Raw genomic sequence first — 57,671 nt, forward strand, 5'->3', positions numbered from 1 at the left:
GCGGGAAGCCCTTCATGCTGTCGCGTTCGTTGTTCTGGTTGTCAGACGAAGCTTGGACGGCAATCGAGCCGCACTACCCAAAAACCAACCTGGGGGGCGGCGGGTCGATGATCGGCGGGTGATCTCGGGTATCCTTCATGTCCCGAAGTCGGGTTGCCGCAGGTGTGACTGCCCTGCAGACTACGGACCATCGACGACAGTCTATAACAGCTTCAACCGCTGGTCGCGAAGAGACTTCTGGACGAAGTTGCTCGATGCCTTGGCAGAGGCGATCGACAGTACCTACATCAAGGCCCAGCGTTTCGGCGTCTGGCGGAAAAGGGGGCGCCAGACACAGGCGGTCGACCGTTTCCCCGGCGGCTGGACAACCAGGATCCACGCGACGACTGACGTACTGGGCCGTCCCTATGTTCTCATGCTAACGGCGGGCAATGTGAGCGATGTAAAGGCTACGTCTGCGTTGCTCGAACGCGCCGGACCGATGCGCTACCTGCCCGGGGACAACGGGCTACGACGCAAACTGCCTGCGCAAATCCTTGCGTGAGAATGGCTTCAGTCCTGAGCATAATCTGTCATGTATTGCCACCATTGCGGTCAAATCGGCAATGCTGTTCCCAGTTTCTCAAACCAATGATCCGATCAGCATCGATTTGTTCGGCTCGACGAACAGAACGGGCTTTGGATCCGTCCTTGGCTTTTCGCCCACGACAATATACAGACCATATATGAATCATATAGGAAAACCCTATGGGCATCGTGAACATAGAAGATGAACTGCACGACCAGCTGCGCCTGGCGAGCAAGGTGGCATATCGTTCGATCAATGCGCAGGCTGCCTACTGGATCAAGATCGGCATGCTGTGCGAGACCAATCCGACGCTGGATTTTGCCGAAATCGTCGCGCGCGAGATGAAGTCCGCGGGCGTTACGACGCAACGGCTGGCGAATGTGGACCATGACGAAGCGGCCTGAAGAACTGGCGCTGATGGCCGAATCGGGGCGGCTGCTCGCGTCGGTGTTCGAACTGCTCGACCAAACCCCGCTGGCGGGCATGTCGACGCTCCAGATCGATACGCTGGTCGAGCGCTACATCGTCGACGATTTGCAGGCCCGGCCCGCAAGCAAGGGCCAATATGGTTATGGTTTCGTCCTGAACAGCTCGGTGAACCAGGTGGTTTGCCATGGCGTTCCGTCGCCTTCGGAGGTGCTGCAGGGCGGCGATATCGTCAATCTCGACATCACGCTCGAGAAGAACGGCTATATCGCCGATTCGAGCAAGACCTACCTGATCGGCGCGGTTGAACCCGCCGCGCGACGGCTGGTCCAGACGACTTACGAGGCGATGTGGATGGGCATCAGGGCGGTGCGTCCGGGCGCCCGGCTCGGCGATATCGGCTGGGCGATCGAACGCCATGCCAAGCGAAACGGCTATTCGGTGGTACGCGAATATTGCGGCCACGGCATCGGCCGCGAGATGCACGAGGAGCCGCAGGTTCTGCACTTCGGACGGCCCGGGACGGGACTGGTCCTGCGCGAGGGCATGGTCTTCACGATCGAGCCGATGCTCAATCGCGGCCGGCGAGGGGTGCGGACCGAAGCCGACGGCTGGACGGTCGTGACGAAGGACGGCTCGCTCTCCGCCCAGTTCGAACACACGGTGGCGGTGACGGCAGCTGGGGTGTCGGTGCTGACGCTACGCCCCGACGAACGCGGCATGATGGGCAAGATGAAGATCGCGGCCTGAGATCACCCTTCCGCCGCCAGATCGGCCCAGCGATCGAGAAGCGCAACCCCGAAGCCGGTCGCGCCGGGGCCGCAGCGCGACGACCGCCGTGTCGCCCAGCCGGTGCCGGCGATATCGAGGTGCGCCCAGCGGCGGCCGTCCGCGAATTTTTCGATGAACTTCGCCCCCGCGACGGGCGACCCGCCGCCGGCGCCGAACCATCCCGGTGCGCCGAGGTTGGAGACATCGGCGACCGGCGATTCGACCAGATAGGCCATCGAGCGGGTGAGCGGCAGCCGCCAGAGCGGCTCATGCGTCGCCGCACCGGCGCGGGTGAGGCCGTCCGCCAGCGCATCGTCGCTGGTGAACAGTCCGGCAAAATCCTCGTGCAACACCCCCATGATCGCTCCCGTCAGGGTGGCGACGTCGACGATGACGCCGGGATCATATTCGCGGATCGCATAGGTGATGGCGTCGGCGAGGACGATCCGCCCCTCGGCGTCAGTGTCCTGCACCTCGATCGTCAGCCCCGACAGCGACGTGATGACATCGCCGGGGCGGTAGGATTTTCCGTCGATATTATTCTCGCACATCGGAACGACGGCGACGATGTTGACCGGCGCCCGGCGCCGCGCCAGCCGCTCGACCGCGCCAAGCACCGCCGCGCCGCCCGCCATATCGAACTTCATCTTCGCGATGCCCGGCCGCGGCTTGAGGTTAAGGCCGCCGGCATCGAAGGTCAGCCCCTTGCCGACGAACGCCGCATCCCAGCCGTCGTGATCGGGCGCGCCGCGCCATTCGGCGATCGTCAGCCGCGGCTCGTTGGCGCTGCCCGCGGCGACGGCGAGGATGCCGCCGGCGCCGAGCGCTTCGAGCTCGGCGAGACCCAACTGGCGTACCCGCACGCCGAACGGCGCCAGCGCCTCTGCCGCCTCGTCGGCAAAAACCGCCGGAGTCAGCCTGTTCGCGGGCTGCTCGACCCACGCGCGGGCGCGGTTGACAGGGTCGGCCCGGTGGCGGGCCTGCTCGACCAGCGCGGCATCGCGCCCGGAAACCAGCAAGGTCGAGGCGAATTGCCCGGGGACGGCATCGCGGCGCCCCTGATCGAGCCGGAAGCCGTGCAGCAACACGCCTTCGCACAAGTCGCCGAGCGCATCGCCGATGCCGAGTTCGGCCGCCGACGGCAGGCGCGCGGCGGCGAGCATCAGCCCGCGCATCGACTCGACGGCATGGCCGCCGGCGCCCCGCCAGCGATCCTCGCTGTCGCCCGCGCCGACCGCGACCACCACGATCCGTCCGCCCGCCTCGCCGTCACCGACGATGTCGAGCCAGCGCCCCGGCTTCGGCTCGAAACCCGCCGCCGCAATGATCGACGCGATGCGGTCACGGAGGGCGTCGGGGGCATGGATGGCGTCTTCGGACGCGAAAACCAGGGTTGGCGCGGTTTCAGCACCAGTCGTGATGTCGATGCTGCTCCAGCTCGTCATGGCAAAAATCCTGTCATCAAGGGAAGATGTGGCTCCGTTCGCCAGGTTTCGAGCGGAAGGCTGAGAGGTGGTGGACGTCGGCGGGCGTGATATCGGCGATGCGCGTACGCCCCATCAGCGCCATGTCGCGTTCGATCTCGCTCCGGAAAATCGACAACACGCGCGCGACTCCCGCCTCGCCGCCAGCGGCAAGCCCATAGAGATAGGGCCGGCCGATCGAGCAGCCGTTAGCGCCGAGCGCGATCGCCTTCAGCACGTCGGTGCCGCGGCGCGCCCCGCCGTCGACGATCAACTGCCCGGTGCCCCCGATCCGGTCGCGGATCGCGGGCAGATAGTCGAGCGGCGCGCCCACGGTGTCGAGCTGGCGGCCGCCATGGTTCGACACCATGATCGCGTCGGCACCGCGCGCGATCGCCTCATGGCAGTCGCCCGGCATCATCGCCCCCTTGATCACCAGCTTGCCCGGCCATTGGCCGCGCAGCCATTCGACATCCTGCCACGTCGCGGTCCGGTCGAACTGCGCATTCACATAATCGATCACGCTGGTACCCCCGTTTGCGATATCGCCGACATAGTCGGCGACGTTAGCAAGGCGGAACGAGCGGTTCTTCAGCGCCCCGAACGACCAGCGCGGATGAACGGCCAAGCTGAGCAGGCTGCCGGGTGAGAAGCGCGGCGGCATGATCATCCCGCTGCGCAGGTCGCGTTCGCGGTTGCCCGCGATCGCGGTGTCGACGGTCAGGCAGAGCGCGCCATAGCCGTGCGCCGCGGCGCGTTCGAGCAGCGCGCGGGTGAGCCCGCGGTCGCGGAACAGATAGAGCTGGAAATAGCGCTGGACCCCGGTCGCGGCGATCGCCTCGATCGACGTCGTCGCCATCGTCGACAGGCCGTATGCGATCCCTGCCCCTGCCGCCGCGCGCGCGACCGCCGTTTCGCCTGCAGCATGGAACAGCTGCGACATGCCGGTGGGCGACAGCATCAGCGGCATCGCGACGTCGAAACCCAGCAAATCGGTGCCGGGATCGACATGGCCGACGTCGACGAGGGTGCGCTGCGCCAGCACCCATTCGCCGAACGCCGCACGGTTACGCGCCAGCGTCCATTCGTCGTCGGCGCCGCCTTCGAGATAGTGGCGGATCGGCAGCGGCAGCGCGCGGCCGGCGAGCGCCTGGACGTCGGCGATGTTGAAAGCGTTCGAGAGCGCGGCCACTGGGTTACCCCTTCCCGCGCGCACGGATCGCGGCCGCCGCCTCACGGCGGGCGAACGGGGCGGCGCCGGCTATTTGTCCGCGACGGGCGCCGATGCCTTGCCGTGCGGATCGACGATCCGCATCGACCGGCGGTCGGGCGACGCGGCGCCGAGCGGCTCCATACGCGGGCAGAGGATGGCGAGAATCCGGCACGAGCTGCTGCCGACCCGGACATGCGCATGCTTCATTTCGGCATCGAAATAGATGCTCGAACCCGCCGTCAACCGGACCGGCGCATAGATTTCGGTGTGAAACTCCATCTCGCCTTCGAGGACATAGTTGAATTCCTCGCCGCTGTGCTGGGTGAAGGCGCCATATTCGGCGACATCCTCGATCAGCAGTTCGGCAACGACCGGCTGAAAGCGTTTCTGGAGCATGTCGGAGGCGTGGAACCATTCGAGATAGGAACCGGCGTCGACCATCGTCCCATCCTCGGGCCGCGTGATGCTGCGCCGCATACCGTAAGCCGATGACTGCTGCATCGCCATCGGCACCGCGGTGCCGAGGAATTCGGTGATGTCGGCCTGCAGCGCGCGGCTGACGCTGTCGAGCCGTTCGAAGCTGGTCGAAATCTTGCCATTTTCGATCTTCGACATGGTCGACAGGGCGACGCCTATGCGATCGGCGAGTTCGGCGAGCGACAGTCCCGCCGCCAGCCGCCGTTCGCGAATCGCCGCGCCGACGCGCAGCCGGCTGCTCGCCAATTCGTCCCTGCGTCCCGTCTTTTCGCGCATTGTCCCTCGAAAATTCCTGCCCTGCACCGATCGTCGCGCCGCGCTGCCGAATCAGATGCCGGCCCGTCTGTGCACCGCCGCCGCAGCGCGGACCGACATGGCCAAGGAGGGCCCGCCCGCGCAAGCAGAAAGGGCGAATTTTCATTTCGAAAGACAAGGCGGCGCCCCAGCTCAATGTTTGCCTGTTCAATATTTGAACGTCACCGCGACGCCGATCGTCCGCGGCCGCTGCACGATCACTTCGTTGATCCCGTTCGCGCCGGTTCCGCTGAGCTGTGCACGCTTGTCGGTCAGGTTGCGGACGAACAGGCTGATGTCGACATGGTCGCTTTCGAACCCCGCGCGCGCATCGAACAGCGCATAGCCCGGCAACAGATAGTCGGGATTGACGAGACTCGACAGCAGCGCTGTGTGGCGCTGGCCGACGAACTTGGCAGTCGCGCCGACGACCGCGGTCCAGTCGCCCGACACCGGGGTGCGATAATCGAGCGCGAGCGACCCGCTCCACTTCGGGCTGTTCGGCAACGGGTCGCCGACGCCGACCGATGCCGCCGCCAGCGGGTCGATGCGCGTGATCTTGCCGTCATTGTATGACAGCGTCCCGGCCAGCGTCAGCCCGTCGACCGGCCGCAGTGAAAGCGAACCCTCGACGCCGTAGACGCGCGCATTGCCGCCATTGGTATAGGCGTTGAGCCCGCCGCTGCTGACCTGGATCAGGATATCCTTCCAGCGCATGTAGAAGGCGGAGATGTCGATCGTCGCCTTGCCGTCCCAGAATTTGCTCTTCACCCCGCCTTCGAAATTCTCGGTCGAATCCGATTTGAAGCTGGCGGGGAGACCGGGAACCGCAAAGTTCGGCCCGCCGGGGCGGAAGCCGGTCGCGTAGCGCGCATAGACCATGCCGTCGGGCGAGAAATGATAGCGTGCGGTGAGCAGATAGGTCTTCACCGTTTCCGAACCGCGCGTCGTCCCGGTGTCGGCAGGAACGGCGGGCAGGCCGGAGAACAGCAGGAAGGCGTTGAAGGCCTCGGCATCGCTGCCATAAAAGGTCTGGTTATAGCTCTGGCGGATGCGCCCGACGCGCAGCCCTCCGGTCAGGTCGAGGCTCTCGCCGATCTTGTACGTCAGATTGCCGAAGCCGGCGATCTCTTCATAGGTGTCGTTGACGCCAAAGCCGATCGCGGGATCGAGCGTCGGCACCGCGACGAAATTCGCGTCATAGCCGGTGACGTTGGTCGAGGTCCGGGCGCGCTCATGGGTGTAGAAGGCGCCAAAGACATATTGCAGCGGCCCGTCGCCCGACGAGGCGAGGCGCAGTTCCTGCGAAAATTTCTTGATCGGCCCCAAAGCGTCAGCTGCAGCGGCCGTTCCCGCGGGGACCGGCTCGCCCCCGAACAGGGTCAGGAAAGGCAGGGTGGTGTTGAACGGCAGCGCGTTGAGGACGATGCTGGCGTTGATCTTCTGATAGCTGGTGACCGACGTCAGGCTGCCGAAACCCAGATCATAATCGATCGTGCCGATCAGGACGTCGGATGTCTTGCGATAGCGGTTGTAGAGTTGCTGGTCATATTTCAGATCGCCGGTCAGCGGTTTGCGATCGGCGCCATAGACGATATAATCCTGCCCGGGCTGGTTCACCCGCTGGTGGAAACCGACGATATTGATGCTGAGATCGGGCGAGGGTTCGAAACGCAGCGATCCGTTGATGCCCCAGTTGCGCTGGCGGTTGAAGTCGCTGACACCCGCCACGCCGTTGTCGATGAAACCCGATGGACGATCGATATAACCCGATACGCGAAGCCCCAGCATGTCGCGGACGACCGGCGCGCTGGCCGCGGCGCGGACCGAATAGCCGGTGCCGCCGTGCTGCGTCCCGCTGAGTTCGCCACGTGCGATCGCGGTGACCTCGGTAAGGCTGGGCCGCGCGAAGGTGTAGGAGACGAGGCCGCCGAGCGTGTTGGCACCATAGAGCGTCCCCTGCGGCCCCTTCAGCACCTCGACGCGTTCGAGATCGATCGGGTCGAGGTCCGTCGAATTGGCGCCGCCGAGGTTGAACGACGAACTGGGGCCGACAGGCGCGCCGTCGATCACGATCCCGACAATCGCGCCGAGATTGGTGCCCGTCGTCAGCCCGCGAATGACCGGCGTACCGCCGCCACCGACCTGGCTGACCTGAACCCCGGGGGTTAGCGCCAGATAATCCTTGAGGCTGGTGTAGCCAGCGTCGAGCAGGTCGCTGCCGCGAAAGGCGGAAATCGCGCTCGGCACGTCGAGCTGACGTTCGGGGCGCTTGTTCGCAGTAACGATGATGTCGCCGCTGCCGTCGTTCGCGCTGTTGTCGGCCGGGGCTTCGCTGCCCGGCGCCTCACCCCCTTGAACTTCGTTCTGCGCCCATGCCCCCGTCGGCATCGCGGTTGCTGCCAACAAAAGCGCAACGATCGTCCGATTTATCATCATTCCCTCCCGGATGTCCGCGCCGCCTCGGCACTTTCCATATTTCCTTTAAGGAAACTTATTTTCACAAATCTGTCAATCGCTCTTTTTGAGCGCGCTTCCGTGGCATAGGAAACCCCTGAATTCCGCACCGGAACAAGGTCGGCCTCACACGAACCGCTCCCATAGCCAGCATAATATATGCGCAACACTACAAGAAGGGCTTGACCAAAATCGGTTTCCATACTTTCCTGTGGTGAAATGTGACGAGCTTCGGGAAAGTGCGAGTCGGCCTCGCAGCCTATGGTCCGGGGCGATTGGGAGAGAATTATGCCGGCATATCAATTCGGGTCAGCCACCGCGGCGGAGGCGGGCTTTTCAGGCGCCGTGCTCGCCGAACTCGACGCCTATTTCGACACGATGGTCGCCAATGGCGAGCTTCCCGGGCATGTGATGCTGCTGGTGCGCGGCGACAAGGTCGTTCGCGGCCATGTCACCGGCTTCGCCGATTGCCGCGACCGGCGGCCGCTCACGGCCGATGCGATCTTCACCCTCTTTTCGATGAGCAAGCCGCTGGCGGCGGTCGCGATGCTGCTGCTCCACGAGGAGGGGAAGTGGCAGTTCGACGACAGCGTCGCCGACTATCTTCCCGAATTCCGCGATATCGCGAGCCTTCCGGGCAGCGGGGCAACGCGGCCGCCGACGATCCGCGAGCTTTTCACGCACAGCGCGGGCTTCAGCCTGGGCAGGACGGTCGAGGAGATGCAGGCGAACGTCCAGAAGCTCAAATGGCACGATGCGCGCTCGCTGACCGAGCAGATCGGGCGCTATGCAGCGATCCCACTGGGATATGAACCCGGCACCGCGTGGGAATATAGCGTCGCCACCGACCTGCAGGCCGAGATCGTCGAACGGCTGAGCGGCGAGCGATACGACCTGTTCCTCAAGAAGCGCGTGTTCGACCCGCTCGGCATGACCGATACCGGCTTCACGCTCGATTACGACCGGACGCGGCGGCTGGTCTGCGGGCATGTCCTCGACCCGGAAACGGGCCGGCTGCGCGCCGCGACGCCCGAAGAGCGGATGGAATCGATCTTTCCGATGGGCGGCACCTCGTTCAAGTCGACCGCTCAGGACTATGCCCGCTTCGCGCGCATGCTGCTCCAGCGCGGCACGCTGGGCGAAGCGCGGATATTGAAGCCCGAGAGCGTCGCATTGATGCTCGCGAACCACCTGCCCGACGGCCTGCTCGAAAACCGCTATCCGATCCTTCACTATGCGATCGGCCAGGGGAACGGTCACGGCCTGAACGGCATGGTCTGCCTCGATCCCGCGCGCGCCGGGCGGCCGGTGGGCACGGGCACCTATGAATGGGGCGGCGCCTTTGGCACCTGGTTCTGGATCGATCCCGAGCATGACATATTGTGCATCGGCATGACGCATCGCCAGCGGATCCAGACCGACCTGCGCCCGCCCGAAATCGTCGCACAGGAATTCATCTATCGCGCGCTGCGCGAAGGCGCCGCCGCACACACGGCCTGATATCGTCCCTCACCCCCCAGGAAGGCATTCTTCATGAGCTTCTCCATCCAGGCCCAGGTCGACCGGTTCGAATTGCCGCATCCGCGCGGAACCGGCCATTTCCAGATCAGCGTTTCGCGCCCCGCCCATTCGCCCGAAGGCGGCGACGTGCCGGTGCTTTTCGTGCTCGATGCCGATATCGGTTTCGCGCTCGCCGCCGAGATTGCGCGGCTGCGCGGCGTGGCCGGCATGCTGCCCACCGCGATGGTGGTCGGCATCGGCTATGGCGCCGATTTCGCCGAATTTGCCAAGCTGCGCACCGCCGACCTCACCCCGCCGCTCAGCGAGGCGGGCCGCGAAGCGCTGGGCGACATGACGAGCTTCATCGGCGACAGCGACGGCGGCGCCGATGCTTTCCTCGATTTCCTCACCCTGATCCTCGCGCCCGAGATCGCGCGGCGCTATCCCGAGGCGTCGGCCAGCAACCGCATCCTCTTCGGCCACTCGCTTGGCGGCCTGTTCACCGCTTATGCGCTGCTCACCCGTCCCGACGCCTTTTCGACCTTCCTCGCGAATAGTCCGTCCTTATGGTGGGACGGCTTTGCGATCCTCGGCCATCTCGCCGCTTTCGCCGAGCGCCTCGCCCGGCTCGATCGCCAGCCGCGCGCGCTGATCGGCGTCGGCGCGAAGGAGCAGGAGATGCCGGCCAAGGTCCCGGCGGGCATGGCCATGTCGCTCGAACAGGTGCAGGCGATCGTCACCGCGTCGCGGATGGTCGATGCCGTGCCCGAATTCACCGCCGCCCTGCGCGAAGCCGGGCTGACCGGCGTCGCGCACGTCATCTACGACGATGAAGATCACAGCAGCGTCATTCCCGCCGCCCTGATGCGCGGGCTGCGCTTCGCCGTGCCCGACCCGGAATAGTGCGTCAGCCTTCGGGCTGGGCGACCGGGACGCTGAGAGCGCTGGGGTGCGCGGCGTCGCGGAACAGCCGCACCGTGACGGTGCGCGCGTCGGCCATCGTCTCGTCGGCCACCGGCTTGCCGCTGTTATAGTTGCGCTGCCACGCGACGCTCTGGTTCGCCCGCAGGACCAGCCGCAGCCGATTGCCCGCCCGGATCAGTCGCGAGACGAAGGCGAAGCGATCGAAGTCGTAACGGCGCGGTGCCGTGCCATCGATCAGCTTCTCGGTCCGCAGCTGTTCTGCCCGACCTTGATCCCGAAGAATTCGGCCTCGGGCTTGCGCACCTGATCATGCCCCCACGGGCCTACGGATGCGATAGTTGATCTGCGGGCTGTAGGTGGCCTTCGCCTCACCCGTTGCGGCGCACGCCGGAGGCCGCGGCCAGTACGAGCGCCGATGCCGCGGACAGAAGATATTCACGCCGGTTCACGCTTGCTTCCCCCAATTCCTCATTCGAGACCGAATGCGAAATCGATACCGCGCGCCAGCGCCGCCCAGATCGCGAGCCGGTGACCGACCTTGTCGAAGCGCGCATATTCGACTTCATATCCCGGCCGCCCGGGCAGCGCACGCAGCCGGTTGGCGAGTTCGTGTGCGTTGCGGACCATGCCGGCGCTGTCCCACGCCGCCTGCGCCTCGGGCGACCATATCGGCGGCGACGGGTCGGGGCCCGCTTCCTTGCTGCCGACGGTGACAGGATACGCGGCGCCGCCTTTCCCGCGCGGACGGCGGCGGTGAAGGCCGCCTCGTCCTGCAGCACCTGCCGGTTGTTCCACCAGTTCGACGGGCTCGATGCGATAAACACGTCATAGGCATCGGGGTTGACGAACGCGGCATGGACGACCGCCATTCCGCCGAGCGAATGCCCGAACAGCACTTCCTTGTCCGCATCGACCGGCACGATCCCGCGTACGAGCGGCTTCACCTCCTGCTCGATGATCTGCAACAGGTCGTCGAGCCCGCCGATGTCGCCGGCGCTCAGCGCCGGGAGTCCCATCGCGTTCAGCGCATCGAGATCGGGCCCGGGGGCGACCGGCAGCGACAGGTCGTAAAGGCGCCGGTAACTCGGCGCGACGCGCCAGCCGGCGACGCCCTCATAAGTCGCCTGCAGCGGGCGCTTGGTCTTGAGGACGCTTTCGGTCCAGCTTTCGTCCTGCGGATAGCCGATGCTGACGACGACCAACGGCGTCGCTTTCGGAGCGGCGCGCGCCGCCTCGGCAACGCTCGAGAACGCGATATAGCCGTCGAAGGCATAGACGACAGCAAATCCCTTCGCGGGCCGGTCGGCGAAGGGCAGCGCGATGTTGATCGTATAGCGCCCGCCGTTAACCTTCGACCCGAGCTCGATCTGGCGGCTGTTGGGAACCGACACCTCGGCGGTAAGCCGGCCGGCATCGGCCGCCCGGTCCTGCGCCCCGGCCGCACTTGCCGGGAAGGCAGCAAGCAGGAAGGCGAGCGGGGCGGCCGCCCGAAGAAACCGCCGCCCGCCCGCCCGTCCGACGCAAGCCGGACGGGCGGGCGGGCGCCACCACCTCAGCTACCGGCGTTCGCCACCGCGACGACATTGTCGTTCACGTTGCGATCGATGTAGGTCAGGTAGGAATCGACCCCGGCAAAAGCTGGCTTCTGCTTGGTGACGAACCGGACCTTCTGCTCACCCGACCGGATCGGTACGCGCTTCATCGACAGGACATTCCCGCTTCCGAAGGCCAGGTCGGCCGGGTTCGCGCTGAACACCCCGATATCGAGCGGTTCGGCAAACGGTGCCGCCTTCTCGTTGCCCTTGCCGTCGGCATAGACCTTGCCGGCATGGACGGTGATCGTCGTTTCATACTGGCCGTTCGGCAGCTTGCGGACGGTCGCGCTCTTGGCCCTGAGATCATAGAGCGTGATGCGATAGAACAGATCATTGATCAGCTCGCGCTCGGCCGGCGTGCGCGCCATGCTCATCATCGCGTTCACATAGTCGACCGACCGGGCAAACGGCGCGGGCTTGAAGCGGTAGCGGTCGATCACCGACCGCAGCGCCGCGTTAACCCGTTCCTCGCCGAACCGGTCCTGCAGCAGGTACATGACCACCGAACCCTTGTAATAGTGGATATACCCCTGCTTCTTCACCAGCGCGAGCGGGCGCTCCTCGGTCTTTTCGGCACGGCGGCCGGCGAGATAGTCGTTCTGCTCGAACTGCAGGAAGCGACGCATCCCGTCATGACCGTAGCGATGCTTCATCACCATGATCCCGCCGAATTGCGACGGCGTCTCGGTGAGGATTTCAGCGCCCTCGACGTCGCCCGGCATCACTTGGTGGAACCAGTATTGATGGCCGAACTCGTGCGCGGTGACGAAGGCGAGATAATCGACATCCTTCGGATTGCGGAAGTCGCCGGTGAAGCCGAAACGCTCCGAATAGCCCACGGTACCCGGTGCCGAGTTGGCGGTACCCTGATAGTCCGGACGCTCGATGACCCGGAAATATTTATACTGATAGGGTCCCCAGTTCTTCTGATAATATTGCAGCGCGTCCTTCACCACGCCGAGCATGCGATCGACGTTCATCGGATGCTTCGGATGATAATAGACGCTGAGCTTCACCCCATCGACGTCGATCGACTTGACCGCATAGCGGCCCGACTGGATCGTGATGAAGTTGAGCGTCGGGATCGGCGAGACGAAGCGCGCGATGCGGCGGTTCCCCACGACCTTGTTCGACACTTCCTCGCCAGTCACGATCAGTGTCTGGTCGGCGTCGGTCGCAACCGTCACGTCAGTATTGATCCGGTCGACCCCGGCATAGCTGCGCATGACCGCCCGCTTGTCGTCGAGCGACGGCGTCGGCGTTTCGGGCGGCAGCCCGTATTTCCTGCGCAGGTTGCTGCCCTGCAGGAAATTGTTGCGGCTCATCCCCAGCGCCGGCGCGAAGCCGAGATTGGTGAGATAGGCGCCGTTCTTCGCCGGCTGGACGTCGATTTCCCAATATTGCTTGTTGCTGGGCAGTGACTTGAGCCCGCGCTGCGCCATCACGGTACGGAAGGTCAGCGTGCCGCTCGCGCCCGGCTGCAACGGCCGGTCGAAACGGTAGATCTTGTGGAGATTGTTCACATCTTCCTTGATCAGCTTCGCACCGGGGACGTTCATCGCCTCGACGTGCGCCATCGAATCCGGCACGCCCATGCGGACATGAAGCAATTCGATCGGCTTGTCGGTTTCGTTGGCAAAGCGATACTCGCCGTCGAATTGCACCCACCGCTTCGTCGGCCGCAGGTCGACGTTGAGCTTGACGTCCTTCAGCGCAGGCTCGGGCTGGTCGAGATATTTGGCGTAATCCTTCTCGTACTGCGCCGTATGCGCTTCCATCTCGTCCTCGTCGAAGCGCGTGTTGACGATGTTCATGTTGTAGAAGAGCAGCGTGCCGATGCCGACGGTAACGGCAAGCGCCACCGACAGATAGGCGAGCGGGGCGCCGCGCAAGCGCAGCGGCAGCGTACGCCACTGACCGCCGAGCGTAACCGCGGTGCCGCGGCGCCACATCAGGTGGCCGATCACGACGAGGACCGCAGCGAACGCCGTCCAGTAAGCGCTCAGCCACCAGGCGGTGGCGCCCATATAGTCGTTGCCGTTCATTTCCGACAACGGCATCGGCGCATCGCCATAGTTGATCAGCGGATGATCGAAACCGAGCCCGGCGAAGACGATCGTCGAGATGAGGTAGAGGAGCATGATGCCCCAGCCGACGAACTTATTCGGGCTGACCGCCTGTGCGACGATCGCCAGCACCGACAGGTGGATGACATAGAGCGCGCTCGGAATGACGAACCACATCAGCCACTGGCCGAGTTCGACATCGGTAACGCCGCGCACGAACTGATAGGCGACCGCCTGCAGCAGCACCGCCAGCACGCTGAGGGCGAACAACACGCCGACCACACCGGCAAGCTTGGAAACGAGGAAGACCCAGTTGGGCAGCGGCGTCGCATCGACGATCTCGCTGATCCGGCGTTCGCGTTCACGCCAGACCACTTCGCCCGAGAAATAGATCGCCATGAGGAGCGTGATCAGCGTCGAGCCGCCGCGCACCGTGTCGATGATCGCATAGGTCCGCGGCCAGATCGGCACGTCGTACATGCGGCCGGCGAGCATCAGCGTCAGCATCAGGTTGATCGACCCGATCAGCGCGAGCACCCAGAAGGCGGGGCTCTTGAACACGAGTTTCATCTCGAGCCGCGTGCGCGTGACGAGCTGATGCCACGCGCCGCGTTCGGGCGTGTTTTCGGGCAGGCGATCGACCAGCACCGGCTGGATCGCGGCAAGCTTCTGCTGATGCGCCGCGTCGCGCTTCGCGCTGGCCTTCGACGCGCCGCGCGCGGCGAAGCGGAAGCGCCAGACGACAAAGCCGACGATCGCGACCGAGATCGCGATCCACAGCAGCCGGTGGCTCGCCAGCATGCCGGTCAGCTCCAGCGCCTGCGTATTCTGCTGAATCGGCGTCAGGTACCGCACGCCCAGACCATAGGCGACCGAACCGAACGGCTCGAAATAGGCCGCGAGCGATACGTCGGGCATTTTGCGCATCATCGCGGTGAGCGCGAAATAAGCGAACATCGAGACGATGACCGCAAGATAGCTGTAGGTCACCGACCGCGTCCAGCTGGCGATCGCAAAGAAGATCGCCGAGGTGATGAGGACATTGGGCAGCGCGATGACGAAATAGGCGAAGACATAATCCTGCAGCCGGTTCGGCCCGATGAGGTCGGGGTTCACCCACGGCATAAAGGTGCCGAGCCACAGCGCCAGCGGCACCGCCAGGAACGCGACTGCGGCGCCGAGGAAGGCGCCGGTGAAACGTCCGAACAGATAGGGCAGCTTGCCGACCTTGGTCGACCGGATGATGCTGCCGAAACCGGTCTCGTCGTCGCGCACCACCACGTTGCCGACGAACGCGGTCGTGACAAACATGAAGAACATCGACATGGTCAAGAGGACCTGCGCGATCCCGGTCGGCGCATTGGTATGGATGTTGCCGCCGACGGGGCGGATTGATTCGACCGATGTCCAGCCGAGCGTCAGCAGGAAGAACATGATGGTCGCGACCCAGAAGACCGGGTTGCGAAACTGGTAGCGCAGTTCGAAGCGCGCGATCGTGGCGAACATCGGATGGCCCCTTAAGCGGCTTTGGCGGCGGCGGCGCGACGCGAGCGGTTGAGAGTCGACAGATAGACGTCTTCGAGCGCCCCCTCGACCGGCACGAAGCCATTGCCCGGATCCTTGTCCGACAGGACATGGACGATGGTGCTGCCCGAAAGCAGGCGCGTCGAGATGACCTCGTGCGATGCCTGTACCTCGGCCAGCCGGTCGCGTTCGATCGTCTTGGCCCAAATCGTACCGCGGCTGCGTTCGATCAGGTCGAGTGGCGCACCCTCGACCTGGATGCGGCCGCCGGCGAGCACCGCCATGCGCGGGCACAGGTCGGCGACGTCTTCGACGATATGGGTCGACAGGATCACCACGACATTCTCGCCGATCTCGACGAGCAGGTTGTAGAAGCGGTTGCGCTCCTCGGGATCGAGGCCGGCGGTGGGTTCGTCGACGATGATCAGCTCGGGGTTGCCGATCAGCGCCTGCGCGATGCCGAAGCGCTGGCGCATGCCGCCCGAAAAGCCCGCAACCGCCTTGGTCCGGACGTTCCACAAATTGGTCTGGTTGAGCAGCGTCTCGACGGTCGCCTTGCGGTCGGCGGTGTTCACCACCCCCTTCAGCGACGCCATATGGTCGAGCAGGTCATAGGCCGAGACGCGCGGATAGACGCCGAAATCCTGCGGCAGATAACCCAGCGTCGCGCGCAACCGGGTCGGTTCGGCGAGCACGTCGATATCGCCGAAGCGGATGTCGCCCGCGGTCGGCGTCTGCAAGGTCGCGATCGTCCGCATCAGCGATGATTTGCCGGCACCGTTCGGGCCCAAAAGCCCGAACATCCCCTTGCCGATCGACATCGTCACCCCGTCGAGCGCGCGCGTGCCGTTCGGGTACACATGCTCAACACCGTTCAATTGCAGCAATGTCTGTCTCCTGAAAATTCATCTGAAGACGGGTTGACGCCCCCGTCCGGCGCGGCTTATTCAATTTCCGACCAATATGGTCGGTTACCAACCAAAATGGACTGTTACAAGTTTTTTGTGAAACGGGACCGGGTCGGACGGCGATCGAAGATTGACCGGCGCGAACGCGGCCATGCTAGGAAGCGACCATGCGAAGACCGACCCGAGCCGAAATCGACGCCGAAATATTGGATTGCGCTGCCGGCGTGTTCGGCCGCCACGGCTTTGCCCGCGCGTCGATCCAGCAGATTGCCGACGCGCTGCAATATTCGAAGGCGGGCTTGCTCCACCACTATCCCAGCAAGAAGGCGCTGTTCGATGCGGTCATCGGCCGGTACGAAACGCTGACCCGCGAACGGATCGCCAACCTCACGAATTTCACCGCCGGCATCGACCGCGACCGAGCGCTCGTCGAGAATGTCGTCGACAGCACATTCGAATCGCCCGGCATGGCAGCGTTCGCCCAGCAATTGGCGCGCGAAGGCGAGCAGTTGGAAAGCGAGGGCGCAAAGCGCGACCCACGCTTTGCCGATCTCGGTCTCGAGGTCGTGGCGTCGCTGGGGGTCGACCTTGCCGATCCCGATCTCGACCGGTTGGCGCGCGCTTTCACGGCCTTGTCGGGCGCCAATTTCTCGGCACGGCTTGCGGTGACGATGGGGCTGCAGCGCGAATGGCGCGCGCCGATCATCGCCGCCGCCATGGCCGCGCTGGGCCATGGCGGCGGCGCCTGAGCGCGATCCGGCCCGGTTCGCCCCCGCGATCATTTATTTCACCGCCGGCATCGGCACTTCTTCGTGCGCGGCTTTGTAGATACGGCCGTCCTGGAGCATCAGCCTGCCGTTGACGAAGGCGGTCTGCACCTTGCGCAGCGCCGCGAAATCCTCGTCGGGATTGCCGTCGACGACGATGATGTCGGCCAGCTTGCCCGCCTCGATCGTCCCCAGCCGGTCGCCCATATGCATGATTTCGGCGCCCGTCTTCGTCGCCGCGACCAGCGCCTCGGCCTTGGTGAAGCCGATGCGATGGAAGGATTCGAGTTCGTCGATATAGGATCCGGGCAGAAAGTCCGTCCCGGCAAGGGCGACGACGTCGAGCCCGATCCCCATCTTCACCCCCGCGCGGCGCATCTTGGCGACCATATTCTCGTTGACCGCCTCGTTGAGTTCGAAGCGGCGCGAGGTCGAACCGAAATAGCCGCCGCTGCCGCGCATGATGACGCGATAGGCGACCAGCGTCGGTACCGACGCGATACCGCGTTTCGCCATCAGGGCTACGGCCGCATCGCTGCGCGGCAGCGGATGCTCGATCGAGTCGACGCCGGCCTTGATCGCCATGTCGATATATTGGGTTTCGCTGTCGACCGTCACCGGCAGCCCGAGCGAGTGCGCTTCGTCGACCGCGGCGGTGATTTCCGCCTGCGAATATTCGCTGGCGAGCTTGATCAGGTCGGCGCCCTTGGCGAACTGGATGCGCACCGCTTCGCGCCACTGGTCGGGGCCCGACGCGACGCGGACCATCGAATTGGGATTCTGGTCGTGGATTTCGGGATAGCCCGGCTGGAAGGTGTGCAGCGCGCCATGGCCGCCGGTCTGAGTGATTAGCTGGCCCGCCGCCATGATGCGCGGCCCGGGCAGTTCGCCCGTCGCCTGCAGCCGCTTGAGCACGAAAGGCGCGTCGCCGTGCGACGCAACATCGCGCACGCTGGTCACCCCCGATTCGAGATAGACGCCCATGCGCTTGACGCCGCGCATCACCGATTCAGCGCCGCTCATGTTCGCGGTCGAATAGACGCTCGCCGCATCGGCGCCTTCCATGAAGGTCAGATGGCTGTGCAGGTCGATCAGCCCCGGCATGACGGTCTTGCCGGTGACGTCATACACCACCGCATCGGCCGGCCAATTCTTGTCGCCCGGGTTCAGCACCGCCGTAATCGACTTGCCCTGAACGACCACCGTCGCCGGACGCGCCGGCTTGCCGGTGCCGTCGAACAGCCGGCCGCCGACCAACACGAACGATCCCTTGGGCGCATTATAATCGGCGGGCATCGGGATGCGCAGCACGTCGTCCGACGTCGGCACCGATTTCGGCAGCCACTGGTCGCGATTGTAGATCGGACGCGCCTCGGGCCCGCCGTCTTGCGCCGCGGCGGGCGCGGCAATCACGGCTGTTGCGAGCAGCAACCCCGAAAGCAATGCGGCGATCTTCATCCCTGCCCCCTCTGGTCGTCGGCGCGGCTTGGCTTGGCGAAACCGGCTGCCGCTGTCCGTCGTTTTCAATTCTTGGTCACGGTTCCGCATGGAGGTCCGCCTTTCTAAAATGGGTGAGCGATCAAGCCCGAAGCAACGCAATAATGCTCGGCCAGAGGGCGAGGAAATCTGCGCGTAGGGCGAGCGCGAAGGCCCGTCCGCAGCGCCTGCGAAATCGCAATAATGCGCGGATAAGCGCGCCGAGCGGCCATTGGCCAGGTCAATCGCCGACATAGACAGTCTTCATCTGCGTGTAGAAATCGACCGCGGCGAAGCCCTGTTCGCGCGGGCCATAGCTCGACCCGCGGGTACCGCCGAACGGCACATGATAATCGACCCCCGCGGTCGGCAGATTGACCATCACCATGCCGGCGCGGATGTTGCGGCGGAAGTGGCGTGCGCGCGGCAGGCTGGTCGTGACGATGCCCGCCGACAAGCCGAATTCACCCTGGTTGGCGACCGCCAGCGCCTCGTCATAATCTTTCACCCGGATCGTCGAGACGAGCGGGCCGAACACCTCCTCGCTGTTGATCCGCATGCCGGGCGCGGTGTCGGCGATGAGCGCGGGGCGCATATAATAGCCTGGCGTGTCGAGGCGCAGCGCCTCTCCGCCCGTTACCAGCCGCCCGCCTTCGGCCACCGCGATGCCGGCGTAGCGCAGATTCTGTTCGAGCTGGCGCGCGTTCGATGCCGGTCCGACTTCGGTCGCCGGATCGAGCGCGGCGCCGACCCGCAGCGTTGCAGCCCGCTCGGCGAGCGCGGCGACGAAACGGTCGTGGACGGCATCCTCGACGATCACCCGGCTCGACGCGGTGCAGCGCTGGCCGGTCTGGAAGAAACCCCCGTCGAGCGCGATCGCCACGGCGCGGTCGAGGTCGGCGTCGGCGAGCACGACCAGCGGGTTCTTGCCGCCCATTTCAAGCTGCACGCGCGTCCCGCGTCCCACCGCCGCCTGCGCGACCTTGGCCCCGACCGCCTGCGAACCGGTGAAGGATATCGCATCGATATCACCATGTTCGGCGATCGCCGCGCCAACCTCGCCATGACCGAGCACGAGATTGAAGACACCCGCCGGCGCTCCGCATTCCTGGATGATCGTCGCCAGCGCATGGGCGACGGCCGGCGTGTGCTGCGCCGGTTTCAGCACCACCGTGTTGCCGAAGGCCAGCGCAGGCGCCGCCTTCCATGCCGGGATTGCGATGGGGAAGTTCCACGGCGTGATCAGCCCGACCACGCCGACCGCCTCGCGCCAGACCTCGACGTCGAGCCCCGGCCGCGTCGATTCGAGCGTGCGGCCATGGCGGCGCAGCGCCTCGCCCGCAAAATATTTGAAGATACGCGCGGCGCGCATGACCTCACCCGTAGCCTCGGCGCGCGTCTTGCCCTCCTCGCGCGCCAGCAATTCCCCGATTTCGGCCGCGCGCGCCATGAGCGCCGCGCCGACCCGGTCGAGCAGATCGGACCGCACCTCGGGCGAGGCCGACGACCAGCCGCCAAAGGCCCGCCGCGCCGCCGCGACCGCGGCATCGACCTCGTCCCTGCCGCCCAGCGGATAATGCGCGACGACCTCGTCGGTGTTCGACGGGTTGATGCTCGCGGACGACGTGTCTCCCGCGATCCATTTGCCGTCGATCAGATGCGCTAGCTTCATGAAAATCTGCCTTTCTTGATAAGATTGGCTGGCCAGGCGCTTTTTTCCGCCTTCGACGCCGAACCGCGCGAGCCCGAGAATCCGGATTGGCAAGCCTTAAATTATATAGTATACGATACGCATATGACAGGAGGTACAGTGACAAATCAAGACCATTTGTGGCGCGGCGTTTATCCGGCCGCGACGACGCAATTTTCCGCCGACGGTTCGATCGATATCGACGCGACGCAGCGCGTGCTGACCGCGCTCGTCGATGACGGCGTCACCGGGCTCATCCTGCTCGGCACCTGCGGCGAGAATAATTCGCTCGATCCCGACGAAAAGCTCGCGGTGCTGCGCGCCGGGGTCGAGGCCGTCGGCGGACGCGTTCCGCTCGTCACCGGGGTTTCGGAATTCACCACGCACCGTGCCGTCGCCTATGCAAAGGAGGCCGAGAAAATCGGCCTCGACGCCTTGATGGTGCTTCCGGCGATGGTCTATGTTCCGACGAGCCATGAACTCGCCACCCATTTCCGCACGGTTGCCGAGGCGACCGCGCTGCCGGTCATGCTCTACAACAATCCGCCCGCTTACCGGGTCAACGTCGATTTCGCGACGCTCGATGCGTTGCGCGATGTCGAAACGATCGTGGCGATCAAGGAAAGCGCGCCCGATCCGCGCCGCTTTACCGACGTCATCAATCGTTATGGTGACCGTTACACGGTGATGGCCGGGCTCGACGACATCGCCCTCGAAGGGCTGATGCTCGGCGCTTCGGGATGGGTATCGGGGCTGACGAGCGCCTTCCCGCAGGAATCGGTGGCGCTGATCGCCGCGGTCGACCGCGGCGACTGGGACGAAGCGCGGCGCATCTATCGCTGGTTCATGCCGCTGCTCCACCTCGATGCCGATCATGATCTGGTCCAGTCGATCAAGCTGGCCGAAGAGATCATGGGCCGGGGATCCGAACGTGTGCGCCCGCCGCGCCTGCCGCTCACCGGCGAACGCCGCGCCGCGGTCATTGCCATGGTCGAAGAGGCCGCGCGCACCCGCCCGACCCTCTCCTCGCCCGTCGCAGCCTGAGGATCCGGATGCGGCACAGCTTCTTCTGCATCGACGGCCATACCGCGGGGAACCCCGTGCGGCTGGTCGCGGGCGGCGCGCCGCTGCTGCGCGGCGCGTCGATGGCGCAGCGCCGGCTCGACTTCCTCGCCCGGTTCGACTGGATCCGGACCGGGCTGTGTTTCGAGCCGCGCGGGCATGACATGATGTCGGGCGGCTTCCTTTACCCGCCGTGCGGCGATGCCGACGCCGCCATCCTGTTCATTGAAACGAGCGGCTGCCTTCCGATGTGCGGACACGGCACGATCGGCATGATCACCTTCGGGCTCGAGAACGGCCTGATCACCCCACGCGAGCCCGGACGGCTGGTCGTCGAAGTGCCCGCGGGGACGATCGACATTACCTATCAGACCGAAGGCGACCGGGTGCGATCGGTCCGCATCCGCAACGTCCCCGCCTATGTCGCCGAGCATGGAATAAAGGTCGACGTGCCGGGTTTCGGCCCGCTGACAATCGACGTCGCTTATGGCGGCAATTATTACGCGATCGTCGAACCGCAGGGCGCCTACACCGGCCTCGACGACCTTGGCGCCGCGCGGATCATCGAACTCAGCCGCACAATTCGCGCGATGATCCGCGAGATCTACGAGCCCGTCCACCCGGTGGAGTCCAGCATCCGCGGCGTCACCCACCTGCTGTGGGCCGACAAGCCGCGGGGCGACGGCGCCGATGGCCGCAACGCCGTCTTCTATGGCGAGCGCGCGATCGATCGCAGCCCGTGCGGTACCGGCACCTCGGCGCGGCTCGCGCATCTCGTCGCGACCGGGCGCTTGGCCGTCGGCGACCGGTTCGTCCACGAAAGCTATATCGGCAGCCGCTTCACCGGCCGCGTCGAAGCCACGGCCAAGATCGGCGGCATCGACGGCATCATCCCCTCGATCGAGGGATCGGCGATCGCGACGGGCATCAACACCATCTGGATCGACCGGGAGGACCCGTTCTGGGCCGGCTTCAGCGTCACCTGAGCGCCAGATCAAGCCCAGGATCGAGCGCAGGATGAGGCCGACACCCGCTTCCATTCCGGCTCGCGCCCCGGTTCCGGCCCGCGTGATCGTGATCGGCAACGGCGTCATCGGCCTCGCCAGTGCGCTCGCGCTCCAGCGGCGCGGCGTTGCGACGACGCTCGTCGCGCCCGACGAGGCGTGGCGCGGAGCGTCATGGGGTAATGCCGGACATATCGCGGTCGAGCAGGTCGAACCGCTCGCCTCGCCCGCCGCGCTGCGCAGCGTGCCCGGCCGGCTGTTCTTTCGGGGCGGCGCCGTGGCTTTGCCGCCGCGCGCCATCGCCACTTGGCTGCCCTTCGCGCTGAAGCTTGCGCGCGCGAGCACCCCGGCGCGCTTCGCTCATGGCAAGGCCGCACTCGGCGCCATTCTGGCCGAGGCTATGCCGGCGTGGCGGCGGCTGCTCGCCGACGCCGGGAGCCCCGGCTTGCTCTGCGAGGACGGACATGTCGTCGTGTGGGAAACCGCCGCCACCGCCGCCGCCGGTCTCGCCCGGTGGCGTGCGGCCGATATCGGCACCACGCGGTTCGAGCCGGTGCCGCCAGCCGAGCTCGACGCATGGCAGCGCCGCTCGCGCGTGCCGCTCGCCGGGGCGATCCGCTTCCGGGGGAGCGGGCAGATCACCGACCCCGCGGCGCTGGGCGAGGCGCTCCATGCGCGTTTCCACGCGCTCGGCGGACGCTTGCGCCGCGCACGCGCCGTTGGCCTCACCGGTCATGCGGACGCACGGGTGACGCTCGACGATGGCACGGAACTGACCGCCGACCTCGCGCTCGTGGCGGCGGGCGCAGCCTCGGCGCCGCTGCTCGCGCCGCTCGGCTTCCGGGTGCCGCTGATCGCCGAGCGCGGCTATCATATCGAAAGCGCCGAGACCGATTGGCCGGTCGACGCGCCGCCGATGGTGTTCGAGGATCGCTCGATGATTGTCACCCGCTTCGCCCACAGCCTGCGCGCCGCGAGCTTCGTCGAGTTCGCACGCGCGGGCGATCCGCCCGACCGCCGCAAATGGGCGCGGCTCCGCGCGCATGTCGACGCGCTCGGGCTGAGCATGGGCGCACCGGTCGGCGAATGGATCGGCGCGCGCCCGACCCTGTCCGACTATCTTCCCGCGATCGGCCGGGTCGCGGCGCAGCCCGCGGTCGCCTACGCCTTCGGCCACCAGCATCTCGGGTTGACGCTCGCGGCGGCGACCGGCGAAGCCGTCGCCGCGCTCGTCCATGGCGAAAGCACGCCCATCGACCTGTCGCCTTTCGATCTGGCGCGCTTCACATGAGTTGCGCTCGGCCTTCGCGTGCGGCAGAGACGCAGATCATCTCATGCTGCGGGCCAGAGAAGCAAAACCCATGACCCATCTCATCGTCCGCAATCTTGCCGACCAGCTCGTCGACCTCGTCCGCGATCGGATATTGAACGGCACGATCCCGCCCGACCAACCCATCCGCCAGGACACGCTTGCCGCCGAACTGGGCATCAGCAAGATTCCGCTGCGCGAGGCGCTGACCCGGCTGGAACAGGAAGGGCTGGTGCGCAGCCAGGCCAACCGCGGCTATTTCGTCCGCGCGCTGAGCGCGATCGAGGCCGAGGAAGTCTATGCACTGCGCGTCAAGCTTGAGCCGGAGATGGTCGCGTTGGCCGCCGCACGCGCGACGGACGCCGAACGGCAGCATGCGATCGCTGTCCATGATGAACTCGACAAAATCACCGATGCGCATGGCGAGGATGTCGGCCGGTTCAACCGCGCCTTCCATCTCGCGCTGATCCAGCCGTCGGGGCAATCGATCACGACGCATCTGCTCGAACGGCTGCACGTGCTCGGCGAGCGCTATGTGCGCAAGCATCTTGAGCCGCTCGGCCGCGACCAGCGCGCCAATGAAGAGCATCAGACGATTCTGCGGCACTGGCTCAATCGCGACGGCGACGCGGTCTCCGCGGCCATACAAGCGCATATCCAGACCACGATCGACGATTTGCGGCGGCAGTTTTCCGCCGATCGCGACGACGCCTGAGCGCGACACGCCGCACGCATGCGTCGCCCGTCAGGCGTCTTCCTCTTCGAGCAGCGCCATGATGTCGCGATGCAATGCTGCCGGCACGCGCACGCCCTCCGCCACGCTGAGCTTGCGGTTTGCGTGCCGCCGTGCGCCTGGCAACCGGGCTCCCTGCGCGGCGAGCGCGTCGAATAATGTTTCGGCGCGGGCGAGATGCCCGGCGGCCGCCGCACCCAGAAATCCCGCGGGGTCGATCGCCACGATCAACTCGCCGCCATAGGGTGAGGCGCCCGCACCGGCGTCCCACGCGATCGACTCGGCGCTCGTCAGGTCGCCGATCAGCGGGCCGGCGATCAGTTCGACCATCGTCGACAGCGCCGAACCCTTATATCCGCCCCAGGTCAGCATCGCCCCGTCGAGCGCCGCCTGCGCGTCGGTGGTCGGATGCCCGTCGGCATCTATTCCCCAGCCAGCCGGGATCGGATTGCCCGCGCGGCGGTGGAGTTCGATCTCGCCGCGCGCCGCCGCGCTGGTCGCGAAATCGAATACGAACGGCGATGCGTCCGGGCGCGGCCAGCCGAAAGCGATCGGATTGGTCCCGAACAGCGGCCGACTGCCTCCCGCAGGCGCAACCCAAGCGTGGCTCGGCGTCGTCGCGAGCGCGACAAGTCCGTGCTCGACCAGCATTTCGACTTCCGGCCACAGCGCCGCGAAATGGATGCAGCGATTGACCGCAAGCGCAGCAATGCCGTTCGTCCGGGCGCTGTCGACGAGCGCCGACAGGGCGCGCTCGATCGCAAGTTGCGCGAAGCCGCCGCCAGCATCGGCCCTGACCAGCCCCGGCGCCGGTCGGGTGATCACCGGTTCGACCGCCGGATCGACTTTCCCCGACTTCAGCGTGTTCACCGCGACGAGCAGCCGGTAGACACCGTGGCTCGCGCACCCATCGCGCTCGCCGGCAACGATCGTCCGCGCCACCGCATCGACGTGATCGCCGCGCAGCCCGTGCCGCGTCAGCACCCGGCGCGCCAGAAGATCGACCTCGTCCAGCGCCATCGTCACCATGTCATTTTCCATCGTCATTGCCCTTGTTCTTTTGCGATCATATTCTTCGCGGACCCGGCCGGGATCACTGCTGACGGCCGGGAGTTTCCGTTCCTTTCATCGTCACCCCGGACTTGATCCGGGGCCCCCATGACCTCGAAACCGCTCACGCCCTTAACGAAAAGCGCGGGCCCGGGATGACGAACTGTAGAAACCAAGGCCCGCTTCCCATCCCTATGCCGACATTATTTCTTCGGATTTGCAATCGACATAACCACCCTATTTTTGAACTTGCGCCATTTCGTATACTGTTTACAAGTTTGATGGAAGCTGAGTTCTGCGTCCATTTTCGGACCGCAGCCGATCGCGCTGTCCATGTGAGGACAGCCGAAATCGGAGGAGAGGACGAATATGACAGGGGGATGGCTGGGCCCGCGCAAGCCGATGGGCGGCGCGCAAGATGAAACGCACGGGCTGCGCAAGACGTTGAGTTGGCCGCATCTGATCGCGCTCGGCGTGGGGGCGATCGTCGGCACCGGCATCTACACGCTGACCGGGGTGGGCGCCGACCGCGCCGGCCCGGCGGTCATCTTGGCCTTCGCAATCGCCGGCGCGGTCTGCGCCTGCGCCGCGCTCGCCTATGCCGAGATGGCGACGCTGATCCCGACCGCGGGGGGTGCCTATGCCTATACCTATTCGGTGCTGGGCGAGACGCTGGCGTGGATCGTCGGGTGGAGCCTGATCCTCGAATATTCGCTCGCCTGCTCGACCGTTGCGGTCGGATGGTCGGCCTATCTGGTCGGCTGGATTCAGTCCCTCGGCGTTGAATTACCTGCCTTGTTGCTCGCCGGACCGCACGCCGGCGGTATCGTCAACCTGCCTGCCGTGCTCGTCTCGCTGGGCGTCGCGGGCATGCTCATCGCCGGGACGCGCGAAAGCGCGACGTTCAATATCATCCTCGTCGCGATCAAGCTGACCGCGCTCACCGCTTTCGTCGTGCTGGCCATGCCCTTCTTCGACGCCGACAAATTCACGCCATTCATGCCTTATGGCTTCGGCAGCCATGTCGAGGGCGGGGCCACGCGCGGCGTCATGGCAGCCGCGGCGATCGTCTTCTTCGCCTTCTACGGCTTCGATGCCGTCGCGACCTCCGCCGAAGAAGCAAAGAATCCGGGACGCGACCTCACCATCGGCATCCTCGGCTCGATGGCGGTCTGCACGCTCATCTATATGCTCGTGGCGGTCTCCGCGATCGGTTCGGTCTCCTATCTCGATATCGGCGCATCGGGCGAGCCGCTCGCCTTCGTGCTGCGCACGCTCGGCCATCCGGGTGCCGCCTGGGCGATCGGCCTCGCCGCCCTCATCGCGCTGCCGTCGGTGATTCTCGTCATGATGTACGGGCAGAGCCGGATCTTCTTCGTCATGGCCCGTGACGGGCTGCTGCCGCGCTTCCTCAGCGCCGTCTCACCGCGCACCGGCGCGCCGACGACGATCACCCTCGTCACCGGCGTTTTCGTGGCGGTTGTCGCCGGCTTCTTCCGGCTCGACGAGATCGCCGAACTCGCCAATGCCGGCACACTGATCGCCTTCATCGCGGTTGCCGTGTGCATGATGGTCTTGCGCCGCCGCCAGCCCGAATTGCCGCGGGTGTTCCGCTGCCCGCAGCCCTTCGTCGTCGGCACGCTGGCGGTACTCGGCTGCCTTTACCTGCTCGCCAGCCTGCCGACCCATACCTTGACCCGCTTCGCGATGTGGAATGCGATCGGCGTTCTATTCTATTTTGCCTACGGCCGCGCCCGCAGCGTCGTGGCACGCGCGCAGGCAACGCGATAGCTTTGCCTTGCCTGCGTCGCAGAAGCAGGATAGAGGCGGCCGCGGCTAGCATGGCCCCTTCGTCTAGCGGTCAGGACGCGGCCCTCTCACGGCTGAAACACGGGTTCGATTCCCGTAGGGGTCACCAGCTAATCAATGACCTAGTACAGCCCTGAGGCCTTTCTTCCAACATCCATCAAACGAATGCCTGAGAAAGCGGGCGGAAGGCTACGGACTCCAGGGGACGGTACTTTAGTGTCAGCGGATACCCAGATGTGGCTTTCAAGCAATCGCAACCGGTTGCCATCAGTGCGACGGGGGCGGCCGTCGACGCCGAGGCTGTAGTGCTCCTCGAAACGCTCGACACGCTCGACACGCTGACCACTGTCCGAATCGCAACGGGCCGCTTTTCTCGCGCGCTAGGGCGGAGTCGTAGCGCGCTTTCCCGACTCGAAATACCGATTCGCGAGAAGCACGAGATAGTTGTGGCTTAGGCTACGTACTCAATTGGCTTGCGGATGCTGGCCTGTAGAGATTCAATGTTTGTGCTGAAGCGGAGGCGTTGATGGTCAAGTCGCTGACATGGTCGAGCGATGCGAAGTGGGCGCAGATCGACCCTTTTCTGCCGAGCGGACGCTGCGGCGCGCGCCGAGTAGATGACCGGCGGGTGATCTTGGGCATTGTGCACATGCTGTGGATGGTGCGCGTTGGCGCGACCGCCCGCCCGAGCAGGCACCTTAGACGACGATCTAGAACCGCTGACCGGCTACAGCGGAGCTTGGGGAGCGATGACGATCGATTCCAACTGCATCCGAGTGGTGTCGATTCACATCGTTGATTTTCTTCAGTTCGTTGCAAAACCGCAGAATCAGCGACTTCGGGCACCGTCAACGACAACCCGCTGATACCACCCGACTTAATTTCGGATCAGACTCTCAGAAAACTATTTGAAGGTGAAGTTTCCAAGGTATAAATCTGCGTGGCTGCGATTGCAGGGCATATCCAATGGCGTTGGGAATATCGATTGAGACGCAACGAATTGATCCATGTCCTTGCGTAGCAAAGTCAATTCGATGACATTTGGTAGGCATATGCCGCCAACTATGCCAACGCCACCATAGTTATTTCCATGAACGTGGATTACGCGATGGGAGTTTGTGAGGTTGACGATAGCCTGCCGTGCCCCGTCGTCTTCCGGATTACCAAGACGGCGGATATCATGAAGTTCAAGTACGATTTGCGAGAATTTCGATAGAATAGATTTTGGAGTATGTCGCAAGGTCTCCCACTCTGCACACTCAATGTCACATTTCAGAATAAGATTGTTCGAATCTTGATGACCGTTGGCTTTAATCAAGTCGCCAATGCTGCGCATATTGTCCGATGAGAACGCAGCGATACCAAGCTGCTCCCAATGAAAGCGAGAATTCTCAATAGGAAGGTTGTCGATCGTATGGTCGTATTGGAAAATGTCTACGTCACGTAGCGCCATATCCAGATCCCACGACACATCGTCATTGATGCCGAAGGAATAGGCCGCCTCGACGCCTTCGAATGCATCAGCCATAACGTATCCACCATCAAAAGGGCGGCCTACCCTGATCTTCCGTGCATTTAACGCGTCATAAGGTTGCAAAAGGGACAAGACGGATTTTAATACATGGGCAGCGTCAATCGAGTACTCGAGATTCATGTCTAAATCCTCTGTTGGATCGCAATATTAATTGATACGTGTTCAGATTTCTTGCTTCTTTGACAAGCCTTGGCGCGCTGGCTGCAGTTCGGCTACGATATCGACGATCGTCCTATGAGCTGTAACCAGTTCGATTCGCCCCACTTTCGCTGCCCGCCCAGCGTCGGCATCCGACGGCTTATCGCCTATCAATATCGAACTAGCGAGATCGATTCCATGCTCGTGCGCGGCCTGCAGAATCATTCCTGGCTGGGGCTTACGGCAGGCGCAACCGGCGTTGGGATGATGCGGGCAGTGATAAATGGCGGCAAGCGGGATGCCCTCGGCGGCGAATAGCCCCCGCATATGCACTTCCAACAAGTCATAGTCCGCCTGCGAAAAATAGCCGCGGCCGATGCCTGACTGATTGGTGACGATGATCAGCTCGTAGCCTCGGTCCGCGGCCGCGCGCAAAGCATCCAGGACGCCGTCGATCAAATCGAAATCGCGGGCTTGAAAGACATAGCCATGGTCCACGTTCAGCACGCCGTCGCGATCGAGGAATAGGGCGGCACGGTTCATGGCTGGCTCGCACGGATTTTCGCCAGCAGCGCCGTCGTCGAATAGCCGTCACGAAAGGGAATCGCGCGAGCATCACCTCCATAAGAGCGCAGGAAACGCGTTTCATCCAGCATTTCCATGTCATAGTCCCCACCCTTTACAAAAAGGTCTGGCCGGACGTCGCTCAGCAGCACCAATGGCGTGCGTTCGTCGAAGAAGGTTACCAAGCTGACAGACTCCAACGCAGCCAGCATGGTTGCGCGGTCGGCTTGCGGGTTGATCGGACGATCCGTGCCTTTGCCTAGCATGCGCGCCGAAACGTCACTGTTTACGGCGACGATCAGCGATCCGCCCAGTTCCCGAGCAGCTTCGAGATACTCAACATGCCCAGGGTGCAGGATATCGAATACGCCATTGGTGAACACCAGGTCGCGGGGCAACGATGCCAGCCGAGATGCGAGCTCATTTCGCGGAACGATCTTGCCGGCGATCGTCACGTCGCGGACGTCTGTTGCAAGAATCGCTCTACCTCATCGAACTCCACTACAGATGTCCCGAGCTTTCCTACCGCGACACCCCCGGCCGCATTGGCAAAGGTCACCGCGCTTTCCCAAGCAACTCCGGTTCCGCGCATGACGGCCAACGCCGCGATTACGGTGTCGCCCGCACCCGATACGTCGAATACTTCCTGTGCCCGCGTTTGCTGGTGGAAGATGCCATCTGGGGCGTATAATTTCATGCCCTGTTCGCTCATCGTCACGACAAGTACCTCAAGGCCTAACTTCGCCCTTAACTGCTCTGCCTTCGTATCAAGTTCTTCCGGCGTGGACCAGATGCCAACGGTATCGGCCAACTCGCTCAGGTTTGGCGTGACCGTTGTCGCCCCGGCATACCGCCTATAATCACGCCCTTTTGGGTCGACCAGAACTGGCTTGCCGAGCTTTCGAGCCAAGGCAATTAGGTCCGCGACATGTGCCAACGCACCTTTTCCATAGTCGGAAAGAACGACGACATCCGTCCCGGCGAGGAGTTCCGTATATTCCGCCTGCTTTGCCAGCAGTACGTCGGATGACGGCGGTTCCTCAAAATCCACCCGCAACATTTGTTGGTGTTGACCGATCACGCGCAACTTCAGCGTGGTGCGTATGATGGAATCGACACTGAGGTGGTGGCGCACCCCAGACTCATCCAGAGCTCGGCGCAGGCGATCTGCGGTCGCGTCGGCACCGACCACCGCCAGCAACGTTGCCCGGGCGCCAAGCGAAACGACATTGCGCGCGACATTCGCCGCACCGCCCGGTCGCTCTTCACAGCGCGAAACATGCACGATTGGCACCGGCGCCTCCGGCGAAATCCGCCGAACGTCGCCGAACCAATACTCGTCCAGCATCACATCGCCGACGACTAAGACATTGAGACTCGCGATCCTGTCGCGTAGGTTTGCGCTAGGCATAAGCCTCCGCGGGGCGGAATGCCTCATCCAGATAGGCGCACAACGAATGATATATCAACAGATGAGCGGTCTGGATCCGGTCTGTCTCAGCGAGCGGGACGATGATGGATAAGTCGCTCAATACCGCCAGCTTGCCTCCGTCGCGCCCAAGCAGGCCGAAGGTGGTCGCACCGATCGCATGCGCGGCCTCGAAAGCACGCACCACATTCGACGAATTGCCGGAAGTCGAAATTCCCCAGACGATATCTCCCGGTCGGGCGAGCGCTTCGACCTGCCGACTGAACACCGTCTCATAAGAGTAATCGTTACTCCAAGCGGTGAGGATTGAACTGTCCGTTGAAAGCGCGATGGCAGCGAGACCCGGGCGTTCTACCTTGTAACGTCCGACCAACTCTGCCGCGATATGCTGAGCGTCCGCAGCCGAGCCGCCATTCCCCATTATCAGGAACTTTCCGCCATTGCGCAGCACTTCCGCGAGTTGTTGTGCTACCGGATCTATGCTCAAAACGAAGTCCGGTGTCAGCGCGTCAAGCAACGCCGCCAAGGTTCCGCTAATCTCAGTGCCGATTGAAAACGTCATTTGTTTCCCAATATCCTGCCAATGCCGCCAGCTATCGCCACCCCCGCGACGGCAAGGGGTGTCGCAACCGGACGCTGTTTCGAATGGATCACATCACAAACTTCTGAAAGTGGCCGAGGTGCGTTTGATGCGTAAAGCAAGTCCTTGTTTCGATCAGGAAGATTCCGGCCAGGAAGACGCTCGTTGGCCCCTTCATTCGACGCGATAGATGGCCGTCACTTCCCATCCGGTGCCCGCGCGTAAGCAGCCTCTGGCGACAACACCGCCGAATCCCCAAGCTGGATAAGAAGCGCAAAGGCAACCGATCGCCATAGCTCGTGACAAAATAACTGCTTTTTCATGATTTTCAACAAACTGGATTGAGCAAATCTCTGTAGATGCTCTTTAAGATAGACGCCGCGCTATGGCGCAACTGCAAACGCAGATCAAGCTTGGGGCGGCTAACGAAAAGGGTTTTTGTTTTCGTGTATGTTCACGCCGCCGAGCAGACGGCATGCCTGCTTGAAGGCGCGATCAACGTCGATCTCGGACATGCAACGCTGGCTGTGCGGGCAGTCTTCCTTGACGTTGATGTGGCAATAGGAACACGGTGTTCTAGAGTGCACGATCGCCACGTCAGACCCCACGGGTTGCCAAACGCGGGGATCGCTCACTCCGCCGTAAACGCAAAGCGTCGGCACACCCAACAATGCCGCCAGATGGGTGCCCCCCGTATCATTACCGATATAGAGAGAAGCACCAGCGACAAGATTGGGCAAATCGGGCAGAGACGTGCCGGCAAGATTCACGCACGTTTCCGGAGTGAACGTCTCACAGAAAAGCGCAGCGCTCTCGCGCTCCGTCGCCGAGCCGACCGCCACTATGGCGAAATCGTAGCTCGCAACGATGCGCTTGGCGAGCGCGACGAAATTCTGCAGCGGCCATGTCCGGTTTACCGATCGGGCGCATGGCGCGATCACCATATAGCGGCGACCTTCAAACGGCCTGCCAGCCCATGTGCTGTCGACCAAGCGGGAAATTTGTCTCATCGGCCGCGTCACGAACGTGTCGACCATAAGCGCGACCAGCATGTTCACGCGGGTCGCCGCGTGAAGCTGCTCCGGGCCGTCAGGCGGAATTTCGGCCAGAGCCAAGTCGAGTATGGGTGCATCTGGCGGACGATCCCCCGCTTTGGCGTAGCCCACCCGGAATGTGGCACTCACATATGTCAAACATGGTCGGGTGTCGAAATCATGCCTTAAATCGATCGCGACATCATAGGAACTCAGTCCAAGTTCCGCGACCCCTGCACAACGGGGATCGAATTCGCTACCGTATATGGTCTCGTTTTTCTTCTCGAATCCTTCGTCGAAGAACCGGTATTTCAAGACGTCGTCGAATATCCCAAGGGCTTGCGCGAGATCGTAATTCGTCGGATCGCATATCAGTGTGATATGGGCCTGCGGCCATGACGCCCGCAACCGACACAGCGCCTCCACCGAGACGAAAAAATCCCCGATATGGTCCAGCTTGACGACGAGAATCCTGCGGATGACTATATTCTCGCTCAAGACTCGGGCTGGAAGTGCGACATTTCCTGCGACCGGAACCGAAGGCTTGCGGGCGATCTCGGCCAACCGCCTCCGCTCCATCCGCTTGTGACGAAGAGTTTTGGGGACGAAAAGAATATAGAAAATTCGGTTTAGTTTACGCAACATTTGCCGTTCTCGTATTTTGACTTCCGTGAAACGTCTCTACCGCTCGGCACGGCACGGCGTGCGTCCGCGATGCGGCTGGGCAGGGGTGGCCATTCCGGTCGATTTCTTCCATAATGAACTCGCCGGCGCCCGAAGCATTAACAGCAGACACGGCAAGCATGCCGCCGAACCGACGCTTTTCCCATGGAGCCCCATTTCATCAAAGTCGCCAAGCGTCAAACATTCCTGACGGCTCATTCTCTTCTGCCTTCGCACCCACGCCGACCGCCACGGGGGTTGCCAGCATCCATGCTTGGCCTCTAAGCAACCATGATCGAAGAAATATACCGGCTGAAAAAGGGGCTCATGACAGCCTCGTTAATCGAAAATCACATTAGTATATTGAAAACTCCCAACGGGGAGGTAAGCGGAGCCGCGTATCCGCTTCGCGATATCCAGCACAACAGGAATTGACGGTGAGAGTTAAAAGCTTCTTCAAAGGCATTTTTAATTTGGGGAAGTTTCGCGAAGAAACTTTGTCGGACAGAAGGCTTTTGCACGATTTTATTCGCAAGTACGAAGCAAAATCATCGGTGGACCCTGCTTACGAACCGCGCGAGCCCGAGGACGAGGTACATGAGCGTTCTTTCGCGAATGATTTCGTTTATATAGAGCCGACCCTTGTCCCGCGCAGCGTCAAGAGTCTGACGGTCAGACACGAGCCCTCGGCCAACATCACGAAGATCGGCCGACATGGAAGAACGAAATATGGAGATGGCAGAACTGTTTCCGGCATCGACGTTGTCCGAGGTTTTTTCATCTCAACTGCCCCGATTCTGGAAGTCGAGATCTATTTGGATTCGCAGCTGATCTTTGCGGGTCCGCCGCAGGTATCGGCCTTATGGAACGAGCGAAGCAGCCGTGATATCAAGAAATACGCGTTTAACGCTTGGCTGGATTTCACGAATCAGATGCGCGGCAAGCGCGAGTTGGTCATCCGGATCAAGCCGCTGGATGGCAAAGTGATCGAAGGGGTGACTTGGATCAGCACGACCATCATCGTCGCCGATCCGATTCCGGAAAAGCAATGCCGGAACAGCGATGCGGCGATCCCCTCGCTGCCTAGCGCACCGGATTTGACGCTGGATCAGCGCATCAACGCACTGCCTACGTCGGTTCATAAAGCGTCCTCCAATTCCATTCCGATAGCAGCCGAGCGGATTCTGGTGTTGCGGATCGATCAGCTTGGCGATCTTGCTGTGTCGGTTCCGGCTCTGCGCCGGCTGCGAGAGATCGTACCAAACGCACATATCACAGCGCTGCTCGGCCCAGCCAATGCGGACCTGGGTCGGACTTTAGCTCTGTTCGACGACGTCATTGTCTTCGACATACCAGACGACCCGCAACAGCGGCGGCGCGCGGCGGGCCCCGAAATGCAGATCGAGCTCGCACGCCTGCTTCATGGTCGCAAATTTGACGTCGCGATCAATCTGGCGATACACGGCGAGGTAAACAATCTGCTACACCTCTCCGGCGCACCCGTAACGGTCGGTTTCGCCAGCGGAAACACAGACTGGATGACGCTGAGCCTCAGCGCCGCCACGCACGATGCCAAGAGTGGCGCGGACTTGATGCGTCATTCAGCACGCACGCGCACGCTCGTCGAAGCGTTCGGCGCCTTGTTGGATAGCGGCGCGGCTCCGCTGCGCCGGACGGATCTGGATCGGAACGTGTTGAATGCCCGCGGCATCGGGAACAATGACGAATTCGCGGTGCTGCATACCGGCGCCCGGATCCAGTTCACCCGATGGCACGGCTATCTCGAGCTCGCCGAAAAGCTGTTGACCGAGACAGACCTGAAGATCGTCATCATGTCGGACAAACCGGACGAAGCGATATCCGCCTTCGCCGAAAAACATTCAGACCGTGTAGTCGCGGTCGCCGGCAAGATCCCGTTCGACCATTTCGATGCATTCCTTTCCTATTGCAAGGTGTTCGTTGGCAACGATTCCGGCCCGAAACATTTTGCAGCCTTACGTGGCACGCAGGTGGTATCGATTCATTCCGCTCGAATCGGCTGGGAGGAATGGGGGCAGGAGATCAGCGGTGTCGTCCTGAGCCGGAAGGTACCGTGTGCCGGCTGCTATCTGCACTATGAGCCCACCGAATGCGCCAAGGACGTTGCCTGCATCAAATATATTCAGGTCGATGAGGTGCTACGCGAGGTCAAGAACTGCCTGATCGTAACCTAGGTTGCACTTAACATTCACTGACAACATTACGACAAGGAGCTCTATCGCCAACGCTACAAGATCGAGAACGTCTTCGGCAGGATCAAGAACTGGCGACGCGTCGCGAACCGCTATGCCCGATGCGCACGCAACCCTGCTGCTTCAGGTGGAGTCACCATCGCCTTGTCTGGCCTAATCGTGCCGGGCGACACGTAAAGCGGCGCAAGGACAATCAAGGCGGCAGCGGCCCCAGGACTGCCCGCGGAACACCCAAGGCATTGATAGCCGCATCGGTATAGCTGATCCTCGGCTGCGAGGCGTAGGTCGTCGATCGAGCCGGTCCGGTGTCAAATCCGACCGGATCGCGCTGGGCTTGGCGCGCCCCGCGCGGCAGCACGGCGGGGTGAGTGACCTGGGGGGCCATATCCATCTCGTCTTGCCGGACCCGACCGAGCGCGCGGCCTGTTTTCGTGCGCTGGCGGTGGGCGGCGGCAGGATCGTGCGCAGCTTTGCGAACGCCGACGCGTGGCTGGAGGCCGAAGCCGAGCGGGAAAGCGGCATCCTGTTGTTTCACTGGCGGCAGCCCGGTGCGACGAGCGGCGCGGCGTTGCTCGACCGCGTCGCCGGACGCGCGGGCACGACGATCTTCGTCGCCGCCGATCATCTGGCGATCGAGGAAACGCGCGCGGTCTTGCGCGGCGGGGCGCGCGACCTGCTCCCCGCGCCGCTCGACCCGCGCCTCGTTCGCCGCGCCATCGAGCGATCGCTGGGCGACTGGCATCTGCGGCAGGACGCGCTCAGCCGCCACCGCGAAGCCGAGACGCGGCTGGCCGCGCTGACCCCGCGCGAGCGCGACATCGTCGGGGCGATCGCCGCCGGGCTCGGCAACAAGGCGATCGCGCGCCGGCTGGACCTTAGCCCGCGCACCGTCGAGGTTCACCGCGCCAACATCATGCGGCGCGTGCAGGCGGGCAGCGTCGCCGAGTTGCTACGGCTGCAGTTCACCGCCGAATCGGCCGGCCCGGCGGAGAATAGCGTCCATTTCGGGGCATAGAGTTCACGGGCCAGCGGCCGAATGCGCCGCCGCACCGCTATAAGAATATCGAACGGCGTACCGCCCTTGTGTTGGTCCCCATCGGCGCAGCCGTTCGCCCGCGTCCGCCAACCCCACCTGGCGCGCGCAAACGAGCAGGGTCGGCGAGGGCCGACCCTGCTTCGCTGGGGAGGTTGGCTCTGTTTAAATCGTCATCCCGGCGAAGCCAAAGGGACAGCGCCCTGGTCAAAAATGATCGCGCTTTAGCCCGCGACGACCAGCGCGCGCTGGTCGGCGCGGCCCATCGACAGCAGCACCGGATCGGCCGCCTGCCGCGCCGCGAAATCCGCCTTGCTGGTAAGTCCCTGCCATTCGATGCCGATCAACGCCTGGGCGATCGCGCCGCCGAGCGTCTCGCCCGGGCCGGGCAGGATGATGGCGTCGGGGGCGAATTCCTTCACCGCGACCTGCACCGACAGCGCGAAATCATAGGGGGCGAGGATCTGGTGACCGAAGGTGTAATCCCACACGTCGGCGGGATCGCTCGCGAAGCGGCGCCAGATATGGCCGCGGCCATCGACCATCGGCAACGCGGGGGGGCCGAACAACACGGCGGGCAGTTCGGCCTTCGCCTTGTCCGCGCTGCCGAACATCAGCGGCGTGTGGAACGGGCCGTGCCCCGCGAGACGCAAGGGGTCGCGCCCGGGAGTCGGCGGCGCTTCGGCGAGCAGCGCGGCAAGGCCTTCCTCATTGCCGGCGAAGACGAGCATGCCGGCCAGATCGATCGACAGCGCGAGGGCATGGCCGGGGCGCGATCCGATATCGGCGGCGAGGCCGAGTAATTTTTCGCGCAGGCCCGGCATCGGCCGCCAGTCGTCGCCGACGATCTGGAGCAAGATCTGGCCGCCGGGACCGTGCGTCTGGCTGTTGAGCCCCATCGCATTGCTGATCCGGAACCCGTCCTCGACCGACACCGCGCCGCCGCACGCGAGCGCGCTGTACCAGCCCATCGAATTGCCCGCCACGGCGGCAATATCGAATGCCTCGCGGTCGATGCTCAGGAAGTCGAGGATCGTCGCGGTGTAGATCAGCGGCGCCGCAACGTCGCCGCGCATATGGGTAGCGACACTGAAGCGGTCGGCGCCGTCGAGTTCGGTGACGGTCGGCTGGCCCCGCTCGCGGCGCTGGGCGTCGAAATTCGCGATCAACTCGCCGAAGCGCGCGCCGTGCAGCCGCGCGATGCTGCCAAGCTCGCCCTTGCCGTAGGTGCCGCGGCCGGGCGCGACGACCAGCGCGGTCTTGCGCGCGCTCATGCGAGAAGCTCCTTCGCCGCCTCTACGATCGAATCACGGCTCGGCAAGGTCAACGTCGCGGCGCGCCCCAATGGAATGAAGCTGTCGTCGGCGGCGATGCGGGCGAGCTTCTTACCGGGCGTGCGCTCGACGAACAGCGCCATCAGCGCCTCGCTCTGCGATCCGGTGATGCGGCATTCGTCGACGATCAGGATGCGTTTCGCATCCCCCACCGCAGCGACGAGCTTCTCCGCCTCGACCGGGCCGAGCCAGCGCAGATCGATCACGCGCGCATTCACGCCGTCCTTCGCGAGCAGCTTTTCGGCTTGCCGCGAGAGATAGGTGCCATTGCCATAGGTGACGATCGCCAGGTCGCTGCCCGCCCCATGTACCCCGACGTCGCCGAGGCGGATCGGCGCGCCTTCGCCCGGCGCCTCATAGATGCTGGTCCACAGCCCGTCGCCCTCTTCATGGAGGTCGCGCGTCATGTAGAGCGCGATCGGTTCGACGAAGACGACGACGCGCTGTTCCTCGCGCGCCAGCCGCACGCATTCGCGGAGCATCTGCACCGCATCGCGGCCGTTCGACGGCACCGCGAGGATAACGCCCGGAATATCGCGGAAGACGGCAAGGCTGTTGTCGTTGTGGAAATGGCCGCCGAAGCCCTTTTGATAACCGAGCCCCGCGATGCGGATGACCATCGGATTGGTATATTGCCCGTCGGAGAAGAAGCTCAATGTCGCCGCTTCGCCGCGAATCTGGTCCTCGGCATTATGGACATAGGCGAGGAACTGGATCTCGGGCATCGGAATAAAGCCGTTGTGCGCCATGCCGATCGCGAGGCCGAGGATCGCCTGTTCGTCGAGCAAGGTGTTGACGACGCGCGCCGAGCCGAAGCGCTGATGCAGCTTCGCGGTGACGTTATAGACGCCGCCCTTCGGCCCGACATCCTCGCCCATGACGGCGATTTCCGGGTAAGCGAGCATCAGGTCGGCGAGCGCCCAGGAGAGCAGTCGCGCCATATGCTGCGGCTTGTCCATCTGCCCCGCGTCGCTGCCGAACATCGCCTTGCGATCCTCGGCCGACGGCGTGTTGGGCCGCGCCACCTCGTGCTTCGGCGGCACGAGGCTGGCCATCACATGCGCCGGGGTGGTGATCTTGGGGCGCTGGATCGCCGCCTCGGCCTGCCGCGCCAGCGTCGAACCGATCTCCTCATAGGCGTCGGCGACCTCGGCGGGCGACATCCAGCCCTGCTCCACCATCAGCGCCGCACCCTTCAGCAGCGGATCGCGCCGCTCGTCGGATTCGATCAGCGCCTTGGGGAGGTAAGCGCCCTGCACATCCGAACCGGCGTGGCCGTAGAGGCGGACCGTCGCCATGTGGAGGAAGACGGGCTTGCGGGTCCGGCGCGCATAATCGGCCGCTTCGCGTGCGCCGGCATAGGCCGAGGCAAGGTCGGTGCCGTCGCACTGGATATAGTGCAGCCCCGCGCGATGGCGGAACTGCGCCTCGACCCAGCCCGTCGGGGTGCGCGTCGAAATGCCGATGCCATTATCCTCGCAGAGGAAAATGAGCGGCATCGGCGAGCCCTGGAACGCCGTCCAGCCCGCGGTGTTGAATGCGCCCTGTGCGGTCGAATGATTCGCCGAGGCATCGCCGAAGCTCGTCAGCACGACCGCATCGTCGGGCAGCGGCAGCCCGGTCATGCCCTGCCGCCGCGCGATGCCGATCGAGAAGGCGGCGCCGACCGCTTTCGGCAGATGCGAGGCGATCGTCGAGGTTTGCGGCGGAATGCTGAGCGGTTTCGACCCGATCACCTTGTGCCGCCCGCCCGAGATCGGGTCGTCGCTCGACGCCGCAAAGCTCAGCAGCATGTCCCACGTCGGCGTGCCGCCGGGAAGCTGGCGCGCGCGGTGGAGCTGGAAAGCGTTCGAGCGATAATGGAGAAACGCCATGTCGGTGACGCGCAGCGCCGCGGCGACCGCGGCATTGCCTTCATGCCCCGACGATCCGATCGTATAGAAACCCTCGCCGCGCGCCTGCAGATGGCGCGACAGCCGGTCCATCTGGCGGCTGGTCAGCTGCGACAGGAAGATATCGGTCGCGTCGCCGCGCGAGAGGCCCGCCGCCGCCGGATCGGGCGCGTCGGCCCGGCCGGGCAGGGCGCCGCCCGCCAGCGCGGCCAGGAATTTCTCATGCACTGCCTGCGCCGCGTCCAATGTTACTCTCCCACAAAAGATGCTGATAACGTCGTCTGAAGTCCGAAGCGTGATCTCGCTTTCATCGTCACCCCGGACTTGATCCGGGGTCCCGCTTTTCACCGTCGCCCAGCGGGACCCGCGATCAGGTCCGGGGTGACGAGCGAGTTAATGGCGCCTTAGCAATCAAACACTTCTCCACCCAACACACGGAGCGTTGCACCCGCAACCACGCGTCCATCATCGCGGGCTATATCGGCACCGTTCGGGGCGCAAGCATCTCTTGCCTTCCCGCGCCGCCTCGCGCTACCAACCGTTCGATGATCGACCGCGGCGGGGCCATAATTTCAATATGATATCCTTGTGGATCGCCCAGGCGTCGGCCGCCGCCGAAGCCCCCGGTCAGGGATGGCTGATCGATCCCGAACTCGTCGATCCCGGCTATGGCCAGACGATCGCGGGCGGTGAAATCCAGACCGGCTTTCCGCCGCCGCCGCCGCAGCCCGAAACCCCCGAATGGCTGCGGTCTCTGTTCAGCGCGATCGGCGATTTTTTCCAGTGGAGCGCACCTGCGGTAAAGCCCCTGCTGTGGGTCGGCGCGGCGCTGCTGCTCCTCTTCATCCTCTATCATTTCGTTCCCGCCTTCGCCGACTGGGTCGACCGGCTGCGGTTCGGGCGCCAACGGGCGGACGCCGAAGAGGATCTGGTTGGGCAGGCCGAGGCGGGCGCCGCGCGCGCGCTGCTGGCCGAAGCCGACGCGCTCGCCGCCGAAGGGCGCTATTCCGAAGCGGTCCACCTGCTCCTCTATCGCAGCGTCGAGGATATCGAAGGGCGGCGTCCCGGGCTGGTCCGGCCGGCGATGACGTCGCGCGAACTGGCGGGCGCACACGACCTGCCCGGGGTCGCGCGCGACGCATTCAGCCGTATCGCGCGCGCGGTCGAAATCAGCCTGTTCGGCGGCCGGTCGATCGATGCCGGCGCATGGGAACAATGCCGCAGCGCCTATGCCGAATTGACCGTGCCGCGAAACTGGGCGCGCGCATGACAGAGGCGGCCGCAAGCGATCATGGTTTCAACCCGCGCCTGATGGCGGGGGTGGTGGCGATCGGCGTGATCGCCTTTATCGCGCTGTGGGCGCTGATCGCGCTCGCCCCCCAGCTTTCGAGTGGCAACAACGGCGGCGGGCACGCGCTGTCGAAAGGCGCGCCGGGCTATGCCGGGATCGTCGATCTGCTCGAGCGCGCGGGCGCCGACGTCGAGCTGCGGCGCAGCGTCGAGACCGGCGGATATGACGATGGGGGGCCCTTGCTCATCCTGACCCCGACCCACCGCAACCGGCCCGAAGAAGTCACCGAATTGCTGAATGCCGCAAGCGACGGCCGCGTGCTGATCGTCCTGCCGAAATGGGAAACCATGCACATCCCCGGACAGGGTTTGAAGCCCGGATGGGTGGGCGCAGGCATCGTCAATACGCCCTCGACGCGGCTGCTGCCCGAAGCCGCGTTCGGCAAGGTGACAATTCAGGCGCGCGCCGCCAAGGCACAAGCCGTTCCCGCGAATATCGCCGGGCGGACATTTTCCGCCTGGCTGCCCGGCAACGTCCAGACGGTCGAAGGCGACGGGCTCGACACGCTGATCGCGGGGCCCGCCGGCGGCGCGGTGCTGGCGCGGTCGCGCGAGCATGACCGTTATATTCTTGCCGACCCCGACCTGATCAACAATCTCGCCTTCGCATCGAAGGACAAGGCGCGCGGCGCGGCGATGCTGATCGACGCAATCGGTGAGGATGCGAATGCCGACAGCCTCGCCTTCGACGTCACGCTGAACGGGCTCGGCGGCGGCCGGTCGCTGCTGCGCTTCGCCTTTGTCCCGCCGTTTATCGGCATCACCCTGTGCCTGATCGCGGCAGGACTGCTGGCGCTGTGGCAGGCGTGGGTGCGTTTCGGCCCGGCGCTGAAACCGCAAAGGGCGATCGCGATTTCGAAGGCGGCGCTGATCGCCAACAGCGCCGACCTGATCAAGCAGGCGCGGCGCGAGCTCGACGGCGCCGACGCTTATGTGAAGAGCCAGCGCGCCGCGATCGCGCAGCGGCTGCACGCACCGTCGGGGCTCGGCGCCGAGGCGACCGACGCGTGGATCGACAAGCATCTGCCGCCCGGCGGCGACCGTTTCTCCGCGCTCGCCCGGCGGCTGCCGCTGGCGCGGGGCACGCATGAATTCCTCGCAGACGCGCAGGCGCTGCACGATATCAGGAAGGATCTACTCCGTGACAGCTAATCCGATCACCCAGGGAGATGGTGCCAAAGGGGTCGAGAGCGTCCAGGCGCTCGGCGCCGCGATCGAGGGCGAGGTCGGCAAGGTCGTGTTCGGCCAGGGACCGCTCACCCGCATGGTGACGATCGCGCTGCTCGCCGGCGGCCATGTGCTGCTCGAAGGTCCGCCGGGGACCGCGAAGACGCTGCTCGCACAGGCCTTTGCGCGCGCGACGGGGCTTGGTTTCGGACGCATCCAGTTCACCCCCGACCTGATGCCCGGCGACATTTTGGGGTCGAACCTGTTCAATTTCCAGACGTCCAGCTTCACGCTGACCAAAGGGCCGATCTTCACCGAGCTCCTGCTCGCCGACGAAATCAACCGCACCCCGCCGAAGACGCAGGCCGCGCTGCTCGAAGCGATGCAGGAACGGCGGGTGACGATCAACGGCGAACCGCACGCGATGAGCCCGCGCTTCACCGTGCTCGCGACGCAGAATCCGATCGAGCAGCAGGGCGTCTATCCGCTGCCCGAGGCGCAGCTCGACCGCTTCCTGTTCAAGCTGGTCGTCGATTATCCCGACGCCGCCGAGGAACGGCGCATCGTCGCCGACCATGGCGGGCGCTTCAAAAGCCCCGCAGTCGGTGATTTCGGGGTGACCGAGGTCGCGAATGCCAAGACGATCGGCGCGGCGATCGACATCATCGCGACCGTGCGGCTGGCCGACGAGATCGTCGACTATATCGTCCGCCTCGTCCGCGCGACCCGCGAAAGCGCCGACCTGGAATGCGGCGCGAGCCCGCGCGCCGCGACCCTGCTCGCCCGCGCCGCCTGCGCCGCGGCGGCGCTCGACGGGCGCGACTATGTGATCCCCGACGATATCCAGCGCCTCGCCGCCGGCGTGCTGCGCCATCGCGTCATCCTGTCGGCCGCCGCCGAGATCGAGGGACGCAGCGTCGAACAGGTCGTCGCGGCGCTGCTCGAACGCGAGGAAGTGCCGCGGTGATCTACCCTACCCGCCGCGCGATCTACCTGCTGTTGTTCGGCGCCCCGATGGCGCTCGCGCTCGGGCTGGTCCGGCCCGAATTGTGGATCGTCGCGCCAGCATGGATCGCGGTGATCCTTGCCTGCCTGTTGCTCGATGCGGTCGCCGGCGCCAGCCCGCGGCGCCTCGCGCTCGACACGCGCTTTCCGCATCAGGTCGGGGTCGGCGACCCGTTCGACCTGGCGGTCACCGCAAGCGGCGCAGCGGTGCCGCAGCGCGCCGAACTCGCACTCGCGCTCGACGACCGGCTCGCCGCCGGCGGACGCATGGCGGGCACGATGCGCGCGGTCGATAGCGATGACGGCAAGCCGCGCGCGCTCGCCCGGACACTGTCGCTCGCCGCGACGCGGCGCGGACAGGCGCTGGTCGAGACGCTGTGGATTCGCTGGGCCGGGCCGCTCGGTCTCGTCTGGAAGCAGCACCGCTTCGTCATCGACCGGCCGATCAGCATCGTGCCGAGCCTGCGCGCGGTGGTCGATGAAGGCAGCCGCCTGTTCCAGCGCAACAGCTGGTTCGGGCTTCGCCAGCAGCGCTTCCGCGGCGAAGGCACCGAATTTGAATCGCTCGCCGAATATCAGCCGGGCATGGACCGGCGCGCGATCGACTGGAACGCCACCGCGCGCCACGTCAAATTGCTCGCCAAGGAATATCGCGTCGAGCGCGACAATCGCGTCGTCCTTGCCATCGACGGCGGGCGGACGATGGCCGAGCCCGTCGGCGGCATGCCGCGCGTCGACCGCGCGGTGTCGGCGGCGCTGCTGCTCGCCTATGTCGGATTGAAGCTTAATGACCGGATCAGCCTCTTCTCCTTCGCCGCGAAGCCGCATACGCTGACCCCCGCCTATATGCACACGCAGGATTTTCCGGCGCTGCAACGCGCCGCCAGCGCGATCGACTATGCGCATGTCGAAAGCAATTTCACCCTCGCGCTCACCAGCCTGAGCGCGCAACTCAACCGCCGCTCGCTGATCATCCTGTTCACCGAATTCGCCGATGCGACGAGCGCCGACCTGATGATCCGCGCCGCCGGGCGGCTCGCCGAAAAGCACCGATTGCTGTTTGTCGTGATCAAGGACGAAGAGGTCGAGAGCGAGGAAAAGCGCCGCCCCGAAAGCGGCGCCGACGTCACGCGGTCGAACGTCGCGGCGGCGATGCTGCGCGACCGGCAACTGGTGATCGCGCGGCTCCAGCGCCTTGGAGCCGACGTCATCGAAGTGCCCGCCGACGCAATGGGGGCCGCCGCGGTCGACGCCTATCTCGGCATCAAGCGGGCCGGCAGCCTGTGAGCACACCCGCCGCCCCCGCCCCCATCTCCCCCGCCGTCGCCGCGCCGGCCTTTTCGACCGGCCGCTTCCGCGCCGAACGCGAGGCCGACTGGATCGCTTTCGACCTGTTGCTCACCAAGCTCGAGAAGAAAGGCGCCGCCGCGCTGACCAGCGACGAACTGCTGCAACTGCCCCTACTTTATCGCGCGACCCTGTCCTCGCTGTCGATCGCGCGCGCCACCAGCCTCGACAAGGCGTTGCTGGGTCATCTCGAAGCGCTGTCGATCCGCGGCTATTTCCTTGTCTATGGCGTGCGCGAGACGCGGCTCAACCGCGTGCGGCGCTTCTTCCTCTACGACTGGCCGGCGGCGGTGCGGTCGGTGTGGAAGGAGACGGTCATCATCGCGCTGATCATCATCCTCGGCGCGCTGACGAGCTGGACGCTCGTCGCGCACCAGCCCGAATGGTATTTCAATTTCGTCCCCGAAGAGATGGCGGGCGGGCGCGATCCGCGCGCGACCGCCGAATATCTCCAGTCGACATTGGGCCATGGCAAGGCGGCGGGCGAGCAGGAAAGCGGGCTCCACGTCTTTGCCACCTATTTGTTCACCCACAACAGCCAGGTATCGATCCTGTCCTTTGCGCTGGGTTTCGCCTTTGGCGTGCCGACGATGATGCTCGAATATTATCAGGGCATCGGGCTTGGCGCGATGCTGGCGGTGTTCACCAACAAGGGGCTGGGGTATGATTTCGGCGGCTGGCTGTTCATCCACGGCACGACCGAGCTGTTCGCTGCGGCGCTGTCGGGCGCCGCGGGGCTGCGTATCGGCACCGCGGTTGTCTTCCCCGGCGCGCGCGCGCGACTGGAGGCCGCCTCGCTCGCCGGGCGCACGGCAGGCAAAGTGATGGTCGGGGTGATATTGATGCTGCTTGTCGCCGGGCTGCTCGAAGGCTTCGGGCGCCAGCTGATTACCGATACGCTGATGCGATATGGCATCGGCACGCTGATGCTGCTGTTCTGGCTCGCCTATTATTATGTCCCGCGGCGCGAGGACGTCACATGACCGCCGCCGCCAACGCCAGGCTGCGCGATGCGAAGACGCGCAAGATCCGTCAGTTCATCACGCCCGAAGGCGTCGACCTTGAACTGAAGATCGCCGGATCGGGGCTGCGGCTCGGGGCCTTGATCGTCGACCTGACCCTGATCGTCGTCGCCCTGTTCGTCTTTTCGCTGCTGATGTCATGGGTCGGTTTCGGATCGAAATCGGACATGGCCTACGTCATCTGGATGCTCGGCTTCTTTGCGCTCCGGACCTTCTGGTTCATCGGTTTCGAACTCGGACAGCGTGCCGCGACGCCGGGCAAGCGGATGATGGGCATCCGCGTCGTCGCGCGCGACGGCGGACGGCTGACCGCCGATGCGGTCGTTGCGCGAAATTTGATCCGCGAGCTCGAGTTGTTTCTGCCGCTGATGATGATCGGCAACGGCATGTCGGAGGACGCGGTGTCGGGCTGGACCGTCCTCGCGGGCGTGCTCTGGTCGCTGACCCTCAGCCTGTTCCTGCTGTTCAACCGCGACCGGATGCGGATGGGCGACCTGATCGCCGGCACCTGGGTGGTGATGGCGCAGCGCGTCAAGCTCGACGCCGATATCGGGATCGGCGGCGAGGCGGCGGGTGCCATTTCGTTCAGCGACGCCGAACTCGCCGTCTATGGCATTTTCGAGCTGCAGGAGCTTGAACGCGTGCTGCGCGGGCGCGATCCACGCGCAATGCGCGAGGTCGCCGATACGATCCGCGGTAAAATCGGGCGTCCTGTCGCCGAAGAGGATGACGTCTTCCTGCTTTCCTATTACCGCCAGTTGAAGGCCCGGCTCGAACGCAAATTGCTGTTCGGCAAGCGCCGCGAGGATAAATATGCCAGCGACTGATACGCTTTCCCTGTCCGTTACCCCCCAATCCGTCACGGACGCGCTTCACCGGCGCCGGTCGGTCCGCGCCTTCACCGATCAGCCGGTCGATCCGGCGATCCTCGGCGAGATTTTCGCCGCCGCGCAGCGCGCACCGTCAGGCGGCAACCTCCAGCCGTGGCAGGCGACGGTGCTGACCGGCGCGCCGTGGCAGGCGGTGAAAGATGCCGTCGCCGCGCGCGTCGCGATGGGCCGCGAAGGCTATGAGCCCGAATATGATATCTATCCCAAGGGACTGACCGATCCCTGGGAAACGCGCCGTTTCGGCGTCGGCGAAGGGCTTTACGCCGCGCTCGGCATTCCGCGCGACGACAAGCCGGGGCGGCTCGGCCAGTTCCTGCACAATTTCCGCGGTTTCGGCGCGCCGGTGATGCTCTTCCTCCACTGCTCGCGGATCATGGGGCCGCCGCAATGGTCCGACATGGGCATGTGGCTGCAATCGGTGATGCTGCTGCTCGTCGAACATGGGCTGGCAAGCTGCCCGCAGGAATGCTGGGCGATGTATGGCGCGACGGTCCGCCGAGCGCTGGCGCTCGGCGACGACCAGATTCTGTTTACGGGGCTCGCGATCGGCTATGCCGACGAAAGCGCGGCGGTGAACAACTGGCCGGTGCCGCGCGCCCACCTGGAAGAAGTGATCGATTGGCGAGGATTCGAAGAATGAGCTGGCAGCGCGCCTGGTTTCGATACGGCACCGCCGTGCCGTTGATGCTCGCCGTCGCGAGCTGCACCGCGATCCCGACCCCGGAAACGCCGCCGCCGGCCCCTGCGCCGATGCCGGCCCCCGCCCCCGCGCCGGCCCCCGCCCCGGCCGTGAGCGGCGGGTGGGAAAGCCGCGCGGTGAACAATGGCGCCTGGCGCTACGACGTGGGCAACCGCACCGCGGCCTTCGTGCCGACGGGCAGCGCCAATCCGCTGTTGACCATGGCATGCACGGGCGGCGCGATCCGCCTGACCTCGGGCCTCGCGGGCGACGTCAGCCTGCGCACCAGCGCCGGCACCGACCAGATCCGCTTTGAGAACGGCGGCGCGAACCTGACGAGCCGCGATCCGCGGCTCGACCGTATCGCCTTCAGCCGCGGCCGCTTCGCGCTCGAAACGCCTGGCGGCAGCGGGCTGACCTTACCCGTCCAGTCCGAAATCGGCCGCGTGATCGAGGATTGCCGGGGGTAGGCTTCCGAACCGATTGCCCGCGAAGATCGGGGTCGGCTTTGGGGTGGGGAGCTGCCATGAGCTCCACTCACCTTCGTCATCCCGGGCTTGACCCGGGATCCCGCTTTTTTCTGAAGGTAGCGCAGGTTTCGACGTCCAGCGGGACCCCGGATCAAGTCCGGGGTGACGAAGAAGGAAATGGCAGCATCCGGCCGCACGCTGCCATCGCGGTGCAACCCATAGCCGCCTTTGTCGATACCGGCTTTCCTACATTATCCGGCTGTGCCAGCCTTCTTCCATGGCTCTTTGGACCGCCGAATCATCGTCTGCGCACCGCATTCTGCACTGCACGCCTTAAGGCCACAAAAGACACAAATCCGATGCATGCATGCGGGGCTTTTGTGGCTTTAGCCGCCTAGCTGCACCGTTCCGCCCCTGATCCAGCCCCAACGGCACGGCCCCTGATATTCGCGCGCATTGGGCACAGACTTGCCGACGCCGCACATGTCGGGATCGGTGCCGGGCGCCGCGAACACGACGCCGAACCACGCGTCCTTGTCGGCCGCCTCGCACAGCGAGACGCTGGCACCGCCCGCGAGCTTTGCCTTGACCGCGCGCGTTTCGCCCGGCGCCCAGTACACGTCGGTGCCCCCCGCCTTGACCTGGCTGATGCTCGAACAGGCGGGAAGCGTCGGCCCCTCGGTGCCGATCATCACCGCGCGTGTCGCGAGCGGCTCGCCCGCCACCACGGGCGCATTGTCGGCCGGCGGCGCAGGCTGGCTGCAGGCAGCAAGCGAGAGGATCAGGGCGGCGGCGAGCGGAGAAGCGAGACCTTGTTTCATGCCCCTGAAACTAGCCGCCGCGACGCCCCCGCGCAACGCTCGTCGACAATGCCCCAAGAGCCGCATTTTCGCTTGGGTTTTGCTGCCTTCGACCCTATATAATCGCTATGACGGACACCCCTGAAAATCCGGCGCCGAGCGCCCCCGCCAACCAGCCCAATGCCAACGCCTATGGCGCCGATTCGATCAAGGTATTGAAGGGCCTCGACGCGGTGCGCAAGCGGCCCGGCATGTATATCGGCGACACCGACGACGGGTCGGGGCTGCATCATATGGTGTTCGAAGTCAGCGACAATGCGATCGACGAAGCGCTCGCAGGGCACTGCGACCTCGTCCTGATCACCCTGAACAGCGATGGATCGGTCAGCGTCGAGGACAATGGCCGCGGCATCCCGACGGGCATCCATGCCGAGGAAGGCATTTCGGCGGCCGAGGTCATCATGACCCAGCTCCACGCCGGCGGGAAGTTCGAGAATACGAGCGACGACAATGCGTACAAGGTGTCGGGCGGGCTGCACGGCGTCGGCGTCAGCGTCGTCAACGCGCTGTCCGAATGGCTCGAACTCACGATCTGGCGTGATGGCGAAGAGCATTGGATGCGCTTCGAACATGGCGATTCGGTCGCCCCGCTCAAGGTCAACGGCCCCGCGCCGGCGGGCAAGAAGGGCACGCGCGTCACCTTCCAGGCGTCGACCGAGACGTTCAAGAACGTCCTCGAATTCGATTTCGAGAAGCTGGAGCATCGGTACCGCGAACTCGCCTTCCTGAACTCGGGGGTGCGGATCAAGCTGGTCGATGCGCGCCATGCCGAGCATGAGAGCCATGACCTGTTCTACGAAGGCGGGATCGGCGCCTTCGTCAAATATCTCGACCGCAACAAGAATGCACTGCTGCCCGATCCGATCGCGATCAGCAGCGAGCGCGACGGCATCGGCATCGACGTCGCATTGGAGTGGAACGACAGCTATTATGAAAATGTCCTCTGCTTCACCAACAACATCCCGCAGCGCGACGGCGGCACGCACCTCGCCGCCTTCCGCGCCGCGCTGACGCGCACCCTGAACGGCTATGGCGACAAGTCGGGCATCCTGAAGAAGGAAAAGGTCTCGCTGACCGGCGAGGATATGCGCGAGGGGCTGACCGCGATCGTGTCGGTCAAGCTGCCCGATCCGAAATTCTCTTCGCAGACCAAGGACAAGCTGGTGTCGTCCGAAGTCCGCCAGCCGCTCGAAAGCCTGATGGCCGACCGCATGACCGAATGGCTCGAGGAAAATCCCGCTTACGCCAAGGCGGTGATCCAGAAGGTCATCGACGCCGCCGCGGCACGCGAGGCCGCCAAAAAGGCGCGCGAGCTGACGCGGCGCAAGGGCGCGATGGACATCGCGTCGCTCCCCGGCAAGCTCGCCGACTGCCAGGAACGCGATCCCACCAAATGCGAACTCTTCCTCGTCGAGGGTGATTCGGCAGGCGGCTCGGCGAAGCAGGGCCGCGACCGGCATGTGCAGGCGATCCTGCCGCTGAAGGGCAAGATTTTGAACGTCGAGCGCGCGCGCTTCGACCGCATCATCTCGTCGAAGGAAGTCGGGACGCTGATCCAGGCGCTCGGCACCGGGATTCGCGACGAGTTCAACCTCGAAAAGCTGCGTTACCACAAGATCGTGATCATGACCGACGCCGACGTCGACGGCGCGCATATCCGCACCTTGCTGCTCACCTTCTTCTATCGCCAGATGCCCGAGATCATCGAAGGCGGGCATCTCTACATCGCCCAGCCGCCACTCTACAAGGTCGCGAAGGGGCGCAGCGAGGTCTATCTGAAGGACGATACCGCGCTCGAAAATTACCTTGTCGATGCGGGCATCGATGCGCTGCTGCTCGAAACGCCGGGCGGCGCGCGTTCGGGGCAGGATCTGCGCGGGCTGATCGAGCATGGCCGCCGCCTGCGCGCGCTGATGCGCTATGTGCCGCGCAGCCTTGACCATGGACTGGTCGAAGCGCTCGCGCTGACCGGTGCGCTCGACCCCGAACTCGACACCGCGGGGCGCCATAGCGCGGCCGCGACCGCCGCGACCTGGCTCAACGCCGCCGAGCGTGCGCTGACCGGTGGCGCCGAGGCCGTCTGGACCGTCGAGGCGGTCGAAGGCGGCGGCTATACGCTCGAACGCCGCTGGCGCGGGGTCAGCGACCATCACGCGATCGACGCGGGTTTCCTCGCCAGCCAGGAAGCGCGCCGGATGCACAAGCTTGCCGCCGAACAGGCCGACACCTACACCCGCCCCGGCCGGCTGGTGAAGGCGACCGGCGCCGCGGCCGAAGTCGAGGCCGAACCCGTCGACGGCGAAGAGGGCGACGCCCCCGTCGCGGCGACGAACGCCAAGGCCAACCCGGTCACCCGCCCGTCCGAACTGCTCGACGCGATCTTCGCGCACAGCCGCAAGGGGCTGGCGATCAGCCGCTACAAGGGGCTGGGCGAGATGAATGCCGAGCAGCTTTGGGAAACCACGCTCGACCCGTCGAACCGTTCGCTGCTGCGCGTCGAGGCCGAACAGGCCGATGTCGCGCATGAAATCTTCGAGCGGCTGATGGGCGACGAGGTCGAACCGCGGCGCGATTTCATCCAGACCAATGCGCTGTCGGTGGCGAATCTCGACGTCTAAAAGCACGTCCGGCCGCAAATAGGGTTCCGTTTAACGCGCGGCGGCTTGCCTTGGCATGCCGCCGCTGCTTTTGGCGCGTCCACCAAAGGGGATGATGTCATGCGGGCCTTTTCAGCCGTACTGATCCCGCTTCTGCTGACGGTTTCGGCCGCCGCGCAGGAGGCCGAGATTGTGGACGATCGGGTCGTCGATGTCGATGCCGCCACCGAAATGGACGGCGGCATGGCAAGCTATTACGGCGACGAACTGGCCGGCAACCGCACCGCGAGCGGCGAGCGTTTCGACCCCGACCAGCTCACTGCGGCGCACCGCACCCTGCCCTTCGGCAGCATGGTCCGCGTCACCAACACGTCGAACGGCGACAGCGTGATCGTCCGCATCAACGACCGCGGCCCCTTTTCGCGCGGCCGCGTGATCGACGTCAGCCACGCCGCCGCCCGCCAGATCGGCATGCACCGCAGCGGCACCGCGCGGGTCAAGCTGGCATTGCTCAACAACGATTAGGCCGGGATAAGTCAGGGAGGGCTGAAACAACAGTTCGCCTCCCCAAAGCCGCCCCGCCCGTCAATCGAACACCGACCACCCCGCCGCATAGGCGAAATGTTCGAGCGCCATCGCACCGGCCAGCGATGTCCCCGCATCGTTGAGTCCCGGCGACCAGACCGCGATCGAACCCTGCCCCGGCGCGATGCAGAGGATGCCGCCGCCGACGCCGCTCTTGCCCGGCAGACCGACGCGAAAGGCGAATTCGCCCGAATTGTCGTAATGGCCGCAGAGCATCATGATCGCATTGATCCGCCGCGCGCGGTGCGGTTCGATCAACTGCTCGCCGGTAAGCGGGTCGCGCCCCTCCATCGCCAGGAACAGCCCCGCCTTTGCGAGCTGGCGGCAGCTCATCGCGATCGCGCATTGGCGGAAATAGACGCCGAGCGCGGTTTCGACCGGATGGCGAAGATTGCCGAAGGAGTCCATGAAATGGGTAAGGCTGCGGTTGCGGGCGCCGGTTTCGGACTCTGAAAAGGCGACGTCGAGGTCGATGTCGACGCGGTCGTCGGCGGCGCGAGCGCGAATGAAATCGAGGATTTCGGCGATTGTCGCATCGACATCGCGCCCGTCGATCAACCGGTCGGTGGTCGCGATCGCGCCCGCGTTGATCAGCGGGTTGCGCGGAATGCCGCCCTCGCTTTCGAGCTGGACGATCGAGTTGAACGCGCTGCCCGACGGTTCGCGCCCGACGCTGTCCCACAGCGCACTGCCGACGCGGCGCAGCGCGAGCGCGAGCGTGAAAACCTTTGACACCGACTGGATCGAAAAGGGGATATCGGCATCGCCTGCGGCGTGGACGGTGCCGTCGGGGAGCGCGAGCGCGAAGCCGAAATGCATCGGATCGACGTTCGCCAGCGCCGGGATATAGTCGGCGACCTTGCCCTGCCCGCGGTGCGGCAGGGCGACGTCATAGGCTTCGGCGACAGCGCGGGCGAGATCGGCGGACATGCGCTTTTCCTAGCAACTTCACACTGAATTGCATGTATTTTCATTTTTATGAAAATATTTTATATTAATGAAATCAATTACCGAATCGGGAGATGAGACATGGCCGACCATCCGCGCTCCAAGGGGCTTTCGAGCGCCGTCTGTTACCAGGACAGCAAGGCGGCGTTCCGCTGGCTGGAGGAGGCGTTCGGGTTCGAACCGCTGTTCGTGCTGCTCGATGCCGACGGCCATCTCGCGCACAGCGAGATGGAATATGGGAATTCGACGATCATGGTCGGCAATGAATGGTCCGACGACCATCGCAGCCCGGCGAACCTGGGTGGCAAGAACACGCAGACGGTGCACGTCCAGCTGGCGCAGGGCGAGGATATCGACGCGCATTGCGAGCGCGCCCGCGCCGCAGGGGCCGACATCATTGCCGCGCCCGAAACGCAATTCTACGGCGACCGCAGCTACCGCGCCAAGGATCCCGAAGGGCATATCTGGACCTTCGGCGTCACGGTCGAGGAAAAGAGTGCCGACCAGTGGGATGCCGAAGGCGGCTTCACGACCAAGACGCGGCTCGACGATTGAGCGCCGCGCTCGACCGCACCCTCTCCGCGCTCGCCGATCCGAAGCGGCGGCGCGCGGTCGAACTGCTCGGGCGGCGCCCTTACAGCGCCGGCGAGCTGGCGGACGCGCTTGGGCTCGCGCCGCCGGCGATGAGCCGTCACCTGCGCGCGCTGAAGGAGGGCGGGCTGGTCGAGGACAGCTACCTGGCCTTTGACGCGCGGGTGCGCATCTACCGGCTGAAGGACGGCGCGACCGCCGGGCTGAAGCAATGGGTCGCCGAAACCGAGACCTTGTGGGCCGACCAGCTCGCCAGCTTCAAGGCGCATGTCGAAAGGCGAAGCGAATGAGCGCCGCCGTGATCGTCGCGCTGCGCGTCGCGGTTTCGCCCGACGTCGCGTTCGCGGCGTTCACGCGCGACATCGGCATATGGTGGCAGAGCCATCCCTTGTTCCAGCTGTCGCGCCGGGGCGACGGGGTGCTGCATTTCGACCCTGCGGGGCCCGGCGGTCGCCTTGTCACGCGCTTCGACGACGGCGAGGAGTGGGAGATTGGCGCGGTCCGCCACTGGATTCCCGGCGAACGCCTGGCCTTCGGCTGGCGCCTGCCGAGCTTCGGGTCCGATCAGGCGACCGAGGTCGATGTGCGCTTCGAGGCGGTCGGCGGCGAAACGCGGGTGACGGTCGAGCATCGCGGCTGGGATGTCATCCCGCAAAAGCATGTCGCGCGGCATGGCTTCGAGCTGATGCTGTTCCAGCGGCGGCTGGGGGAGTTTTGGCGGGGGTTGCTGCAGAGAATGCGCGAACGGCTGTGAGCGGTGGTGGTGTCGGGGTGAGGGCGGACGTTTGACCCCTCACCGTGTATTCCGGCGAAGGCCGGGGTAAACAAAGGAACGGCAGTTTCCGGCCGTTACCTGCCCATCACTTCGTCATCCGCGGAAGAGACCCGTGGCTCTTCCGCCTTGACCCGGGATCCCGCTGTTGGGCGCGCCAGCAGCTTTCGACGTCAAGCGGGACCCCGGATCAAGTCCGGGGTGACGAGGAAGGGCCAGGGTGACGAGGAAAGGAGAGGCCGCAACCACCCGAACGCCGCGAAAGCCTTGCCCCCGCGCCCCGGGGCATCCACATCTGATCCATGTCCCTCCCCGCCCCCTTCACCGACTGGTTCGCCGCGCGCGGGTGGCGGCTGCGGCGGCATCAGGCCGACATGCTGGCGGCGGGGGAGCGCGGCGAGCATGCGCTGCTCGTCGCGGCAACCGGCGCGGGCAAGACCCTGTCGGGGTTTCTGCCGACGCTGGTCGACCTTTACCAGTACCCCTCCGACCGGCTGCACACGCTCTATGTCTCGCCGCTGAAAGCGCTCGCCGCCGACGTCGAACGCAACCTCACCGCCCCGATCGCCGAAATGGAGCTCGACATCAGCGTCGAGAGTCGCAGCGGCGATACATCGTCGGACAAGAAGGCGCGCCAGCGCAGCCGGCCGCCGAACATCCTGCTGACGACCCCCGAATCATTGTCGCTGCTGCTGTCCTATCCCGACAGTTTCGCGATGTTCGCCGCGCTGAAGACGGTGGTAATCGACGAAATCCACGCCTTCGCGCCGGGCAAGCGCGGCGACCTGCTCAGCCTTTCGATGGCACGGTTGCAGGCGATCGCCCCCGGACTGCGCCGTGTCGGACTGTCGGCGACGATCGCCGACCCGGCGCAATATGCGGCGTGGCTGGCACCCGGCAGCCGCGGCGAGACGGTGACCCTGGTCGAGGGCGAACCGGGCGCCGATCCCGATATCGCAATATTGCTGCCCGAGGGCGCGGTGCCCTGGGCGGGGCATTCGGGGCGTTATGCCGTGCACCAGGTGATGGAGGAGATCGCGAAGAACCGCACGACGATCATCTTCTGCAACACGCGCGGGCTGGCCGAGCTGATCTTTCAGGAATTGTGGAAGGTCAACGATCTGTCGCTCCCCATCGCGATCCACCACGGCAGCCTCGACCGCGAGGCGCGCCAGCGCGCCGAAGCGGCGATGGCCGAGGGGCGGCTGCGCGCGCTCGTCGCGACCGCCAGCCTCGACCTCGGGCTCGACTGGGGCGACGTCGATTGCGTGATCCAGATGGGGGCGCCCAAGGGATCGTCGCGGCTGCTGCAACGCATCGGGCGCGCCAATCACCGGCTCGACGAGCCGAGCCGCGCGCTGATCGTGCCGGGCAACCGCTTCGAATATCTGGAAGCGCGCGCGGCGCTCGACGCCGTCGACGCGGGCGAGCGCGACGCCGACCGCTTCCGTCCCGGCGCGCTCGACGTGCTGGCGCAGCATGTCATGGCGCTCGCCTGCGCGGCGCCGTTCGACGAAGCCGAACTGCTCGCCGAGATCCGCAGCGCGGCGCCCTATCGCTGGGTCGACGCGGCGCTCTTCGCGCGCCTGCTCGGCTTCGTGCGCGATGGCGGCTATGCACTCAAAAGCTATGATCGTTTCCGCCGCCTCGCTCCCGACGGGCCGGGCCGTTGGCGGATCGCGCATCCGCGGCTGGCGGCGCAGCACCGGCTCAACGCGGGGATCATCGTCGAGGCGCCGATGGCCGACGTCCGTTTCAAAAACGGCCGGCGGCTCGGCAAGGTCGAGGAATATTTCGCGAGCACGCTGACCCCCGGCGACACCTTCGCCTTCGCCGGTTTGAGCCTTGAGGTCGAGGCGCTCCGTGACACCGACGTCATCGTCCGCGCGACGACACGCCCGGCGCGCATCCCGAGCTATATGGGCGCGCGGCTCGCCATCTCGACGCGGCTCGCCGACCGGGTACGCGCCTTTCTCGCCGATCCGGCGAGCTGGCAGCGCTTTCCCGAGGACGTCCGCTTCTGGCTGGAGATGCAGGCGCTGCGGTCGGTGCTGCCACGCCCGGGCGAGCTGCTGGTCGAGACCTTCCCGCACGAAGGCGTTCATTATATGGTCTGCTATCCGTTCGAGGGATGGAACGCGCACCAGTCGCTCGGCATGCTGATCACCAAGCGGATGGAGCGCGCCGGGTTGCAGCCGCTGGGCTTCGTCGCGTCGGACTATGCGATCGCGACCTGGTCGCTGCGGTCGGTGACGCACCCCGAGGCGCTGTTCGACGCCGCGATCCTCGAAGGCGAATTCGTCGAGTGGGTCGAGCGGTCGCACCTGCTGAAACGCGCCTTTCGCGAGGTTGCGGTGATCGGCGGGCTGATCGAGCGCCAGCATCCGGGCAAGCGCAAGACGGGCAAGCAGGTGACGTTTTCGACCGACCTGATCTTTGACGTGCTCCAGAAATATGAGCCCGACCATCTGCTGCTCGAAGCCGCCTGGGCCGACGCGCGCGAACGGCTGACCGATGTCGCGCGGCTGGGCGACCTGCTCGACCGCGCGGCGGGGACGATGGTGCACCAGGCGCTCGACCGGATCAGCCCGCTGGCGATCCCGGTGCTCGTGCTGATCGGGCGCGAAAATGTCGCTGCCGCCGACATCGACGACGCGCTCCTCGGTGAACTGGCGGACAGTCTGGCGGCGGAGGCGATGCGGGCGGATTGAAGCAGGGCGGTACGAGGGTCTGCATTGGGGTGGGGAGCGGGCGTCGCTTTCTACAGCTTCGTCATCCCGGGCTTGACCCGGAATCCCGCTTTTTTGAGGGCACCGGCGGTTTTCAAGGTCAAGCGGGACCCCGGATCAAGTCCGGGGCGACGATGGACGGGACGGCAACTCCCGGCCGGAACCTGCAGCCCCTCCCCATCTCGCAATCGCTTGCGGCGGCCCCCTCGGAGGCGTAGATTGACGCAAAATATACAGAGGATGCCGCCATGACCCGTGTTGCCGTCCGTTCGCCGCTTTGGGCCCTGCTGGTCGCCACCCCGCTGATGCTGGGATCGACCCCGCCGGCGCCGCCGCCGCCAGCACCCGCATCCGCCCCCGTTCCGCACCCCGCCGATATGGTCGCGAACCCGGCGGCAACGGGCGAGGTCGTGCCGTTCATCCAGCCCTTCGACCTCGATGCGACGCGGCGGATGGCGGTTCCGGTGATGGTCGGCGGACAAGGACCCTTTTCCTTCCTGGTCGACACCGGCGCCGAACGGACGATCATCGCGCGCGAGCTCGCCGACCGGCTTGGCCTTACCGAGGGCGCGAAGCTGCGGCTCGCGACGATCGGCAGCTCGGCGATCGTGCAAAGCTATCGCGTTGCCGCATTGCAAATGACCGACCTGCGCCTGTCACCGTTCGAGGCGCCCGCCTTTTCGGGGCGGCATATCGGCGCCGCGGGGCTGATCGGCGTCGACATGCTCGAAAAGCGCCGCGTGCTGATCGATTTCCGGAACGAGAAGATGGAGATTCTCGAAACGCGGCTGCGCGCGCGGCCGATCATCCACGACGACGACGCGATCGTCGTCACCGCGCGCAACATGGCGGGGCGGCTGATCCTGTCCGACGCGCGGATCGACGGCAAGCGCGTCGACGTGATCGTCGACACCGGGGCGCAGACCAGCGTCGGCAACCTCGCGCTCCAGCGGCTGGTCGCCTCGCGGCGCCAGAACCGCGTCGCCTTTTTCCCGACCATCTTGAATGCGGTATCGGGCGAGGCGGTTCCGGCGATGCGGACGGCAATCAAGCGCATCACGATCAACGGCGCCGAAGTGAACGACCTGCCGGTCGCTTTCGCCGATTCGCAGGCTTTTCGCGCACTGAACCTCGAAACGCG

The 57,671-nt window shown here is 64.9% G+C and carries 48 protein-coding genes, 1 tRNA gene and 2 pseudogenes (1 of these 51 cut by a window edge); 31 read left to right on the forward strand and 20 right to left on the reverse strand.

The genetic code is table 11. The features are described 5' to 3' along the window. Positions 1-14: 14 nt before the first annotated feature. From FHR22_RS16855 to map, 3 genes and pseudogenes are all read left to right on the forward strand, one after another. Positions 15-560 (forward strand): annotated as a pseudogene (locus FHR22_RS16855) (IS5 family transposase); the annotation flags it as partial. Positions 561-747: 187 nt separating this feature from the next. Next, positions 748-972 (forward strand): ParD-like family protein, encoded by a 225-nt coding sequence (locus FHR22_RS16860; protein ID WP_166944859.1) that lies wholly within the window; start codon positions 748-750, stop codon positions 970-972. Next, complete coding sequence (gene map / locus FHR22_RS16865; protein ID WP_166944860.1) at positions 956-1,744, forward strand: type I methionyl aminopeptidase; 789 nt, start codon at positions 956-958, stop codon at positions 1,742-1,744. The genes FHR22_RS16860 and map overlap by 17 nt, the downstream gene beginning before the upstream one ends. 2 nt (positions 1,745-1,746) lie before the next feature. Here the strand turns inward: map and FHR22_RS16870 are convergent, their stop codons facing one another. From FHR22_RS16870 to FHR22_RS16885, 4 genes are all read right to left on the reverse strand, one after another. Next, positions 1,747-3,210 (reverse strand): leucyl aminopeptidase family protein, encoded by a 1,464-nt coding sequence (locus FHR22_RS16870; RefSeq protein WP_166944861.1) that lies wholly within the window; start codon positions 3,208-3,210, stop codon positions 1,747-1,749. A 16-nt stretch (positions 3,211-3,226) separates the two neighbouring features. After that, positions 3,227-4,420: an alpha-hydroxy-acid oxidizing protein gene (locus FHR22_RS16875; protein WP_166944862.1), complete on the reverse strand. Its 1,194-nt coding sequence runs from the start codon at positions 4,418-4,420 to the stop codon at positions 3,227-3,229. Positions 4,421-4,489: 69 nt separating this feature from the next. Beyond that, the gene (locus FHR22_RS16880; RefSeq protein ID WP_166944863.1) at positions 4,490-5,194 is read right to left on the reverse strand and encodes a helix-turn-helix domain-containing protein; all 705 of its coding nucleotides are present in this window, start codon (positions 5,192-5,194) and stop codon (positions 4,490-4,492) included. 186 nt (positions 5,195-5,380) lie between these two features. Next, positions 5,381-7,648, reverse strand: a complete 2,268-nt coding sequence (locus tag FHR22_RS16885; protein ID WP_208417769.1) for a TonB-dependent receptor — start codon at positions 7,646-7,648, stop codon at positions 5,381-5,383. 309 nt (positions 7,649-7,957) lie between these two features. Between FHR22_RS16885 and FHR22_RS16890 the strand changes: the two genes are divergently transcribed. Genes FHR22_RS16890 through FHR22_RS16900 form a run of 3 tightly spaced genes read left to right on the forward strand, consistent with a single transcriptional unit; the run spans position 7,958 to position 10,400 of the window. Continuing rightward, positions 7,958-9,169, forward strand: coding sequence for a serine hydrolase domain-containing protein (locus FHR22_RS16890; RefSeq protein ID WP_166944865.1), 1,212 nt, complete (start codon positions 7,958-7,960; stop codon positions 9,167-9,169). A 33-nt stretch (positions 9,170-9,202) separates the two neighbouring features. Then, positions 9,203-10,072 carry an alpha/beta hydrolase gene (locus FHR22_RS16895; RefSeq protein ID WP_166944866.1) on the forward strand — a complete coding sequence of 290 codons (870 nt, stop codon included), beginning with the start codon at positions 9,203-9,205 and terminating at the stop codon, positions 10,070-10,072. 46 nt (positions 10,073-10,118) lie between these two features. Next, positions 10,119-10,400 (forward strand): hypothetical protein, encoded by a 282-nt coding sequence (locus tag FHR22_RS16900; protein ID WP_166944867.1) that lies wholly within the window; start codon positions 10,119-10,121, stop codon positions 10,398-10,400. Between the two features lie 61 nt (positions 10,401-10,461). Here FHR22_RS16900 and FHR22_RS22700 read toward each other — a convergent pair whose 3' ends face one another. The 3 genes from FHR22_RS22700 to FHR22_RS16915 form a co-directional block, all read right to left on the reverse strand. Beyond that, positions 10,462-11,484, reverse strand: coding sequence for an alpha/beta hydrolase-fold protein (locus tag FHR22_RS22700; protein ID WP_166944868.1), 1,023 nt, complete (start codon positions 11,482-11,484; stop codon positions 10,462-10,464). Between the two features lie 161 nt (positions 11,485-11,645). Continuing rightward, entirely contained in the window at positions 11,646-15,260 is a 3,615-nt protein-coding gene (locus FHR22_RS16910) for an ABC transporter permease/M1 family aminopeptidase (RefSeq protein ID WP_166944869.1), read from the reverse strand. 11 nt (positions 15,261-15,271) lie between these two features. After that, on the reverse strand, positions 15,272-16,165 hold the full coding sequence (locus FHR22_RS16915; RefSeq protein ID WP_166944870.1) for an ABC transporter ATP-binding protein: 894 nt from the start codon (positions 16,163-16,165) through the stop codon (positions 15,272-15,274). Positions 16,166-16,353: 188 nt separating this feature from the next. On the opposite strand from FHR22_RS16915, the gene FHR22_RS16920 reads away from it, so the two are divergent. Next, on the forward strand, positions 16,354-16,935 hold the full coding sequence (locus FHR22_RS16920; RefSeq protein ID WP_166944871.1) for a TetR/AcrR family transcriptional regulator: 582 nt from the start codon (positions 16,354-16,356) through the stop codon (positions 16,933-16,935). Positions 16,936-16,968: 33 nt separating this feature from the next. On the opposite strand, the gene FHR22_RS16925 is transcribed toward FHR22_RS16920, so the two are convergent. After that, on the reverse strand, positions 16,969-18,411 hold the full coding sequence (locus tag FHR22_RS16925; protein ID WP_166944872.1) for an amidohydrolase family protein: 1,443 nt from the start codon (positions 18,409-18,411) through the stop codon (positions 16,969-16,971). A gap of 259 nt (positions 18,412-18,670) precedes the next feature. Beyond that, positions 18,671-20,101 carry an aldehyde dehydrogenase family protein gene (locus FHR22_RS16930; protein WP_166944873.1) on the reverse strand — a complete coding sequence of 477 codons (1,431 nt, stop codon included), beginning with the start codon at positions 20,099-20,101 and terminating at the stop codon, positions 18,671-18,673. Positions 20,102-20,239: 138 nt separating this feature from the next. On the opposite strand from FHR22_RS16930, the gene FHR22_RS16935 reads away from it, so the two are divergent. The 4 genes from FHR22_RS16935 to FHR22_RS16950 all read left to right on the forward strand — a co-directional run bounded on the left by FHR22_RS16935 (position 20,240) and on the right by FHR22_RS16950 (position 24,209). Further along, positions 20,240-21,163 carry a dihydrodipicolinate synthase family protein gene (locus tag FHR22_RS16935; RefSeq protein ID WP_341786679.1) on the forward strand — a complete coding sequence of 308 codons (924 nt, stop codon included), beginning with the start codon at positions 20,240-20,242 and terminating at the stop codon, positions 21,161-21,163. An 8-nt stretch (positions 21,164-21,171) separates the two neighbouring features. After that, positions 21,172-22,167 carry a 4-hydroxyproline epimerase gene (locus tag FHR22_RS16940; protein WP_166944875.1) on the forward strand — a complete coding sequence of 332 codons (996 nt, stop codon included), beginning with the start codon at positions 21,172-21,174 and terminating at the stop codon, positions 22,165-22,167. A gap of 31 nt (positions 22,168-22,198) precedes the next feature. After that, on the forward strand, positions 22,199-23,476 hold the full coding sequence (locus FHR22_RS16945) for an NAD(P)/FAD-dependent oxidoreductase (protein ID WP_166944876.1): 1,278 nt from the start codon (positions 22,199-22,201) through the stop codon (positions 23,474-23,476). A gap of 70 nt (positions 23,477-23,546) precedes the next feature. Continuing rightward, complete coding sequence (locus tag FHR22_RS16950; RefSeq protein WP_166944877.1) at positions 23,547-24,209, forward strand: GntR family transcriptional regulator; 663 nt, start codon at positions 23,547-23,549, stop codon at positions 24,207-24,209. A 30-nt stretch (positions 24,210-24,239) separates the two neighbouring features. On the opposite strand, the gene FHR22_RS16955 is transcribed toward FHR22_RS16950, so the two are convergent. After that, entirely contained in the window at positions 24,240-25,274 is a 1,035-nt protein-coding gene (locus FHR22_RS16955; protein ID WP_208417770.1) for an Ldh family oxidoreductase, read from the reverse strand. A 372-nt stretch (positions 25,275-25,646) separates the two neighbouring features. Here FHR22_RS16955 and FHR22_RS16960 point away from each other — a divergent pair, with 372 nt between their 5' ends. Both FHR22_RS16960 and FHR22_RS16965 read left to right on the forward strand, forming a co-directional pair. Then, positions 25,647-27,068 carry an amino acid permease gene (locus FHR22_RS16960; protein ID WP_166944878.1) on the forward strand — a complete coding sequence of 474 codons (1,422 nt, stop codon included), beginning with the start codon at positions 25,647-25,649 and terminating at the stop codon, positions 27,066-27,068. 52 nt (positions 27,069-27,120) lie between these two features. Continuing rightward, positions 27,121-27,195: transfer RNA gene (locus FHR22_RS16965), tRNA-Glu, on the forward strand. A gap of 795 nt (positions 27,196-27,990) precedes the next feature. Here the strand turns inward: FHR22_RS16965 and FHR22_RS16970 are convergent. The 6 genes from FHR22_RS16970 to FHR22_RS16995 all read right to left on the reverse strand — a co-directional run bounded on the left by FHR22_RS16970 (position 27,991) and on the right by FHR22_RS16995 (position 32,929). Next, on the reverse strand, positions 27,991-28,740 hold the full coding sequence (locus FHR22_RS16970) for a class I SAM-dependent methyltransferase (RefSeq protein WP_166944879.1): 750 nt from the start codon (positions 28,738-28,740) through the stop codon (positions 27,991-27,993). Positions 28,741-28,782: 42 nt separating this feature from the next. Further along, a complete protein-coding gene (locus FHR22_RS16975; RefSeq protein WP_166944880.1) occupies positions 28,783-29,301 on the reverse strand; it encodes a D-glycero-alpha-D-manno-heptose-1,7-bisphosphate 7-phosphatase in 519 nt (172 codons plus the stop codon). Next, entirely contained in the window at positions 29,298-29,777 is a 480-nt protein-coding gene (locus tag FHR22_RS16980) for an adenylyltransferase/cytidyltransferase family protein (RefSeq protein ID WP_166944881.1), read from the reverse strand. The genes FHR22_RS16975 and FHR22_RS16980 overlap by 4 nt, the downstream gene beginning before the upstream one ends. Beyond that, positions 29,774-30,733 (reverse strand): D-glycero-beta-D-manno-heptose-7-phosphate kinase, encoded by a 960-nt coding sequence (gene rfaE1 / locus FHR22_RS16985; protein WP_166944882.1) that lies wholly within the window; start codon positions 30,731-30,733, stop codon positions 29,774-29,776. Before rfaE1 ends, FHR22_RS16980 begins: the two co-directional genes overlap by 4 nt. After that, entirely contained in the window at positions 30,726-31,313 is a 588-nt protein-coding gene (locus FHR22_RS16990; RefSeq protein ID WP_166944883.1) for a D-sedoheptulose-7-phosphate isomerase, read from the reverse strand. The genes rfaE1 and FHR22_RS16990 overlap by 8 nt, the downstream gene beginning before the upstream one ends. 440 nt (positions 31,314-31,753) lie before the next feature. Next, the gene (locus FHR22_RS16995) at positions 31,754-32,929 is read right to left on the reverse strand and encodes a glycosyltransferase family 9 protein (RefSeq protein WP_166944884.1); all 1,176 of its coding nucleotides are present in this window, start codon (positions 32,927-32,929) and stop codon (positions 31,754-31,756) included. Positions 32,930-33,465: 536 nt separating this feature from the next. Between FHR22_RS16995 and FHR22_RS22705 the strand changes: the two genes are divergently transcribed. The 3 genes and pseudogenes from FHR22_RS22705 (at position 33,466) to FHR22_RS17010 (ending at position 36,274) form a co-directional block, all read left to right on the forward strand. Beyond that, positions 33,466-35,241: a glycosyltransferase family 9 protein gene (locus FHR22_RS22705; protein WP_166944885.1), complete on the forward strand. Its 1,776-nt coding sequence runs from the start codon at positions 33,466-33,468 to the stop codon at positions 35,239-35,241. A 45-nt stretch (positions 35,242-35,286) separates the two neighbouring features. Then, a pseudogene (locus FHR22_RS17005) lies at positions 35,287-35,436 on the forward strand (hypothetical protein); the annotation flags it as partial. 187 nt (positions 35,437-35,623) lie between these two features. After that, positions 35,624-36,274, forward strand: a complete 651-nt coding sequence (locus tag FHR22_RS17010; RefSeq protein WP_341786685.1) for a response regulator transcription factor — start codon at positions 35,624-35,626, stop codon at positions 36,272-36,274. 242 nt (positions 36,275-36,516) lie between these two features. On the opposite strand, the gene FHR22_RS17015 is transcribed toward FHR22_RS17010, so the two are convergent. Beyond that, positions 36,517-37,566: an ACP S-malonyltransferase gene (locus FHR22_RS17015; RefSeq protein WP_166944886.1), complete on the reverse strand. Its 1,050-nt coding sequence runs from the start codon at positions 37,564-37,566 to the stop codon at positions 36,517-36,519. Beyond that, complete coding sequence (locus tag FHR22_RS17020) at positions 37,563-39,746, reverse strand: dehydrogenase E1 component subunit alpha/beta (protein ID WP_341786687.1); 2,184 nt, start codon at positions 39,744-39,746, stop codon at positions 37,563-37,565. Before FHR22_RS17020 ends, FHR22_RS17015 begins: the two co-directional genes overlap by 4 nt. Before the next feature lie 349 nt (positions 39,747-40,095). Here FHR22_RS17020 and FHR22_RS17025 point away from each other — a divergent pair, with 349 nt between their 5' ends. The 8 genes from FHR22_RS17025 to FHR22_RS17060 all read left to right on the forward strand — a co-directional run bounded on the left by FHR22_RS17025 (position 40,096) and on the right by FHR22_RS17060 (position 47,448). Beyond that, on the forward strand, positions 40,096-40,788 hold the full coding sequence (locus FHR22_RS17025) for a DUF4129 domain-containing protein (RefSeq protein WP_166944888.1): 693 nt from the start codon (positions 40,096-40,098) through the stop codon (positions 40,786-40,788). Continuing rightward, positions 40,785-42,020, forward strand: a complete 1,236-nt coding sequence (locus tag FHR22_RS17030) for a DUF4350 domain-containing protein (RefSeq protein ID WP_166944889.1) — start codon at positions 40,785-40,787, stop codon at positions 42,018-42,020. Before FHR22_RS17025 ends, FHR22_RS17030 begins: the two co-directional genes overlap by 4 nt. A 112-nt stretch (positions 42,021-42,132) precedes the next feature. Continuing rightward, entirely contained in the window at positions 42,133-43,002 is an 870-nt protein-coding gene (locus tag FHR22_RS17035; RefSeq protein ID WP_208417784.1) for an AAA family ATPase, read from the forward strand. Next, complete coding sequence (locus FHR22_RS17040; protein ID WP_166944890.1) at positions 42,999-44,327, forward strand: DUF58 domain-containing protein; 1,329 nt, start codon at positions 42,999-43,001, stop codon at positions 44,325-44,327. The genes FHR22_RS17035 and FHR22_RS17040 overlap by 4 nt, the downstream gene beginning before the upstream one ends. Then, positions 44,324-45,370 (forward strand): stage II sporulation protein M, encoded by a 1,047-nt coding sequence (locus FHR22_RS17045; protein WP_341786691.1) that lies wholly within the window; start codon positions 44,324-44,326, stop codon positions 45,368-45,370. The genes FHR22_RS17040 and FHR22_RS17045 overlap by 4 nt, the downstream gene beginning before the upstream one ends. Next, positions 45,367-46,236: an RDD family protein gene (locus FHR22_RS17050; protein ID WP_166944891.1), complete on the forward strand. Its 870-nt coding sequence runs from the start codon at positions 45,367-45,369 to the stop codon at positions 46,234-46,236. The genes FHR22_RS17045 and FHR22_RS17050 overlap by 4 nt, the downstream gene beginning before the upstream one ends. Then, the gene (locus FHR22_RS17055) at positions 46,223-46,939 is read left to right on the forward strand and encodes a nitroreductase (RefSeq protein ID WP_166944892.1); all 717 of its coding nucleotides are present in this window, start codon (positions 46,223-46,225) and stop codon (positions 46,937-46,939) included. The genes FHR22_RS17050 and FHR22_RS17055 overlap by 14 nt, the downstream gene beginning before the upstream one ends. Next, positions 46,936-47,448 (forward strand): hypothetical protein, encoded by a 513-nt coding sequence (locus tag FHR22_RS17060; RefSeq protein WP_166944893.1) that lies wholly within the window; start codon positions 46,936-46,938, stop codon positions 47,446-47,448. The genes FHR22_RS17055 and FHR22_RS17060 overlap by 4 nt, the downstream gene beginning before the upstream one ends. Before the next feature lie 386 nt (positions 47,449-47,834). Here FHR22_RS17060 and FHR22_RS17065 read toward each other — a convergent pair whose 3' ends face one another. Further along, on the reverse strand, positions 47,835-48,269 hold the full coding sequence (locus FHR22_RS17065) for a hypothetical protein (RefSeq protein WP_166944894.1): 435 nt from the start codon (positions 48,267-48,269) through the stop codon (positions 47,835-47,837). Between the two features lie 107 nt (positions 48,270-48,376). Between FHR22_RS17065 and gyrB the strand changes: the two genes are divergently transcribed. Both gyrB and FHR22_RS17075 read left to right on the forward strand, forming a co-directional pair. Then, positions 48,377-50,926, forward strand: a complete 2,550-nt coding sequence (gyrB, locus tag FHR22_RS17070; RefSeq protein ID WP_166944895.1) for a DNA topoisomerase (ATP-hydrolyzing) subunit B — start codon at positions 48,377-48,379, stop codon at positions 50,924-50,926. Positions 50,927-51,025: 99 nt separating this feature from the next. Beyond that, complete coding sequence (locus FHR22_RS17075; protein ID WP_166944896.1) at positions 51,026-51,430, forward strand: septal ring lytic transglycosylase RlpA family protein; 405 nt, start codon at positions 51,026-51,028, stop codon at positions 51,428-51,430. A gap of 60 nt (positions 51,431-51,490) precedes the next feature. Here FHR22_RS17075 and FHR22_RS17080 read toward each other — a convergent pair whose 3' ends face one another. Continuing rightward, positions 51,491-52,420, reverse strand: coding sequence for a glutaminase (locus FHR22_RS17080; protein WP_166944897.1), 930 nt, complete (start codon positions 52,418-52,420; stop codon positions 51,491-51,493). 99 nt (positions 52,421-52,519) lie between these two features. On the opposite strand from FHR22_RS17080, the gene FHR22_RS17085 reads away from it, so the two are divergent. From FHR22_RS17085 to FHR22_RS17105, 5 genes are all read left to right on the forward strand, one after another. Next, positions 52,520-52,993: a VOC family protein gene (locus tag FHR22_RS17085; RefSeq protein WP_166944898.1), complete on the forward strand. Its 474-nt coding sequence runs from the start codon at positions 52,520-52,522 to the stop codon at positions 52,991-52,993. Beyond that, on the forward strand, positions 52,990-53,319 hold the full coding sequence (locus FHR22_RS17090; RefSeq protein ID WP_166944899.1) for an ArsR/SmtB family transcription factor: 330 nt from the start codon (positions 52,990-52,992) through the stop codon (positions 53,317-53,319). Before FHR22_RS17085 ends, FHR22_RS17090 begins: the two co-directional genes overlap by 4 nt. After that, positions 53,316-53,783, forward strand: coding sequence for an SRPBCC domain-containing protein (locus FHR22_RS17095; RefSeq protein WP_166944900.1), 468 nt, complete (start codon positions 53,316-53,318; stop codon positions 53,781-53,783). The genes FHR22_RS17090 and FHR22_RS17095 overlap by 4 nt, the downstream gene beginning before the upstream one ends. A 320-nt stretch (positions 53,784-54,103) precedes the next feature. Continuing rightward, positions 54,104-56,512, forward strand: coding sequence for a ligase-associated DNA damage response DEXH box helicase (locus FHR22_RS17100; RefSeq protein WP_166944901.1), 2,409 nt, complete (start codon positions 54,104-54,106; stop codon positions 56,510-56,512). Between the two features lie 266 nt (positions 56,513-56,778). Further along, positions 56,779-57,671 carry the 5' portion of a retroviral-like aspartic protease family protein gene (locus FHR22_RS17105; protein WP_166944902.1) on the forward strand. Its footprint extends 157 nt past the window's final position, so only the first 893 of its 1,050 coding nucleotides appear in the window; its start codon is at positions 56,779-56,781; its stop codon lies off the right edge, out of view.

The sequence above is a fragment of the Sphingopyxis panaciterrae genome (assembly GCF_011762125.1).
In the GTDB taxonomy this organism is placed as follows: domain Bacteria; phylum Pseudomonadota; class Alphaproteobacteria; order Sphingomonadales; family Sphingomonadaceae; genus Sphingopyxis; species Sphingopyxis panaciterrae.

Bases quoted from the DNA above. Each gene is read 5' to 3' on its own strand.
- FHR22_RS16860 (WP_166944859.1), top strand. From the start codon at position 748: ATGGGCATCGTGAACATAGAAGATGAACTGCACGACCAGCTGCGCCTG.
- map (WP_166944860.1), top strand. From the start codon at position 956: ATGACGAAGCGGCCTGAAGAACTGGCGCTGATGGCCGAATCGGGGCGG.
- FHR22_RS16870 (WP_166944861.1), bottom strand. From the start codon at position 3,210: ATGACGAGCTGGAGCAGCATCGACATCACGACTGGTGCTGAAACCGCG.
- FHR22_RS16880 (WP_166944863.1), bottom strand. From the start codon at position 5,194: ATGCGCGAAAAGACGGGACGCAGGGACGAATTGGCGAGCAGCCGGCTG.
- FHR22_RS16885 (WP_208417769.1), bottom strand. From the start codon at position 7,648: ATGATAAATCGGACGATCGTTGCGCTTTTGTTGGCAGCAACCGCGATG.
- FHR22_RS16890 (WP_166944865.1), top strand. From the start codon at position 7,958: ATGCCGGCATATCAATTCGGGTCAGCCACCGCGGCGGAGGCGGGCTTT.
- FHR22_RS16895 (WP_166944866.1), top strand. From the start codon at position 9,203: ATGAGCTTCTCCATCCAGGCCCAGGTCGACCGGTTCGAATTGCCGCAT.
- FHR22_RS16910 (WP_166944869.1), bottom strand. From the start codon at position 15,260: ATGTTCGCCACGATCGCGCGCTTCGAACTGCGCTACCAGTTTCGCAAC.
- FHR22_RS16920 (WP_166944871.1), top strand. From the start codon at position 16,354: ATGCGAAGACCGACCCGAGCCGAAATCGACGCCGAAATATTGGATTGC.
- FHR22_RS16925 (WP_166944872.1), bottom strand. From the start codon at position 18,411: ATGAAGATCGCCGCATTGCTTTCGGGGTTGCTGCTCGCAACAGCCGTG.
- FHR22_RS16930 (WP_166944873.1), bottom strand. From the start codon at position 20,101: ATGAAGCTAGCGCATCTGATCGACGGCAAATGGATCGCGGGAGACACG.
- FHR22_RS16940 (WP_166944875.1), top strand. From the start codon at position 21,172: ATGCGGCACAGCTTCTTCTGCATCGACGGCCATACCGCGGGGAACCCC.
- FHR22_RS16945 (WP_166944876.1), top strand. From the start codon at position 22,199: ATGAGGCCGACACCCGCTTCCATTCCGGCTCGCGCCCCGGTTCCGGCC.
- FHR22_RS16950 (WP_166944877.1), top strand. From the start codon at position 23,547: ATGACCCATCTCATCGTCCGCAATCTTGCCGACCAGCTCGTCGACCTC.
- FHR22_RS16955 (WP_208417770.1), bottom strand. From the start codon at position 25,274: ATGACGATGGAAAATGACATGGTGACGATGGCGCTGGACGAGGTCGAT.
- FHR22_RS16960 (WP_166944878.1), top strand. From the start codon at position 25,647: ATGACAGGGGGATGGCTGGGCCCGCGCAAGCCGATGGGCGGCGCGCAA.
- FHR22_RS16970 (WP_166944879.1), bottom strand. From the start codon at position 28,740: ATGAATCTCGAGTACTCGATTGACGCTGCCCATGTATTAAAATCCGTC.
- FHR22_RS16975 (WP_166944880.1), bottom strand. From the start codon at position 29,301: ATGAACCGTGCCGCCCTATTCCTCGATCGCGACGGCGTGCTGAACGTG.
- rfaE1 (WP_166944882.1), bottom strand. From the start codon at position 30,733: ATGCCTAGCGCAAACCTACGCGACAGGATCGCGAGTCTCAATGTCTTA.
- FHR22_RS16990 (WP_166944883.1), bottom strand. From the start codon at position 31,313: ATGACGTTTTCAATCGGCACTGAGATTAGCGGAACCTTGGCGGCGTTG.
- FHR22_RS17015 (WP_166944886.1), bottom strand. From the start codon at position 37,566: ATGAGCGCGCGCAAGACCGCGCTGGTCGTCGCGCCCGGCCGCGGCACC.
- FHR22_RS17025 (WP_166944888.1), top strand. From the start codon at position 40,096: ATGATATCCTTGTGGATCGCCCAGGCGTCGGCCGCCGCCGAAGCCCCC.
- FHR22_RS17030 (WP_166944889.1), top strand. From the start codon at position 40,785: ATGACAGAGGCGGCCGCAAGCGATCATGGTTTCAACCCGCGCCTGATG.
- FHR22_RS17035 (WP_208417784.1), top strand. From the start codon at position 42,133: ATGGTGACGATCGCGCTGCTCGCCGGCGGCCATGTGCTGCTCGAAGGT.
- FHR22_RS17050 (WP_166944891.1), top strand. From the start codon at position 45,367: ATGACCGCCGCCGCCAACGCCAGGCTGCGCGATGCGAAGACGCGCAAG.
- FHR22_RS17055 (WP_166944892.1), top strand. From the start codon at position 46,223: ATGCCAGCGACTGATACGCTTTCCCTGTCCGTTACCCCCCAATCCGTC.
- FHR22_RS17060 (WP_166944893.1), top strand. From the start codon at position 46,936: ATGAGCTGGCAGCGCGCCTGGTTTCGATACGGCACCGCCGTGCCGTTG.
- FHR22_RS17065 (WP_166944894.1), bottom strand. From the start codon at position 48,269: ATGAAACAAGGTCTCGCTTCTCCGCTCGCCGCCGCCCTGATCCTCTCG.
- gyrB (WP_166944895.1), top strand. From the start codon at position 48,377: ATGACGGACACCCCTGAAAATCCGGCGCCGAGCGCCCCCGCCAACCAG.
- FHR22_RS17075 (WP_166944896.1), top strand. From the start codon at position 51,026: ATGCGGGCCTTTTCAGCCGTACTGATCCCGCTTCTGCTGACGGTTTCG.
- FHR22_RS17080 (WP_166944897.1), bottom strand. From the start codon at position 52,420: ATGTCCGCCGATCTCGCCCGCGCTGTCGCCGAAGCCTATGACGTCGCC.
- FHR22_RS17085 (WP_166944898.1), top strand. From the start codon at position 52,520: ATGGCCGACCATCCGCGCTCCAAGGGGCTTTCGAGCGCCGTCTGTTAC.
- FHR22_RS17095 (WP_166944900.1), top strand. From the start codon at position 53,316: ATGAGCGCCGCCGTGATCGTCGCGCTGCGCGTCGCGGTTTCGCCCGAC.
- FHR22_RS17100 (WP_166944901.1), top strand. From the start codon at position 54,104: ATGTCCCTCCCCGCCCCCTTCACCGACTGGTTCGCCGCGCGCGGGTGG.